This is a genomic window from Chryseobacterium sp. MYb264 (assembly GCF_035974275.1).
Classification (GTDB): domain Bacteria; phylum Bacteroidota; class Bacteroidia; order Flavobacteriales; family Weeksellaceae; genus Chryseobacterium.
In genome coordinates, this window is record NZ_CP142422.1 from 1,211,100 (window position 1) to 1,268,770 (window position 57,671).

Below are 57,671 nucleotides of genomic sequence, written 5' to 3' on the forward strand. Positions count from 1 at the left end.
TCGGCAAGCTGTTCTTTCATCTCTCTGATTCCCTGCTCCGTTAATTTTATAGGGTCTTCGAAATCATCAATCACAGAATGAAGCTCTGCTTTTCCTATGTTTACTAATCTTTTGAAAATGTTCATTTTAAATATTTTTAGTGAAATTACTTACTCATTTCGATCATTTCATTGGTAAATTCACCGACAAGAATTCCCAAAGAGTTGATGGAGGCCATGACCTCGTTTTGTGCCATATTATCAGTCGGTAACGTATCTCTGAAAATCACCCGCCTTCCGGTATTGTCTAAAACGAAAGCGCCGTGTACAATATCTCTGTTTTTCTGAAGAAGAGTTTTGTATATTTTCTCTGTCGGATTTTTGACCTCGAAAAGAAACTGCTCCATAATCAGAATAGAATCTGAAACGATAAGGATCATATTCTTGATTCCGTGGGCTTCTTTTTCTATGATAAGAATTCTTCGGTTTTCATCATCCAGTATTATATTAAAACCGCTGTCCAGCAGCCACTCTTTAACTGTTCTAAATATTTGATTTCTCATAAGCAATCATGTTGTGTTCCTAATTTTCTTTCACAAATATAGAATATTAATCCGCAAATTGCAAATATTTTTAGCAATTATTTTGAATCAATTACCGTATATTTGCAAAAAAGATTAGACTAATGAGCTTTTTCGGGACTAATATAAAGAAGATAAGACAGGTAAGAGGGCTTAGCCAGAAAGCATTTGCAGACCTATTCGAGCTTAACAGAGGGGTTATCAGCTCTTATGAAGAAGGGCGTGCGGAACCCAAAATTGAAACCTTATTAAAAGTTGCAGATTATTTCAATTTAGATTTACATAATTTATTAACAGAAATTTTACAGGTTAATCAATTAGCAAGCGGATCTGATATCGATCACCTAATGTTTTCAACAGATCATGCTTTACCTCCCGTTTTATCGGATCATCCTAACGCTGCAGTATTGCAAAAAATATTAGCAAATATAGATTTAGTGTATGAATTTTCAGAAAACACCAGCCTACTACCCACTTACCAACCAGGAGATCTCGTGTTTTTAAACAAAGTTAACCTCAATCAAAGTAGTTCTCCAGGCGTCATTGCCCATATTGAAGGAAATCTCAAATATTACCCTGACCTTAATGAAAAAGAAAAACAACAAGCGGATTTTTATAAAATAGCAGGTTATATTTCCTGTAATAAAGAGAAAAATATCCTCACTGACATTCTGGAGAGACTGGAAAGACTGGAGCGGCGGACGATTTAAAATAAACACATAGATACTTTATTTAGAAATCTCATCTTTAAGATCCACTCATCCCCTTTTGAAGGGTGGGCGCATCTTTTATGATTGAAACCCAATTCATCATTCATCCGACTAATACCATTAATCTTTGAAATTTTCTTTAAATTCCCCAACCCTTTTGGGGTTATAATTTGATGAAATAATTGTTCATCGGGGTTTTTAAGGGAAATTCAAAAAGAAAACAGGACAACCTCGACATTTGCACCACCCATTCCACATGGCCCATAACAAAGGCGGATCAGTTTCAAAACTTGGGGAGAAATTGTTTAGATGTATTTTTTTGCCACGAATGTACCAATATTTTTATTTCCCATAGATTGATAGGATTTTCGTGGGTTGGGCTGTTTCTGTTGGTTTTTCGCAAAGTCGCAAAGATATTTTTTAATGCTTTATATTTTTAAGGCGCAAGGATTTTATCAAAGATAAAATGGAGCGCTGCATATTATCGCCACGAATGCACGATTTTTTTATTTTTCATAGATTGATAGGATTTTCGTGGGTTGGGCTGTTTCTGTTGGTTTTTTTTTGCAAAGTCGCAAAGATATTTTTTAATGCTTTATATTTTTAAGGCGCAAGGATTTTGTCAAAGATAAAATGGAGCGCTGCATATTATCGCCACGAATGCACGAATTTTTTATTTTTCATAGATTGATAGGATTTTCGTGGGTGGGCTGTTTCTGTTGGTTTTTCGCAAAGTCGCAAAGATATTTTTAATGCTTTATGTTTTTAAGGCGCTAGGATTTTATCAAAGATAAAATAGAGAACAGCATATTATGGCCACGAATGCACGAATTTTTTATTTCCCATAGATTGATAGGATTTTCGTGGGTGGGGCTATTTCTGTTGGTTTTTCGCAAAGTCGCAAAGATATTTTTTAATGCTTTATATTTTTAAGGCGCAAGGATTTTATCTTTGATAAAATGGAGAACAGCATATTATGGCCACGAATGCACGATTTTTTTATTTTTCATAGATTGATAGGATTTTCGTGGGTTGGGCTGTTTCTGTTGGTTTTTCGCAAAGTCGCAAAGATATTTTTTAATACTTTATATTTTTAAGGCGCAAGGATTTTATCTTTGATAAAATGGAGGCCTGCATATTATCGCCACGAATGCACGAATTTTTTATTTCCCACAGATTGATAGGATTTTCGTGGGTAGGCTATTTCTGTTGGCTTTTCGCAAAGTCGCAAAGGTATTTTTTAATACTTTATGTTTTTAAGGCGCAAGGATTTTATCTTTGATAAAATGGAGGCCTGCATATTATCGCCACGAATGCACGAATTTTTTATTTCCCACAGATTGATAGGGTTTTCGTGGGTAGGGCTGTTTCTATTGGTTTTTCGCAAAGTCGCAAAGATATTTTTTAATACTTTATGTTTTTAAGGCGCAAGGATTTTATCAAAGATAAAATTGAGAACAGCATATTATGGTCACGAATGCACGAATTTTTTATTTCCCACAAATCGCAAAGATTTTCACAGATGATATCGTTGATTTTCTTTGATTATCTTTATTGGTCTTTTATCAATAAAACGGCTTGGTGAGACTTAAAACGGGAGTTGTCAAAAAAACTTGGTAAGGCTTCGTGTTCAATATATAAAGTGTAAGGAAAAGAATCTGCATTATTGGCAAAATCTACGAGAGCAAAAAATTTCATCTTACATTACCTAAACTTTTTTGCCTAGTCCTCCCAATTTTGTACTTAATCAACAAAGGCGGCCTGAACTGGGCTATAATAAAAAAGGATAGATGCAAAGTCATCTATCCTGTCTATTATTTAAATCCGGAAATCTTAGCCTCCGTATTTGCTTGAGTAATCCTCCTGAGAAGCCTGAATTACTTTTCTGGCATGCTCAGCTCCGTATACCTCCTGAATTCTGCATTTTGCTGGTTCGTCCGGAAGGTTTTTGTAAGTAAGGAAATAATGCATTAATCGTTTCACTTCAGCTTCAGGCAATTCTGAGATATCTCTGAAATGTCCGAATGCGTGGTCACCAATCATAACCGCTACAATTTTGTCATCTGCCTCACCATCATCAATCATTTTAAATCCACCAATCGGAATAGCCTTCATTAACAAACCTCCTGAATGAATGTTATGTGAACTGAGAACGCAGATATCAAGCGGATCATGATCTCCCATGGTAACGTCGGTAGCCCCTCTTTCGATCGCTAAATTCATTACCGCAGCGTCACAGTAGGTTCTTGGTACGAAACCATACAATGCGGGAATGATATTGGAAAATTTCTGAGGTCTGTCAACCATCAAAAATCCTGTTTCTTTATCTACTTCATATTTAATCGTATCTGAAGGAACGATTTCCACGAATACGTTTACAACATTTGGCGCATCTTCTCCTGCAGAAATTCCGTGCCACGGATGTGCTTTAAAATTTGGAATCATTATATTTATTTATTTTTTACGTTTAGTTTATGCTATAATTAAAATTTCCTTTCTCAGGTTTTCCATCGTCGAAGCCATATAATCATCACTGTTCATATAATTAACGATAAAAACCGTTTTAAATTCTTCTAAACTGGTAGTACCACTCAAACCTTCATACGTTTTATGAAGCAGATCAATCACCGCCAGCTTGGCATCAACAATATTCTGCCAGGAGTTTTTTGTGAGATACAGCTGCTGAGAAGAGTTGTATTCAAACTCATCATTAATCGTTTTTTCGGTAAGAAAGATGAACTCATGAACCGCCAACCCTTTATCAAACCGCTGAACAAGATTGGAAGGTTTTATTCTTTCCATAAACAAAGTCATCCTTTCATAAGCCTGAGCTTTATTTTCAGAGTTTGACTTTACGGAAAGAAGTTTTATTTCCTGATTTTTAAGGGTGATATAAGAATGTACAAACTGCCTCAGCAAAACCAGAAAAGGTATTGCAATGATCAATGCGAATGCATACGGTAGATATCCTGAAAAGCTAGCCATAATTTGATGGGCAAAATTACTAATAATTTGCAAGTTTTCGGGTACTTTTCAAGCATTTATTTACATTGAAAAGAATAAATTTAATTTTTCATCATTAATATACAAGCAGAAAAATTAAAATAGCATTAATTTGCAGTTTAATAAATAAAAATAGTCGTGTCTCTCAAAAATTATGTTTCAAAATTGGTGTTTACCAATACTATTTCCAACGATATAAAATCGTTTATTGCTTTTATTATTAACTCTAAAAGATATAGTAAAAAGTTTAAAAAAAATACTCTTGAAGCCCATAATAACGAAACTTTCGCCTACCATTTCAAAAGTGAAGGCAAAAAGTTTACAGCGTATTTGAGAACTTTTAAGGGCGATATTGATATCTTTTATGAGATCTTCTGGAAAAAAACCTATGACACTCATTTAAGTATTCTAAAAGAAAAGCCCAAGACCATTGTAGACTTAGGGGCACATGTTGGTATGACCTCTATTTATTTGGCTCTAAAATATCCGGATGCTAAAATTATCTCCGTGGAAGCTTCTGTTGAAAATTTTATGTTATTAAAGCACAATACCGCGTCATTTAAAAATATTGAATGTATTCATGCGGCCGCCTATTTTGAAGATGGAACTGTTTATTTTGGAAATAACGAACTCTCTTATAATCAAAAAGTTTCTGACGAGGGAATTTCGACACCGGCCCTTTCGGTCGACACTTTAATGAATCAGTACAATCTAAGCATTATTGATTTACTTAAGATTGATATTGAAGGCGGAGAGATTGAGCTGCTTAGTAAAAATAATTCATGGATTCAAAACATCAAAAATATAGTGATTGAAATTCATAAACCTTACACTTCTGCAGATTTCCAAGAGGACATACAACCTTTTGGTTTTAAATTAAAATTGGATGAAAACCCGGTTTTATTCGCAGATAAAAAATAAATCAAAAGCTATGAAAATCTCATAGCTTTTTTTATAATATCTTTTTTTGAATTAAAAATGGTAGAATACTTCTGTAATTCCGGGCGAAAACCTCTGAAAAACTCTTCAATAGCAGGAACTTCACTTCCTTCGAAATCAAAAATTTTATGTTGAATATTCTGTGAAATAATATGATCTATAATTACCGAAGAACCTGATAATTTGATATGTTCTTTATCGTTAAAAGTACCTAAAAGTGCAAGCGTTCTATCGTCAGAAAAAACCGCAATGGCATTAATAATATTTCCATGATAGAAAAACGCTACCACTTTTAAATGCTCTGCATTCTCAAAATCTGTAAAAGTTTGTAAAAACTCATTTTTATCTTTTTCATCTTTTGCCCCGATTGCATTTTTAGAAATGAAGTCAAAAGCTTCTTCCATCGTAACCTCCCGTACTTCCGAATTTTTTAATACTTCTTCATCAAGCCTTAATTTTCGCTTTCTTTTTGGAGAGTATTTCTGTCTTACAATTTCATAATCATTGGGATAAATTAGAAAATTCTGTCTTTGATTCAATTGTTTTGAAAATTTATTTTCAGCATTAAAAGCATAATACCAAATAGTATACTTTGCTTCAAAAAAACTTAAAAAAGCATCATTAATTGTCATATCATCATCTTTCGAAAAAATGCCTAACTGCTGACAAAGTTTAGGATTAATAATTATTTTAAAACCAAACTTCTTCACAAAAGGAACCGGCATTACCGCCTCATAATCCTTATAAATCAATATTTCCCATTGTTTCCCTGAAGTTACATCCAGAAAATCTTTAGTTGCCGAATATTTTCGCTGTTCCGAATTTTCTATACATTCTGTATACTTTTTAAAATCAATCTCGTGGTATTTCAATCTTCTAATCATAATAATCCTTCGTCTGAGAAACTAAAATAGGAGTTTTGTGTAATAATTAAATGGTCTAAAAGCTGAATATTCAACAATATTCCGGCTTCTTTTATTCTTTGTGTTATGTCGGTATCTTCCCGGCTCGGCTTCAGATTTCCCGATGGGTGATTGTGCGCGATAATAATTCCCGTTGAAAAGTTGTCTAAGGCTGTTTTAAACAATATCCTGATATCAACGATTGACTGACTGATGCCTCCCTGGGTTAATTGAGCCACATGAAGGATCTTATTACTCTGATTGAGAAAAACGGCCCAGAACTCTTCAGTCCGTAGATCCGACAAATGATTTTTTAAAACCAGATAAGCACTTTTACTGCTTGAAATACTTGGTTTTTCCCGTACTTCCTGTCCGGCTCGCCGCCTTCCGATTTCCAATGCTGTGGCAATTGAAATGGCTTTCACTTCGCCCACTCCTTTAAATTTCATTAAATCTTTTATCGAAAGTAAGCTTAATTGATGCCAATTATTATCAACGGATGTCAAGATTTTTCTTGCCAACTCTACTGCCGTTTCTTCCCTATTTCCACTTCCCATGATGATCGCTAATAACTCAGAATCAGAAAGCGAATTCTTACCTTTTAGTAAAAATTTTTCGCGGGGTCGATCATCTTCTGCCAGGAGTTTTATGGACATATTAAGGTAACAGGTTTAAAAATTAGGAGCTCTATTAATAAAAAGCATATAAAAGTATTGTTTTTTTTGATTGGTCTATATATTTTACAGTTTCATTAAACGCATTTTTCGACAACATAGGACAGCCAAAACTTAAACACGCAGGATTCTCAGACTCATGATCGGGAACACAATAGAATGAATGTAAGACAATTGCCCGATTCATCGCGTTGCTATTAGTAGAGTCTAAACCTTTTAACCGATAGGCTTTTCCGAATTTTCCGTTGTAACTTTCACGAATTTCATATTTTCCCAAAGAAGACTGATGAGAACCATCTGCATTACTAAATTGCAAAGCATTTGAGTTTTTTAACACAGATCCTTCTCCATGAGCTACCACCGCTTTTTGTAAGATTTTGTTATTCTTCAAATCATAAACAAAGTAACGGTACTTTCCCGAATGCATCTTAAAATTAATGAAAACAGCGATATTCTGATTATAATCCTTTCCTTTAATAAAGTTTCTGATTTCCGAAATCTTTAATGCCGGCAAAGCAAAATTACCTTGTTGAGCTTCAGCAAAGGACAAAAAGAAAAGAAATAAAAAAGAAAAGTGTTTCATCATTGGTCAGAAAGTTTTATTCGATAATCAGTCCGTCTTTCATCACGAGTTTTCGATCTGTAATTTCCGCCAGATTGGGATTATGCGTAACAATCACAAACGTCTGATTATACTTATCCCTTAAATCAAAAAACAACCGATGCAGATCATCTGCATTTTTAGAATCCAAATTTCCTGTCGGCTCATCGGCAAAAATAATTTTGGGCGCGTTAATCAAAGCTCTCGCCACAGCTACCCTCTGCGCTTCTCCACCCGATAGCTGGTTAGGCTTATGATGAACACGTTGTTCTATTTTCAGATCTTCAAACAATGCATATGCTTTTTCAATCGCTTCCTTCTCACTGGAACCCGCAATTTTTGTGGGAAGCAAAACATTCTCCAAAGCCGTAAATTCAGGAAGTAATTGATGAAACTGAAAGATAAACCCTATATTTTCGTTTCTGAATTTAGAAAGCTGTTTGTCATTCATATGAATAAACGACTTTCCGTCGATTTCAATCTCCGTGTCAAAGTTTTTAGAATGAGTCGGTAAATCCAGAGTACCCAGAATCTGAAGGAGCGTGGATTTCCCGGCGCCTGACTCTCCAACGATAGAAACCACTTCTCCCGTTTTAATATGGATATCAACACCTTTCAATACTTCTAAATTCCCATAGGACTTATGGATATTTCTTGCTTTAATCATGACTCAAAAATACTAAATTGATTTTACAATTCAGATATGATACGCCGACAGAATTTGTAAAAATCTTTAGATGAAGACCGGGAGCAGGTCGATATTACTTATGAACCTGAGTCCTGATAATAAAATATTCTACGGGATCAATAGGGACGGGCTTCAGCCCCTCTAAAAAAGATGAGACTTCCAGGGGTTTTGTGTTAAAAAAACTTTTTTGACTACGTCGAAATATCATTCATCGACTGAAAGGAGATAATCTTCGATTTATGGTTAAATTTTTGCTACGAATGCACTCATTTTATTTCCCACAGATCACCAGATTTTCAGATGCCGCTGTCTCTGTTGGTTTTTCGCAAAGACGCAAAGATATTTTTTAATACTCTATGTTTTTAAGGCGCAAGGATTTTATCAAAGATAAAATGGAGGGCTGAAAAATAATCGCCACGAATGCACGAATTCAATGCCGCTGTAATGGAAGGCTCACGAATGCACGAATATTTTATTTCCCACAGATCGCCAGATTTTCACAGATTGCTGTCGCAAAAAGACGCAAAGATTTTACTCTATGTTTTTTTTTAATACTCTATGTTTTTAATTTCCCACAGATCGCGATTTTCAAGGATTTTATCAAAGAAAGATAAAATGGAGGGCTGAAAAATAATCGCCACGAATGCACGAATATTTTATTTCCCACGGATCGCACAGATTTTCCACAGATGCTGCTGTTGATTCTTTATTACTCCGCTTTTCCGGTCTTTTATCAGTAGAACGGCTTGGTGAGCCTTAAAGCGGTAAGCAGTAAAAAACTTGGTGGGGCTTCGTGTTCAATATCTAAAGTATAAGGAAAAGAATCTGCATCATTCGCAAAATCTGCGAGAGCAAAAAATTTCATCTTACATGATCTAAACTTTTTTGCCTAGTCCGGATCAGTTTCAAAACTTGGGGAGAAACTGTTCAGGTGTATTTTTTGCCACGGATGCACGAATTTTTTATTTCCCATAGATTGATAGGGTTTTCGTGGGTGGGGCTGTTTCTGTTGGTTTTTCGCAAAGTCGCAAAGATATTTTTTAATGCTTTATGTTTTTAAGGCGCAAGGATTTTATCTTTGATAAAATGGAGGGATGCATATTATGGCCACGAATGCACGAATTTTTTTATTTCCAAAAGATCGCGCAGATTTTTACAGATGTTGCTCTCCTTGTTGGTTTTTCGCAAAGGCGCAAAGATATTTTTTAATGCTTTATGTTTTTAAGACGCAAGGATTTTATCTTTGATAAAATGGAGGGCTGCATATTGTGGCCACAAATGCACGAATTTTATTTCCCGCAGATCACAGGTTTCCCACAGATAAATCGTTGATTTTCTTTGTTTAACCTTTGCGGTCTTTTATAGGGAGAACAGTCTGGTGAGATTTAAAACGGGAGTTGTCAAAAAACTAGGGGTGGCTTTGTGTTCAATATGTAAAGTATAAGGAAAAGAATCTGCATCATTTTCAAAATCTGCGAGAGCAAAAAATTTCACCTTACATAATCTAAACTTTTTTGCCTAGTCCCCAACTTTTGTATTTGATCCAAAAAACTTCAGAATGCAACTCAGAGGAGTCAAAGATAGAAACTTCTTTATATTCAGATTAACCAAACTTTTTGCTTAGCCCCCCAACTTTTGCGCCTGATCCCCTAGTCCCCAACTTTTGTACTTGATTCCTAAAAACAGGGAAACTCTTAGCGACATACATCAACAAAGAAAGACAGCTGAAACAACTGTCTTTTTCCCTTAGAAAATCTGAGCTTTGATGGTTATTAGTTTTGTTTTTGAAGACTTGGAATCTTTCAATTCCCTTTGTCTAATGCTGATGTAAAGGTCTAGATAATTTACGGATTAAGAATCCGTAGAAATACGGATTTTCGATTCAGTATTTTTACGGATTTCATAATATTGAAAAATATACAGGGAGAGTAAAGAAAAGGACAAAAAAATTGATAAACATCTAAATAGCAATAACGTATACCTTGCATTTTGAATTAAATTAATAAGGGTTCCATTTTTTTATAATATGAGTCGCCGTATTCAGCATTTCCAAATCCCAATTTTCAGTATTAAAATAGGTAAAAAAAGATTGCTTTATAAGTTCAGGATTTTCATTATCGAATAACATTTTTGTCAGCAATACCTGCTCATCAAATAATAATTGATCTTCCAGGGGTTTATCTAAAGTAAAATTAGGTTTCTTCCAGCTCTTGGAAATAAATTCACAATCAGAGTCATTAATAATTTCCCGAACTCTTTTAAAATCATTGAAAAATATTTCTCTTTCAACTTCTGTTGCAATTGTATTTCCTAGCCGCTCAATAATAACATATTCCAAATGTTTACACTTCGATAAAACATAAGGCAAAACAGCAAAAAGCTCCTCAGGAATAGCATCATCATGAGTATCTCTTCTAATTAGTTTGTCTTTTCCATAAGCACTTTCCTGCCAACTTCCGCCCGAAAGATGAACTTCTTTCACCTTTTCTAAAGGATAAGATTTAATTAAATCTTTGATATCAATATTGAAATTACGTGCCTGACAATAGAGATTATGCAAATCGAGGATTAGGAAACCATCAATATCTTCGATTAGTTTTTCTAAAAATTCACCCTGCTCCTTTACATCATCCATCGAAAAAGAAAATGCCAGATTTTCAATACCCACAGGAACATTCAAAACATCCTGCAATCTTGAAAGTCTGTCTTTTCCAATCTGCAACGTCTTTTGATGTAAAGAAAGCGGCAAAGGAATTCCCTGATGAAAATTTTCCATATTCATAAAACCAAAATGTTCTGTAACATGATTATAGTTACGTTTTTCAGTTTCCTTTTTTAGTTTTTGAAGCCAAACTTCCTGCCGATCATTCCATTTCGCATCGAATAGCGAATAATAAACACCGTGACCAATCAAACGATGATTTTCAGAATAAAAATTAAGAAGATTATTCAACCATTCCGGTTCTTCAGCATCGTAAAAAGTATCAAAAGACCATTCCAAAACATCAATTTCATTGCTTTGTAATAATGGCAAAATAGCAGAAACAAAATCTGCCTCTGCCATCATAGCCAATCCTAAATAGGGCTTATTCATTATCCCATTCCGCATGCAGGACAATATCCTCCGCGGCGTATTACAGTATCTTTTTTAGCAATCGGTTGAGCAGGCTGAGCTTTCGTCGGAGCCTGAGCCGTTTTCTCTTTTTTTACGATCTTTTTACCTTTTTTCGAAACAGGCTTTGTAGTTTGCGCCGATACACTCACGGTTACCAAACTCGCCATTAATAGTGCTGGAATTTTCATAAATTTTGTTTTTTTTTAATGGATAATTGCAAGAAGCATTCCAATTTTTAATTAGCTTAAAATTGTAAACCAAATGAATACTATTACTAAATATAATTAAATTTCAACATTAAAATCATATCATTTTTTTAGATTTTATACAAATATCAGCATTCTGAGTATCAATTACAATCAAGTTTGCTTATTTTAGTCCGTTAAATAAAGACAAATGAAAGGCAAAATTGCAGCTGGTTTATTAGGTTTATTGATCTCGATCCAGAATATAAATGCTCAAAATAAAACAATAGATCCCAAAAAAATGGAATGGTTTCAGGATGCCAAATTGGGAATTTTTATTCATTGGGGAATTTATTCTGTAGAAGGAGTTTCCGAATCGTGGTCCTTTTTCAATAATTATATCAACCATGATAATTATATGAAGCAATTGGATGGTTTTACCGCTTCACAATATCAACCGGAAAATTGGGTTCAGCTGATAAAAAATTCAGGTGCAAAATATGCTGTAATTACTACAAAACATCATGACGGCGTTTCTCTTTGGAATACTCAAGGTGAAAAAGCGATCTCAATTCCAAAAAATTCTGCAGCTAAAAAAGATGTTTTAACTCCTTTTATCGCAGAATTAAAAAAATCAGGGTTAAAAACAGGGCTTTATTTTTCACTTCCAGACTGGAGCCACCCTTATTACGACGTCAATACAAGAACCAAAAAACGGTATGACATTAAAAATGATCATGCACGGTGGCAAAAATTCATCAATTATTATCAAGGTCAACTCAACGAATTATCATCTCAGTACCGGCCGGATCTTCTATGGTTTGATGGCGATTGGGAGCATACTTCCAAAGAATGGCAAGCTCCGAAAACATTGGAGAATCTGAGAAAATTTAATCCTGATATCATTATCAATTCCAGACTCAATAATCATGGCGATTATGAAACTCCGGAGCAGGGAATTCCTGTTGTGAATCCTCAAAGTAAATATTGGGAGCTTTGCTACACGATGAACGATGCGTGGGGCTATCAACCTTTTGACTGGAACTATAAAAGCCCCAATATGATTGTAAGAACGCTCGCAGATGTCATGAGTATGGGTGGAAATTTACTGTTGGATATCGGTCCGAAATCAGACGGAAGTATTCCCTCAGAACAGGTTGAAGTTTTACAGAATTTAGCAAGATGGACTTCGAAAAACAAAGAAGCAATCTATGGAACGAGAAGAGGGCTCCCCTTTGAAAATTACAAAGGAAAATCTTCCCTTTCAAAAGACGGCAAAAAACTATTCCTTTATCTTGAAGAAGCAAAAGGATTTGTCAAGGTTTATGGTTTAGATACACCTCCACTTTCAGCAAAAATTATCGGTGATCAAAATTCAAAAATTAATATTAAATCTGACAATAAAGGAAATTATACATTTAATCTAACAAATACAAAGTTTGATCAGGATGTTACCGTTTTGGAAATTGATTTTAAGGATAAACTTCAGTTTTCAAATCCTATAAAAGATCAGCGGTCACTTTCTGAAGTTTTAGAAAACAACAATACAAAAGAAGCAGTTTATCAAATTGCCGATCAATTGCATGAAGGGAATAATATGTTTAATAATTCCGGTTTGACGAGTGACGGGTTGGATATGAAGATCAACAAAACATCCAAAACCAATTCGGAAACCTTTAATTGGATCAGTAAAAATGCAGAAGCCTTATTTGAAACTGAAAAAGGATTACAAAATGGACATTATTCAGGGATGAGTGCACTTTCAAAAGATAAGCAAACAATATATTTATTTGTGGAAGGCACGCCAACCGGACCGATTGCTTTGAAAGGAATAAAAAATGGAATTGCCCGAATTCGAATTGTGGGCGAAGGCTCAATTATCAACCATAAAATTTATAATACACTGTATTGGAGTGACAGACCGGGGATTATTTATATTGATATTCCTAAAGAAAGACTGGATAAAAATATGACGGTTATTGCCGTTTTGCTTGATAAACCCATTGAACTATACCGAGAAAAAGTAGGCGCGATAGAGAATAATTTATAAAGAAAAAACCGTAGAAAATACTACGGTTTTTATATTTTGAAGTTCACTTTCTTAGAAAATCTCTCTTCCTGAAAAGTGGAACTGAGCTTCGATAAGTGCATTCTCGTCAGAATCTGAACCGTGAACAGCATTTTCACCGATGCTTCTTGCAAACATTTTTCTGATTGTTCCTTCAGCAGCTTCAGCAGGATTTGTAGCTCCGATCAGTGTTCTGAAATCTTCAACAGCATTTTCTTTTTCCAAAACAGCGGCAACGATTGGTCCAGAGCTCATGAAATCTACCAATTCACCATAAAATGGTCTTTCAGCGTGTACTTCATAGAATTTTTTAGCATCTGCCACCGTCAATTGAGTTAATTTCAACGCTTTGATCTTAAAACCTCCTTCAGAAATCTTTCCTAAAATAGCTCCGATATGTCCGTCAGCAACTGCATCAGGCTTAATCATTGTAAATGTAATGTTAGACATAAATGTATATTTTTTTAATGTCGCGAAATTACGAAAAATATCTTTTATTTTAATTTTAAAATAATTTTAACATAAAAATAACTTTCATTAAGAAATCATGAATAAAAGTTTGGCACAGTAATTGTTACTTCTAATTCGATTCTCATGTTTAATTTGAGTTTTCATGGTTATTAGTTTTTACCCAGCTTCGGCTGGGTTTTTTATTGATAGGCATTTCAGAATATTCTTTTCATACTTTTCAACAAATCCCAATAAATTTTACCGCTTCAGCAAATCATTGCTTCAAATTCAATCAATCAACTAAATATGAATAAATTTTTAAATAAATTTTTCAGTCAAACGGAAAGATTAATATTCCTTAATGTCACATTTTATGCCACTACTTTTTGTCTGTAAAAAACTAGATAAGCAAAATAAGCAGCAATTACTGAAATAATAATTCTGGCAATAATCATTGGCAGAATTGATTTTGATTCTAAAAAACCAACTAAAGCGGAAATTAAAAATGTAACCATTAGCTGCATAAAACCCATCAATGCCGCCGCAGTTCCCCTTCCCTCATTAAACGGAGATAAGGCATTGGCTGTTGTAAGGGGAAAAAGTAAACCAACAGCTATTAATGAGAGAAATAAAACTGCTATTTCTAACCCTACGCTTACATTATTTATTGAAACCAGTAAATGAAGGCAGCTCATGGAAAATAGTACAATAGAAGCAGATAGCATCAGTTTGGTATGTATCATTCTCTTAGTCAGTTTTGGAGTCATATAAGCAGCCAGAATTAGTGCCATCGAATTGAAGGCAAAAATAAAGCTGAACGTTTCACTTGCAAAACCGTGAATTTCCATAAATAATAAGGGCGCGTTTGAAATATAGATAATTAAAGAAGCGAAAGCAATACTTCCAATAATGGTATTACAGATAAATTCGCGGTTTGAAATAATAATTTTTAACTGATCTGCTAATTTCACTTCATCCGTCTCTATTTTAGATGATGTGATCTTAGAATTCGTTTCAGGAACAAATTTTACAACCAACAATAAAGTTAAGGCACCCAAAATACTCAGAAAGGTAAAAGCACTGTTCCAGCCCCAAAACCTAAGGAAAACACTTCCCAATAAAGGCGCGACAATAGGTGCAATTCCGCTGATTTGAGATTGCTTGGAAAATACAGTAACCGCTTTTTCTTTGTCGTACAAATCAATTACAATTGCTCGTCCAATTACGATTCCTGCACTCCCACCAAAAGCCTGAATGAAACGCATGATCCACAATACATAAATATTTTTGGTAAAAATAATAGCAACCGCCCCGAAAATAAACAACAAAAGCCCGAAATACAACATCGGTTTTCTTCCTTTTTTGTCGGATAATGGTCCCCACAAAAGTTGCCCAATCGCAAAACCTGCAAAAAATATAGAAATCGAGATCTGTATATGTCCGATATCGGTCATGAAAATCTTTGCCATACTTGGAAAAGCAGGAAGATACAGGTCGATACTCAGAGATTCCAGGGTGTTTAAAAGAGCTAAAATAAATACAATAATACTAAGGTTCCTCATAAAAAATTATTAAATCGATACATTTATCCAACGAGTGGAATTTTCGATGGCAAAATTCTTATAAAAAATAAGGTGATTCAATAAAGAAACTGAAGAGATCCCAGCACAAACTGAAGATTGTTATGTAAAGAAAAATAGTATTGAAATTTAATATAAAAGCAAAATTAACGTCAATAATAATATAATAAAGCCTTTTTATTTTTCTGATTTAAAACTCTCAGGACTTTTACCCATGTGTTTTTTGAAGAAGCGTGAAAAGTAAGAAGCGTCATTAAAACCCAATTTAAACGCGATTTCCTTTACCGTACAAGTACCGAAACTAAGCTCTCTTCTGGCTTCCAGCACCAGTCTTTGCGCAATCATTTTCTTCACTGTTGTCCCTCTTCCCAGGCGAACAATATCATTTAGATGATGCGAGCTGATATTAAGTTTTTCAGCATAAAATGAGGTTTCTTTTTCCAGGAGATAATGTTCTTCGATAAGCTTTGTCAAATCCTGAACCCTTTGTTTATCACCCGAAATACTTTCCTGAGACATTAATTCACCGGTAATAACAATACAGAAAGCTTTGAGATAAGACGTAAGAAGATTCATCCGACACTCATCGTGATATTCTTTTTCCATGAGAGCAACCAATGATTCGCAGGTACTTTTAACCTTATAAGGTAAGTGAAAAGGCTTAACACCATTAATCAAAACCATTTCAACATCACAAACCTCCTGAAAAATTTCTTTGCTGATGGCGAAAACATATCCTTTCTCCCCTTTCAATTTCATATTGAATACCTGTCCAGGTGAGAGTATACAGATCTGATTGTCTACAATATCATATTTTTCGAAATCCACTTCTAATGAACTGTATCTCTGAGTCTTCAAAAACCAGAGAATTTCATAGAAATTATGACGGTGAATATCATTAAAATTTTCAGCACAACCATTTTCTAAAGTCGTCAGCTGAAAATCCTGATAAGACAGGTTGTGAACAGGAATAGGCTTTCCCGAATTCATGATCCTTATTTTTGAGAAGCTTCTTCCGCTTCATCCATTAATTTAATATAGGTCGCGTATCTCGAATGTTGGATCTCACCCGTTTCCAAAGCATCAAGAACGGCACATTTCGGTTCATTGATATGAAGGCAGTTATGGAATTTACATTCTTCTCTCTTTTTGAAAATTTCAGGAAAATAATGCTGTACTTCTTCTTTTTCAATGTCAATCATGGCAAATTCACGAACTCCGGGAGTATCTATTACGTTTCCACCGAAATCCCAAAAGTGCATTTGCGCAAATGTCGTTGTATGTTTTCCTTTTAAATGAGTATCTGAAATTTCAGAAGTTTTCAGATTCAAATCAGGTTGTAAAGCATTCACCAATGTTGATTTTCCGCATCCTGAATGTCCGAAAAACACAGAAGTTTTATCTTTCAAAAGTTCCTGAAGCTGATCTAAATTTAATTTTGAATAAGATGAAATCTCTAAAGAATTGTAACCAATTTGCTGATAAAGAAATTCTACATCTTTTACAATTTCAATTTCTTCTTCATGTAAAACATCAATTTTGTTGAATAAAATCAGTGGAGAGATATTATACGCCTCACAACATGCTAAAAAACGATCTAGAAAACCAAGAGATGTTTCCGGATGCTTTAAGGTGAAAATAAAGCAGGCCAAATCTATATTGGAAGCAATAATATGCGCTTCTTTTGAAAGGTTGACGGATTTTCTGATCAGATAATTTCTGCGGGAATCAATTTTCGTGATCCATGCAATATCATCCTGCTCCAGTTGAAATTCAACATAATCTCCTACAGCAAGCGGATTGGTTAACCTTGTCTTAATAAGTTTAAATTTCCCCCGAATTCTGGCCTCGAAAATTTTCTGGGTTTCCAATTCTAAAACCTGATACCAGCTTCCCGTAGATTTAATGATTTTTCCTTTCATATTTTAAGATGCTGCAAATATAGGGAATTTTAGGTTGGAGTGCGTTAGAGTTGGATGGTTTTAAAGTTAGAGAGTTGGAGAGTCTGAGAGTTTGGGGATATATTATCCTGTGGTTAATGATACTTAATGTCGCTTTAGTTTTTTAAGATAAAATTAGATAACCATCCCTATTAGCCGTAAAAACAATAAATTAAATACCTACAAACACACTCATACCCTCATACTCTCATACTCTCATACCCTCATACCCTCATACTCTCATACCCTCATACCCTCAAACTCTAAAGCCCTCCGGGTTAATTATTCATTGATCATAATATTATTCTGAACCTCAATGGATTCTTCGTGAATTGCTTTGAATACTTTTTCAATAAATTCCTGAGACATACCTGTTTCTTTTGCTTTCTGACCAGCGTATTCTGTAATCACTTTCCAACGTTCCGGCTGGAAGATCGCAATGTCATTTTCTTTCTTCAGCTTACCGATTTTTCCTGAAATTTTCATTCTTTGAGAAAGCAGTTCAATCAGTTGGAAATCCAGATCAGAAATCAACGTTCTGTGTCTTCCCATTTCATCATCAAAACCAGCAATTCCTGCGTTTCTGATCTTTAAATTTCCGATCAATTCAGCCAAAACTTCAGGCGTAATCTGCTGTGAAGCATCACTCCAGGCCTCATCAGGATTACAATGTGTTTCAATGATAGCCCCTTGGTAACCCACGTTCATTGCTTCCTGCGTAACATCTGCCAATCCTGTTCTGTTTCCACAAATGTGAGAAGGATCGATCAACATCGGAATATTCGGGAACTGGCTCTTAAAATCTAAAGCAATTTGCCAGTTCGGGTTGTTTCTGTATTTTGTTTTCTGGTATGTAGAGAACCCTCTGTGGATCGCTCCTAACTTTTTAATATCCTGACCCAAAAGCCTTTCCAAAGCACCAATCCAAAGTGCTAAATCTGGGTTTACAGGATTTTTAACGAAAACAGGCTTATCTGTTCCTCTCAAAGCCATCGCAATTTCCTGAACGGTGAAAGGATTCACGGTAGAACGTGCTCCGATCCAAAGAATATCAACATCCGCTTCCAACGCTGCAAAAACGTGGTGTGCATTAGCCACTTCCGTTGCCGTTTTGAAACCGTACTCCTCCTTCACTTTTTTTAGCCAGTTCAAACCAATTACCCCTACTCCTTCAAACCCGTTCGGTTTTGTACGGGGTTTCCAGATTCCTGCACGGAAGATAGGCACCTGTGCATTGGTTTCTCTAATTCTTTTGGCAGTCTCCAACATCTGAGCTTCACTTTCCGCACTACATGGTCCTGCAATCATCAATGGTTCTGAAAACTCATTGATCCAATCGTTGTTTAAATCTTGTAAGTTCATATTCTTAAATTCTATTTTTTTTGTGGGTTAAATGATATCAATAGCGATTAGGATTATAAAATTTAATTTATAATTCTTTTCAAAAAATGCCGTTAAAAATTTTTAATGGAAGTAGGAAATTAAAGAGAACCTTCTAATATTCCTGTATTATTTTTTGGAAAGAAATTCAGCTGCAGTACCAATAAAATCGGTAATAACTTCTAAAATTTCTAAAATAACTAAATGAAAAGCCAAAATAACTGCTAAAATAATTAGCAGCTGCAAAACCAAAAAGGTTTAAATTAGACTTATGTGTAGTAGTTGTTTCCACTTTTATATTGTGAATCTCCTATTTACTGGCTTTTCAATTGTTTTGTTCTTGTCGAAAAATGATTTTTCGTACAAATATTTGACAAATATATAAAAAATTATGATAAGTCGAACTTCATTAAGTCATCAAGATCTTTTAATAGTGGATTTTTTTCGATCAGTTTTTCAAAAATCTTCCTTTTGGTCATAACTTCCACCTTTAAATTTTCGAAATCTCTTTTATAATTAATTTCAATGGTGTAGTTCTGCACCTTTCTTTTAAAATGATTAAAAAATTCTCCGCTGATCTTGTCAAACTCGACTTTAGCAGAATCTGAAGGATATAATACCTGAACATTTTTCTCATCAATCTTGATCAGCTTAAAACCTTTGATAGCATTAAAGACAAAAGAAGCCTTGAACTGAATCTGTTTTAAAAACAAGTTCCACTCCATCTGAAGATCGGTTTCGGTAAAATGATTCTGAGGTAAATTTTCAGTCTTTACAGCCAGTGATTCATCTTTATTCACGACTGTTTCCTCCTGATTTAAGAAAGAATTGATACTGAAACCCGACGAAATAACGGGTTTAGACAACGGTTTTGAAGTCGTTTTTTTAAGGTCGGCTTCCTGCCCTTTTTCCACGACAGCTACAGCCTGTTTTTCAGCCAGTATTTCTTTTTTTTTTTCCGGCTGGGGACGCTTTACTTGTTGTACTTCGTTAAGAAACGGAGCTAATATCAGGAACTTTTTTTTTTTGTAACGTCTGAATTAGCCGTCAAAGAAGCCAATTGCATTAAAGCAATCTCAACTGTAAGTCTTGGGTTTTTGGAGTTTTTATAATTGATGTCTGCATGGTTGCAGATTTCAACAGCATCAATGAGTTGCTGGGGACTCCATTTCTGACTCTGCTCCACAAATTTGGCCTTCGTTTTTTCTCCCACTTCAATCAACTCTATGGTTGAAGTATTTTGGGCCATCATTAAATCTCTGAAATGATTTCCCAAACCTGCAATGAAGATATGCGGATCGAAACCTTTCTTCACAATTTCATTGAAGGCAAAGAGCACTTCGGGAATTTTATTTTCTTTGGCGAAATCAACCACTTTCAGATACTGATCATAATCCAGAATATTTAGCACTTCAGCTGCTTTTGCCAATGTAATATTTTTCTGGGAAAAGGTAGAAAGCCGGTCGAAAATAGAAAGTGCATCTCTCAGGGCACCGTCTGCTTTCTGGGCAATCAGATATAAAGCATCATCTTCATATTGAATATTCTCTTTTTGAGCAATATTTCTCAGATGACTTTGGATATCTTCAATAACGATCCTCTTAAAATCATAAATCTGACATCTTGATAAAATGGTCGGGATGATCTTATGTTTTTCGGTCGTTGCTAAAATAAAAATGGCATGCGCCGGCGGCTCTTCCAATGTTTTCAGAAAAGCATTGAAGGCAGCAGAAGACAGCATATGAACCTCATCGATAATATAAACTTTATATTGACCGACCTGAGGTGCAAAACGTACCTGATCTATGAGTTCACGAATATCGTCTACAGAATTGTTGGAAGCGGCGTCTAATTCGTAGATATTATAGGCAAATCCATCTTCCGAAACAGAACCGTCTTTTTCATTAATTTTTCTTGCCAAAATCCTTGCACAGGTCGTCTTACCTACTCCACGAGGTCCGCAAAACAATAAAGCCTGCGCCAGCTGATTTTCTTCAATGGCATGTTCTAGAGTATCTGTAATGTGAGATTGTCCTACAACAGTGTCGAACTCTTGCGGGCGATATTTTCTGGCAGATACAATAAAATTTTCCATAGGTCAAAAATAAGAAATATAGTTCTAATCTGAAAATATAAAACTTTCAAATACCAATAAAATACTTAAATTCTGACCCAATTGGAAAATTTTTTGTCATCATTATTTTTGATATGCAAAATCAATCAGCTCAACGATGGCCTTTTCAATTTCAGCTCTACCTTCATCCGTTTTCAGGTCAATCCCGTTGAATTTGCTGGCATTGTATCCTGTATAAAGATTAAGATAGTAAGCTCCTGAAATAACCAAAGCCATAATTGCTCTGAATCTCGTTGCATTCTCACCGAAATGAGGGTCGGTAACATGTTCAAACAAAGAAGCTCCTGCATCTTCACGCTGCTCTACTAATTTTCTAAGCATCGGTTTGCTTTCAGAAAGCTCCCAAAGAATGATTTTTTGCAATTCTTTGTTTTTCTTGAGGCTTTCAAATTGGTTTAATACCGCTAGTTTTGAAAGTTCCTGTCCGCCATCTGACAAATCGACCTCAATTCCTTCATTAATTTTGCTCCAATAATCCTGAGATCTGATATATTCATCAATAAGCTTTTCGGTACTTCCGAAATATTCATAAATAAGTTTTTTGTCAAAGCCTGCTACGGCTGCAATTTTGCTCACTTTAAGACCGGAATACCCTTTTACTCTTAAAATTTTTCCAACTGCAGCCAATAACTTTTGCTTTGTCTTTTCTTTATCCCTGATAGGACCTTGCACTACTTTTCTAGGCATATGATATTATTTTTTTGCAATATGCAATTTATTATTGATATCTTCAAACGCATTAAGCGTTTTATCAAGATGTTCTTTCTCATGTCTGGCTGTAACACTCATTCTGATCCTTGCATCTTTTCTCGGTACGGCCGGATATAAAATTGGATTTGTGTACACTCCTCTTTCAATAAGTAGTCTTCCGACATCTCCTGTTACATGGGGATCTCCAATTTTTACCGGAACAATGGCGGAACAGGTGATTCCGGTATCTAACCCAAGATCGTTCAGCCCTTTTTTGAAATAGTTGATATTCCACCAAAGTTTCTCTCTCCATTCAGGCTCTTCATCAATAAGATCAATCGCTTTAATAATTCCCAATGACGAAGGAGGAGCGGTCGCAGAAAAAATTTGCTGTCTTGACTGAAATCTCAGAATAGAAGCAATTTTTTTATCCGCAATGACATATCCCCCAAGGCTACCGAAGGTTTTACTGAAGGTACCTGTAATAATATCCACTTTATCCAACAGGTCGGTATCCTCAAGAGTTCCTCTTCCGGTCTTCCCCAATATTCCTACCCCGTGTACATCGTCAACCATCAGGAATGCATTGTACTTTTTAACCAATGCATAAATTTCTTTGATATGAGAAGTGTCACCATCCTGGGAGTATACTCCGTCTACAATGACCAACTTGGTCCGGAATTTATCTTCCGAGATTTTCAGAATATGTTCCAAAGCCTCTAAATTGTTATGAGGAAATGTTTTTGTATTGGTATAGGCACAACCTTCATGTACACTGGCGTGCACTGCCATATCCAAAATAGCTAAATCCTCTTTCTGCATAAGCGCCTGTAAAGTGGCACTGTTGGCAGTATATCCAGTCGTGAAGATCGCAGCTTCATCCTGCTGTCTTCCAAAAAAGGCAGCAATTCTGGCCTCTAATGCATTATGGTAATTAAAATATCCTCCGATCAGGGGAGTTGCTCCCGTTCCCGTTCCATATTTTTCAATACCCTCAATCGCCGCCTTCTTTGTTTTAGGATGCTGGGTAAAACCCAGATAATCGCTGGAAACAAAACTTACATAATCTCTTTTCTCATTTTCAATGTCTACATTCACTACAGAGTTGGTACCCGTGGTATTCTGTAATCTGTAATTCATGTGCCCGTTAGATTTCATAAAATTTAAAAATTCATAAAAAATCTCTGCTCTCTGTGCGATATTGAAATCCTTAATGTTTTCAAAATCTCTAAAGGTTGCCGTTGTAAAGTCAATACTCATCCTTAATCTTTATTAGTTGTTTAGATAACAAATATAGTATTATTTCACGTTCGCGAGGTGTTATTTTAATTGAATTTTTGCTATGACTGTAATATTTTAACATTATTAATTAATAATTCAACATTATATGACATTCATCAAACATATTTTACAACGTATAAATCAATGCATTACATATTTCACATTAAAAACCACTTGAATATGTAGGATAAAGCCTTACGCCAACATTAATAAATTGTTTATTAAAATTAACATACTTGTGCTTCCTTCCATTCACGCTTCGGGATAAAATATTTTCATAAAACACGCTTATTATGCTAAACGCAATAAATTAAAAACAGTTAATTAACTTTATATTTTTTCACTACCCGACAGAACAGGCACTCTGATTAGCATCCCCGCACCATAACTCTTCTTTAATTGAATATATATTAAAAATAAAACCATTTACTATCAATATCTCCATTTAAATTTTCCCGGAGATTTTAACATGAAGGCAATCATAAAATAAGGTCATTGCTTTTTTCTCATATGCATCTTTTAATGAAATTACCATGGCTGTACGGATCATATTTCTTGCCTGAATGGGGATAGTCACCAAATCATCTTTTTCCCTCACTGTAGTTTCGGCTAGAATGGAACACCAGTTCCCACTTTTCACCAATTCCAGCAGAGTGGGAATATCATTGATCTCTATTAAAATCTTAGGCTGAAGCTTATTTTCTGCAAAAGCCTGCATCATATTTTTTGTGGTGCTGTAGCCTTTTGTGGGCATTGCCAAGGGAAGGTCAATAATTTCTTTTAAACTTATCGTTTTCTTTTTTGCCCAATTTGAATCCTTAGAAACCACCACTGTCATAGGGGAAGTGAATAGCGGAACATAATTAAAAAGCTCTACTCTATTTCCCTCCGCAAAAGTGAGGATAAAATCGAGTTGTACATGATGCAGCTGATCCATTAATTCGGAGGTCGTTCCAAAGACAATATTCACCCGCACTCCGGGATATTCTTTTGAAAATTCTATTAAGGCCGTGATCATGGTAGTCCGCATTCCGTACGTAACACCGATATTGAGTTCGCCGCTTTTTACTTCCTTTAAATCCTGCATTGCCAGCAATCCTTCCTGAGATTTTAAGAGACTTTTTTCTGCATATCTGGAGAATATTTCTCCGGCTTCTGTTAAAATAATCCGTTTTCCTATTCTGTTGAACAATAAAATCCCCAATTCTTCTTCCAACTGCTTTATCTGCTGCGAAAGCGTACTTTGACTTATAAATAAATGAGCCGCTGCTTCCGTAAAATTCAGAAGCTCTTTTGCTTTCAGGAAATAACGGATCTGTCTTAACTCCATAGTGAATCGGTTTGAGATATTTACTGTTAAAAAAGTGTTTTAGCAAATTTACGAATTAAGAAGCATTCGGTAAAAAATGAGAGAATAAGTTAATCAACCCAGAAATTTAATTTACCTGATATTGACCGTTCGGAAAACTTATGTAAGGTAATCGGAAAAAATACCACATTTTGTAGTGCTAGCGTATCACTACCCAAGAGACACAATTCTTATTATCAGACTAAAAACCAAACATTTAAATATTTTAACCACCAATAAATCCATTGTTTTAAAGCACTTACTCTCCCATAAACCTTATTCTCCTAAAATTTATTCATTTATTTTGGTTAGATTTTTGAAGCTATAAATTTTAACACACCAACACAACGATCATGTCAACTCACACCTTTCTCATACGGAGAAAACTACTCAATCTCATTTTGAAAAAATCATTTTCAATACCAGTCTGTGGCTTTACTTTAAAATTCAGTTCATTGTTTTAGAGATTTAACCACACCTTAAATTCAATATTATGATTTTCGAAAATGACCAACATTCTCTGGTTCAGGACCATCACAATCTGTCATTTATTAATATGGCTCAGATTATCAGTTTTCATGGAGACAAATCCTTTATTTTACACTCTTTGCAAAAAATAAAGAATAACACTTTATGTAAATTAAAGCGGAGAAAGGTCAATAAATGGATAAAAGAATACACCCGGCACCTTAACCAGTACATTGAAAACGAAGATTTTAGTAGTAAGCCGGAAAACTACACTCTTTCTCCGGCCTATGCAAAACAGTCGTATGAAAAAGTGGTAAAAGAAAACGAGTACCTTGAAAATTTAATGAATATTTTAAACAACCATTAATGAACGAGACGTACTCTTTCCTCTTCTAAATCTATTTTCATTAAATGTTTTCTGATGACATCTTCATTCAGATCAATATGGTTATGATTCTGCTCTATCAACCATTTTCTTTGCGAGTTTAAAACATCCAGATAAGCTTCACGAACTTCAGGAGAAAGTTGAATATCGGCATCATCGTCAATTTTCCCCTGCCATTTTTCATGAATTTGCTGCAAAAAATGACTCCTTTGAAATAAAGCATTATGGTTTTCCCTGATATGATCTAAAGTGTGTCTCGCAATTCCTCTTTTAATTTGATTATCTGCATCTTCATCCGATACATAATCATTAAAGGAAGGTAAATTGAGTTTCTTAATCAGATACGGAAGAGTGAGTCCCTGTACCAGTAACGTCGTGAGAATAACGATAAAAGTGATGAACAGCACCAAGTTCCTTTGCGGAAAAGCAGGTCCGCCGGCATATAAATGCGTAGGAATCGAAAGTGCGGCAGCCAGCGAAACCACACCGCGCATTCCCGTCCACCCCATTATAATAGGCGCTTTGAATCCCGGGCTCCGTGTATCGGCAACGCTTATAAAATTTCTCGCCACAAGGGTAACAAGTACAGCGCCGTATGCGGAGAGAATTCTTACTACAATAAGTACAGCAGTAATTAACAACCCGTACCCGATCGCTGAGGAAATGCTCACACCTTCCAGACCGGAAGTAATTTCCGGAAGATCGAGACCTATCAGAACAAAAACCAACCCGTTTAAAACGAAAGCCAGACTCTCCCACACATTAACCCCACGCAGACGTGAAGAAGTGCCGAGAAAGGAAAACCTGTTATTGGATAATAACAAGCCGCCACTTACAACCGCCAGCACACCTGAACTATGGACTTCCTCGGCGGCCATGTACATAACATAAGGTGAAACAATGGTTAAAATGGTGTCCATATTGGCGTCAGTCGGGAGATATTTATGAGCTTTCATAAAAACAAATCCCAGCAACAATCCGATCCCGATCCCGCCGATCAACATCCACGAAAAACTAAAAACAGCATCCTGCCAGATCAACTGCCCCGTCGCTACGGCAACCATGGCGAACCGGAAAATAATCAACGAAGAAGCATCGTTCAATAGACTTTCTCCCTCGAGAATAGATGACATCCTTTTGGGAACTTTTACAAATTTCAGAATAGCACTTGCACTTACAGCATCTGGCGGTGAAACAATTCCACCCAATAAAAAACCTAAAGCCAGTGAAAATCCCGGGATAAAATGATTGGCTACCAATGCAACGGAAATTGCAGTTAAAAATACAACAACAAAGGCAAAGCTGCAGATAATCCTTCGCCACTTCCAAAGTTCTTTCCAAGATATTGCCCATGCTGCTTCGTATAGTAAAGGAGGTAAAAAGATAATAAAAATAAGCTCGGGATCTATTTTTACCCTAGGAATTCCAGGAATAAAACTGATAAGCAAACCCGCTATAACGAGTAGTACGGGATAAGCAACCTTCATCTTATTGGCCAGCATAATCAGCAAAATAATGGCAACAATAAGCGATAAATAGAACGGAAAATCTTCTATCATTAATGGATATATTTTATACATACAATGATAATGAATTTAGAATACTTTGTCAATACAAGTTTTCAGCTCTTTTTATTTTAGATGGCGCACCTTCGTTATGATAAGTTGAATTACCAGCCTGAGTCCGATCCATACAATATTATACCAGATCAATAGGAACAGGCTGCCCCCCATTCGATTTGAAATTTTATCACCGGAGTGAATTCCAACGCTACAAAAACATGTCTTAGCAGTCAAAACTCAATATTTTAAAATATTAAGTTTAATTAAATTCAGTTTATTAGCTTCAAAAAAGAGCATATAAGGTAAAAATAAAGTTTTTTTTAGCAGACTTCTAAAACACCTGAGATATCCCATAAACTCTTTGGTCTCTTTTACGGTTACAGCTAAAATGAGTTTAAACGGCCTGACCATTTAAACTCAGAAGTTTGCATTAAAATAAAAATACATGACGTTGAGCACTCCTCATTATCAGAATGAGGATCCCCAAGAACTTTCCACCGATTCTCTCTACAGGCTGAAATTTAATACAGTCTCTGCACCGATAAAAAGAGCTCCCTCGTATTATCTGCGGTATTAGAATCTGAGGTGCTTGCATTGCTCGTTCCTGTCTTGGATTTATTATCTACGCGGAAAGCGTAGTACACTCTGTACCATCTTGGCTCAGGTTCCTGCATGGTAATATCAAAAGTAACCGTTTCATTATGGGTCTGCGAAAGGTATACCCCATCATCAAACTGCCTGAAGTCTCCTGGAGACAGTTTAATATTACCATTATCGGAATCTCCGGTATGGGTAGACATTTCTGACACCCATATTTTAACATCTCCCGCTCCTACATTATAAAGTCGCGGGTTAAAAGTCGTAATTGCACCATTTCCTGAGGAATTACCGTCAAACTGGGCATCAAGCCTCAGCACCCCTCCCAAAACAGGTAGATCAGGTAGATAGGTACTCGCCAAAATACCAGGCCCGGATGTTGTCGCCGGAATGCTGCCGTGATAGTACACCAGCTCTCCGATCACGATGTCATCATCATTATTTCCGCCAAAGGCAAATTTCCAGGTATCACCATTAAACATATAATATCCGGGCTTATCCACTTTTGCCGTTTTTAAAGATGCCGTGGTTACGGCCTGAGTTACGTACACCAAAGTTCCGATTTGGTCTGCGAGATATACTCCGTCCTTTGCTTTTAGCTGATCTCCTGTTAACCTGGGGGCGATAACACCATCCGCTGCCGTAGCCAGCGTGGGTTTTCCCAGAACATCAAGTGTTGCTTTTGGAGATTCTGTATTGATTCCGACTTGTGAATACGTGTTCACGGATAATAAAATCAGCACCGGGCTGATGAGTGATAACTTTAATTTCTTCATTTTTAAGGTTTTTTAAATTGTTAAAATAAAAGAGACTATGATGTGTTTTTCAACTTATTATTTTGAATCTTCTTATCTTTGCCACATCTTGATTTTATTTACAGAAAATTGGAGTTATATAGAATATTTTTCTAAACAGATAAGCCGTAATGGTATTATTATTCAGCAAAGATAGGAGGAGAAACAAATCATATTCTAAAGAGATAAATAAAAAACAGAAAACAACTTAAATACACAAAACGCTATTTTTCAATAATTTAAATAAGTTATTTTTTTTATTAGCTGACAAAGTACAAGAAAGAAATAGGACAAAGACACAAAAAATGATACAGGCATGCACCAAAACTCAAAAAGTAGAAAAATATAAACGAGAACTGATCCATCATTATATTTTATTAATGGCTACTGTCCTTTTTATATTCACGATTATTTTCGCGTTTTTTATTCGGGATCATATCATGCCGTGGTATACGGCGGGTGGTCTATTTATTCTGGTCTATTCTTATATTATTGTGGTCCGAAAAAAATACTCCATTCATAAACTGGTTCATTCATACATGATTCTAGGAACCCTCTATAACTTTTATGTGATGTTGGCTTTTTGGGAAAACTCTGTGGCCAGCTTTGTCTGGCTTCTTCCCATTCCGTTGGGAGCTTATGTATTTTTCTCAAGAAAATATGTGATTTTTTATAGTTTATTTGTCATGCTCTGCATTCTGTTGGGCTTCCTTCTATCAAAAAATATCAATCTTAATTTTCCTGAGCATCGTACGGAGAATGTACGAATTACCGATACCCTTCTTGTCCTTTCAAATGTTGCCGTTATTTCATTAATCATTTTTTACAAAGACAAAATCCGGAGAGTTGAGATTGAGCATGAAATTGAACAAAAACACGATCCAAAGAAGGAAAGTTCAGAAAAGGCCGAAGTTATTGATGAAGAAGTTTTTGAAAAAATCAAAGCCTTTATGGAAAAAAATAAGCCCTATAAGGAGCCCGGCTTCAATATATCCAAACTTTCGGCAGCATTGGATATCAACAGCAATTATATCTCGAAAGCCATCCGGCAACATAATTTTACAAATTTTAACAGCTATTTAAATACCTACAGAATCAATTATGTAAAAGAATTAATGAAGGATAGTAACTGGGAAAAGGTAACCCTGATGTATGTCTATACGGAAGCTGGATTTTCCAATCAGTCTACCTTTAACCGGGTGTTCAAACAGATTGAAAAAATAACACCCTCAGAATATATTCATCTGAAAATAAAAGAAGCCTCATGATTGGTGTTTCCACCAGATTATCGTAATAAGATTTAATTATCGGTATTATTTTTAATGCTTTTTTCACATCTTACCTGAAAATTTGGCGGGCAAATGAAGAACAGGAAGTAAGAGATAAGCAACAAATAGCTTAAAAAAACCTAACGTAAAATTTTAAAACAAGTAAGGATTAAAATTTAAGCATCCTAAAAACAAAACATATTTTATTCTGAGTCATTTTTCCCGGCATCATGTAATCATTAAAAATAATACCACAGACATACCATAACTTAATATTTTATCCATAACTGTAAATCAATAAAAACCAACCCATTTAATAAAAAAAATACAATCCCAGACCAATGGTTTAACAAAAAATAATATGAATTTTCAGTATAAATTGTATCCAAGGCATAGTATTTGCAAACTTCCTTGGTATCAAATCTCTCCTAATCAGGAATTACAACAACCTAAAAAGCAAAGTATTATGAATGTCATGGATCTTAAGATTAAAAATCTTGTGGAATATAAAAGTCAAATTTTTACTGTTACGGAAATCTTTCAGAGTGATAACAAACAATATTTTGTAAAGATTGAGAGCGATAATGAAGGTTTTTCAGTTCCTGCAGAGGCGGTGACGCCTATAAAAATCACAGAGGAATGGCTTGAAAAGTTTGGCTTTTCACGAACATACAGCTCAGATCTCAGAATAAGATATGAGAGACCTGAAATATTTATTAAATATGATATTGACTTAAGCTCCAATAAAATCGTGGAAGGGCTTAAAATTTACGGAAACAATATAAAATGTAAATATATCCATGAATTTCAGAATATTTTCCGATCTCTTTTTGGAAAAGAAGCAGCACAAAACAACTATTTTCTGATTGCCACCGAATCTTAACTATACTATATTTCAATTAAAAGAAAGGCTATCCAGTATTTTGGATAGCCTCTTTTTTGGATGTCAGACTCCAATGAGGCAACCGTGAAGGTTTTTCGGATCAAGTACAAAAGTTGGGGACTAGGCAAAAAAGTTCAGATAATGTAAGATGAAATTTTTTGCGCTCGCAGATTTTGCTAATGATGCAGATCCTTTTCCTTACACTTTAAATATTGAACACAAAGCCACCCCAAGTTTTTTGACAATTCCCGCTTTAAGATTCACAAAGCCGTTCTATTGATAAAAGATCTCGAAGATTAAGCAAAAAATACCAGCAGCAGCACCTGTAAAAATCTGTGCGATTTGTGGGAAATAAAAATATTCGTGCATTCGTGGCAAAAAATACATCTAAACAATTTCTCCCCAAGTTTTGAAACTGATCCGGTTTTTCACAACCGGTTCTTCCTGAGGTTTAATGAGTGCCAATGCACAACTTGGGTAGCCGGGAAAAAGCGCCGACAATCTGAAAATAATAAAATGATCTCTTATTTTCCGAAGCTTCAATCTGAAATCCGGCACTTTAAATCAGCGGAAAATTTTGGGATCGGACAAAAGGTTTAGATCGTTTGAAAATTAAAACTTCATTTTTATACCATTTTATCTTTGAAATTTCCTTTAAATTATTCAACTCCTGCGGGGTTATAACATCATTGAATACGTATTCATCGGGGTTTCACCCGACGCTCCTGATATTTATAGCCTCTTCGGGGTTTTGTTAAGGTAAATTCAAAAAGAAAACAATATTATTCTCAACTTTTGTAACTCCCCCCGTTTAATGTTCATGCTCACCAGAATTAACTAATTTTGCATTCACAAAGAATGCTCCTTTTACCACAATTTTAGCGTTCGAAGGAATTTCAACGAGTGACGTAATAGCCGTATAGCCCATATCCGAAGCTCCTTTTACGATTTCAATTTTTTCAAAAGCCATCGTTTTTTGTTGATTTTCAGACTTTCCTCCTTGTTTACTTTCATTACCTACCTTTTCATGTTCGTCAGGTTTTTTATCCGACTGAACAAAAACATAATATTTCCCGTCCGCCTCAACAATGGCTTCATCAGGAATAGCAGGGGTACTGCTCTTATCGAGACTAACGATTCCGGTGATATTCATTCCGTCGATAAGGCCTGTTTTATTTCCTATCACATTGGCGTGAACAGAAATGGTCTTGCTTTCATTTTCAAAAGTAGAGCCTACACTATAGACCGTCGCATCATATTCTGTTTCAGGATTATTGGTCAGTTTAAAATGAACAACCTGGCCGATTCTCATTTTAGATAAATCTTTTTCAAAAACCTGCAGATCGAGATGGATTGAATGGTTATCAATAATTTCCAAAACCGGTGCTGAAATATCGACATAACTTCCGATCTGTGCATGAATAGTGCTGATCGTTCCGCTGATTGGCGCCGTAATAACCAATCCTGATTTTAAATTCCTGTTATTGACTGTTTCCGGGCTGATTCCCATCATCTGAAGCTGACGTTTCAGAGAGGCTTTTTGGGTTCTCAGAGTTTTCAGCTCCGCATCAGCACTTTGAAGATTCTTTTTGGCTCCCGCATCGTTATCAAAGAGTTCTTTCTGTCTTCTGAATTCCTGCTCAGCAAAAGAGATCCGGCTGTTAACCGTTAGATATTGTTCCTGCAGCTGAATATATTCTGGATTGCTGATGGTTGCCAGCACCTCCCCCTTTTTCACAAAATCCCCAATCTGGAAATTAATTGTTCTAATCACTCCGCCATATAGAGAAGTTACGATTGCTTTTCTATTATTCGGAACCCGCAGCAAACCATTGGCCTTCACCGTTGAAGTCAGCTCCTTCATTACAATAGCTCCTAAAGTTACACCGACAGATTTCATTTGGTCTTGCGTCAGCTCCGCAATGGTCTGAGGGTTTTCTTCGTGATCCTCTTCCGTTTTAACTTCCCCCTGAGCTTCTGCTGTGGCAACTTTTTCCCCACAACTAACGGCAAAGAGTGTGACCAAAACTAAGGAGAAGATTTTATATTTGATTTTCATTTTATTGATTGATAATTGAATTAATAGTAATAACAGATTCATTAACCTGCTGAATAGACTGCAGGTATTTCAACTGAATATCGGTTGCTGTCTGTAAGGCAAAAAGATATTCCACATAAGAAATTTCTCCTGTTTTATATCCTAGTTGTCCGGCTTTTGTAATTTTCTCGACATTCGGAATTGCCTGATTGAGATAATATTCATATTGATTTAAATTCTGCCTGTATTGCTGTAAGGTATTTCCCAATGCCGTTTCCAATTGTTTTTGCTGAAATTTCGCATTCGATTCCGCCGCCTGTTTTAAATAATCCCATGACTTTATTCTTGCTTTTGTCGCCCCAAAGGTCAAAGGGATTGAAACACCGACTGTCGCCGAGTGAAAACGATTCCCTCCGTTGAAATACTGCTCCATTCCGTTGACTGTCTGAAAACCAATCAGAGACTGATTGGTATAACCTAGGCTAAACTCAGGAAGACCCAGGGATTTTTCGACATTTTTATTCTTTTCGGCAATTTCCATTTCCTGATAAAAAATCTTCACTGAAGGATGTCGGGCAACTGAAGAACTATCCAAAACATCATACACTTTCAACAGCTGATAGTTTTCGACAAACGGAACGGAGAGATCTTCTGTTGTATTTAAAATATTCTTCAATTTTTTGTACGCATTTGTCAAATACACTTCGTTCTGTTTCAGTAATAAATTAATTTCACCTTTCTGCGTTTCTGCAGTATTAATTTCAATTTTCTTAACATCGCCGGCTTTAAATCTTACCGTTGCAATTCTGATAAAATCGTTATATAAACTATCCAGATTCTTCAATTTCGATTGATTATACTGCAGATATTCAATTTGATCATAATAGGTCCTGACCTGCTTGATAAGCTCATTTTCGGAAACCTCCCTGTTGATCTGCTTTCCTTTAATTTCCTCCCCTATTAATTCTTTTTTTGCCTTAAATAACGTCGGAAACGGAATGGTTTGAGAGATAGAAAAAGACTGATCAAACTTCTTGGAATTATATTGTCCCAACTGAGCATCTACATTCATTTTTGGAAGTTCTTTTGCCGTAGGCTTTAAAGCTTCAGCAGATTGAATCTCCCAATCTTTGGACTTCAGCAGATCACTGTTTTTTAAAGCTATCTGAATAGCCTGCTCAACCGTCAAGACATTCCCCTCCTGGGCTTTAAAGGTTTGTCCGCACAATAAAAAGCCCGAAATGAGAACGGTAACCAAAGGCTTTGATCGTATCTTTTTAAAATTAATATCAGAATTAAAAATAATATACAGCATAGGCAACACAAATAGGGTCAGGAAAGTAGCCGTTACCAGACCTCCGATAACAACGGTCGCTAAAGGCTTTTGAACTTCCGCGCCCGCTCCTGTGGAAACTGCCATTGGTAAAAACCCGAGGGAAGCCACTGTCGCGGTCATTAAAACAGGCCTTAACCGTGTTTTCGTACCTTCCATGACCCGCTTTAAAATATTGTTTTCGCCTTCTTTTTCTAATTGATTAAAAGTACCGATCAAAACAATTCCGTTTAAAACAGCAACACCAAATAAGGCGATAAAACCTATTCCTGCGCTAATACTGAAAGGCATATCTCTCGACAGTAAAGCAAAAACTCCCCCGATCGCACTCATCGGAATAGCCGTAAAAATCAATGCGGCCTGCTTCAGCGAATGGAACGTAAAATACAACAACATGAAAATCAACATTAATGAAACCGGCACAGCAATCGTTAGGCGTTCACTTGCAGCTTTCAAATTTTCAAACTGCCCACCGTAGGTGAAATAGTAACCTGAAGGTAATTTTATTTTCTGATCCAATTTTTGCTGAATCTCTTCAACAACACTTTGAACATCCCGATCTTTTATATTAAAACCGATCACAATTCTCCGTTTTCCTGCTTCACGACTGATCTGAGCCGGGCCAAGCTTATAACTGATATTCGCCACCTGAGCTAGTGGAATCTGCGCTCCGGAATTCGTCGCAATCATCAGATTATTCACATCATCAATATTCGTTCTGTGAAGACTGTCGAGACGAACCACTAAGTCAAACCGCCTTTCATTTTCAAATACCTGACCGGCAGATTGTCCTGCAAAGGCTGTGCTTACAGCACTATTCACCTCTTCGATATCCAAACCGTAATTGGCCATTCTTATCCGGTCGTACTCCACGTTGATTTGCGGGAGCCCACTTACACGCTCAATTTGTGGAGAAGTAACACCTTGTACCGACTGAATAATTTTTGCCGTTTTGTCTGCATAGATGCTTAAGGAATCCAGATTTTCACCAAATATTTTCACGGCAACATCCTGACGTATCCCGGTCATCAGTTCATTAAAACGCATTTGGATGGGTTGGTTTTTCTCAAAGAAAACTCCGGGAATCGTTTCTAATTTTTCGGAAATCTCATCCGCTAATGCTTCATAGGATTTTTTTATTTTCCATTCTTTCTGAGGTTTTAAAACAACAATAAGATCGGTTGCTTCAGGCGGCATTGGGTCAGTCGGAACTTCGGCAGCCCCGGTTTTTCCCACAACCATTTTAACCTCGTCAAACTGTTTAATAATTCTGGAAGCCTGCATCGACGTTTCAATACTTTGGCTTAAAGAACTCCCCTGGGGAAGAATACAGTGAAAAGCATAATCCCCTTCCTGTAACTGAGGAATAAATTCACCTCCCATTCTTCCGAATATCCAGGCAGCAACGACAAATAAAGCCACTGTTCCGCCAACCAGTCCGTATTTTATTTTCAAGGCTTTTTCCAGTAAAGGCTGGTAGATTTTCTGAAGTCTATTCATCATCTTATCCGAAAAGTTTTCTTTGTTTAAGGGCTTTTTAGATAAAAGTAACGCAGTCATCATTGGAATATAGGTTAATGATAAAATTAACGCTCCCAAAATAGCGAACCCAACCGTTTTTGCCATTGGCGTAAACATTTTTCCTTCAACACCCACTAAGGTCAAAATGGGAATATAAACGATTAAGATGATAATTTCTCCGAAAGCTGCACTGCTTCTGATTTTTGATGCCGAAATAAAGACCTCCTCATCCATTTCAGATTGAGTGAGGATTGTATTGGTTTTTCTTAGTCCTAAATGATGCAGTGTCGCCTCAACAATAATTACCGCACCGTCGACAATAAGCCCAAAATCAATAGCGCCAAGACTCATTAAATTGGCACTAACACCGAACACATTCATCATTCCCAAAGCAAACAAAAGGGATAACGGTATGGCCGAAGCCACAATTAATCCCGCTCTAAAATTTCCAAGGAAAAGAACCAATACGAAAATGACAATCAGAGCCCCTTCAATTAAGTTATTTTCAACCGTTTTTATGGCTCTTCCCACCAAATCCGTGCGGTCTAAAAACGGTTCAATAACCACATTATTCGGAAGCGATTTCTGAATGGTAGGAATCTTATCTTTAATCCGTTGAACGACTTCATTGCTATTCGCTCCTTTCAACATCATAACAACACCGCCAACAGCATCAACTTCACCATTATACGTTAAAGCTCCGTAGCGGACGGCATGTCCAAGACCAACATTAGCCACATCTTTAATAAAAATCGGAACACTTCCCGTTTCATTTTTTACCGCAATATTTTTGATATCATCAATAGAAGTGACAATCCCGATTCCACGAATGAAGTAAGCATTAGGTTTTTTATCAATATAAGCTCCGCCCGTATTTTGATTATTTTTTTCTAAAGCTGTGAAAATATCTGTAATACTGACTCCCATTGCTTTCAGACGGCTCGGATCGATGGCAACTTCATATTGTTTCAATTCGCCTCCAAAACTGTTTATTTCTGCAACGCCGGGAGTTCCGTTGAGTTGCCGGCGGACGATCCAGTCCTGCATGGTTCTCAGTTCTTTACTGCTGTATTTTTTCTCACTTCCTTTTTTCGGATGGAGAATATACTGGTAGACTTCCCCTAAACCTGTACTTACAGGAGCCATTTCAGGGGTACCCACCCCTTTTGGAATTTCTTCGGAAGCCTGTTTCAGCTGTTCACTGATTAATTGACGGGCAAAATAAATATCTACACTTTCTTTAAAAACCACGGTAATTACAGAAAGTCCGAATCGTGAGATACTTCTCGTTTCTTCGATATCAGGAACATTCGCAATACTCTGTTCAATGGGAAATGTAACTAACTGTTCCACTTCCTGCCCTGCTAAAGTGGGGCAAACAGTAATAATTTGTACCTGATTATTAGTGATGTCAGGTACGGCATCAACCGGTAGTCTGGACGCACTCGCTATACCCCAGACAATTAACATCAAGGTCATTATACCAATGACAATTTTATTCCTGATGCTGAATTTTATGATTTTATCGAGCATTAGATTTAATTTTTATTGAAAATCGATCTTCTTCCGTCAAAAGAGGAATGAAGAGCATCGAAAATGAACAGAAATCCCTGCAACGATGTTGCAAAGTTTCCACGACACATTCATGAAAGACACCGGTCCTTCATGGATATCAATACCAATTAAATTTTGGGCGGTTGCCAGATCTGATCGTATACCAAATAGGCGAAATCATTTTTCTGAAAAAGAATTTTTTTTGAATAATAGCTGTTAATTTGTTCCGGAAAAGAAATCACAGGTTCGGTTTTAAAAGAAGCTACCGTAATCTGGCAACAATTGCATGAACATAGTGGAGAACAGAGATCGGTCTTATCTTTCGAATGATGATCGGTCTGGAAAGTGACCTGCAAAACCTCATTGATACCCGGAGACTGTGCATCAACATCACCACATGGCAGTAATGACAACACCAAAAAATAAATTGTAAGCAATAGTCTCAAAATGTTCACATTGCAAATTTATGTAATTTCTGGATAAAAAGCAGATTTAAAATGATAATTCAGATCACGTCAATAATAATTCGACTTAAAATACCTTCCGCTTTTACGGTCTTTTATAAGTGAAATCGAAGATTATCTACTTTCAGTCGATGAATGATATTTCGCCGGAGTCAAACTGCTTGGTGAGCCTTACAGCGAACAGTTGTAAATTAGCAACGAATGCACGAATATTTTTATTTCCCAGAGATCGCAGACTTTCACAGGTGCTGCTCTCTTTGTTGGTTTTTCGCAAAGACGCAAAGATATTTTTTAATACTCTATGTTTTTAAGGCACAAGGATTTTATCGAAGATAAAATTGAGGGCTGCATCGTATGGCCACGAATGCACGAATTTTTATTTCCCAGAGATCGCAGACTTTCACAGGTGCTGCTGTCTTTGTTGGTTTTTCGCAAAGACGCAAAGATATTTTTTAATACTCTATGTTTTTAAGGCGCAAGGATTTTATCCAAGATAAAATTGAACGCTGCATCGTATGGCCACGAATGCACGAATATTTTTATTTCCCAGAGATCGCACAGATTTAGAACATATCAGTAGAAAATCAAAGATTTTCATAAGTCAGTGAAGTCATAAAAGAAATGGCCTTTTTGATCTGATCCCTCCCTTCCGAAGTTGTTAAATTAATACCACAAAATGTATCGCCATTTACCGAAGAATACATATTAAGATAATAAAGCCCCGCTACCATAATCGCCATTACCGAACGAAACTCCTCGGCATGTTCACCAAAATGAGGGTCTGCAATATTTTTAAAGATATATTCTCCGTTAGCCTCCTGAGTATCTGTCATTTTCCTCAAGGCTTTGCGGGATTCCGCAAGTCTCCAGAGCAGAAGCTTTTGTGCATCTTTGTTGCTGAAAACATATTCATACTGCATCTGTAGCATCCCTTCAATAATTTTTCTTCCGCCATCATCCACGTCGGGCATCACTTTGTCGGCCGTTACATTGCTCCAGTAGTCCTGAGAACGGATATACTCATCCAAAAGGCCATCCATCCCTCCAAAATAAGTATAGATCATCTTCTTATCCACGCCCGCTGTGGCGGCAATATGATTGATCTTTAAAGCGGCATATCCTTTGGTCTTGAGAATTTTTCCTACTGCATCCAAAAATTTCTTTTTACTTCTTTCCTTATTACGGATGTTGCCCGCGGCCGATTTTCTTTCCATCGTTAAACATTCAGTACACAAGTTTAAGAAATTTTTAATTATTTTAGACACTAATTAGTGTCTTATTTTATATATTTGCACAAACTTAACCATTCTATATATATTTAAACACTAACAAGGTTGAAAAAAGTGGAAAAGCAATTCGGTTCAAAGCAATAACGATAAGAATTACGCGTTTCATTCCCTCAGATCAGAAAAAGCTTCAGATACCATGAAGCAGCGGTGAGATGTACATTCCTAATAAGATGACAGGTCACCCCAATACATCGCTAAGGTAAAAACACGAAAAAGCAACAGCATTATCAGACATCTGATGATGCTGTTTTTCATAATCAATTAGATAAAGTTTCTTCGCTTTTACGAATCAAATACAAAATTTAGGGAGAAATTCTTTAGATATTTTTTTGCCACGAATGCACGAATTTTTTATTTCCCACACATTGCTCAGATTTCGCAAATTTAGAACCCATCAATAGAAAATTTCAGATTTTCAAAAACTTAAGTATACTTCTATGCAGCTTAACATTAAGCTTAAATAACTAAAGTGTTAAAAAACTTTTGTGACTTTTGACTACGTCGAAATATCATTCATCGACTGAAAGGAGATAATCTTCGATTTGTGGTTAAATTTTAGCTACGGATGCACGAATATTTTTTATTCCCACTGATGGCACAAATTTTCACAGGTGTTGCTGTCTCTGTTGGTTTTTCGCAAAGACTCAAAGATATTTTTTAATACTCTATGTTTTTAAATCGCAAGGATTTTATCTAAGATAAAATTGAAGGCTGCATAGTATGGCCACGAATGCGTGAATATTTTTATTTCCCAGAGATCGCACAGATTTTCCAGATGATGATGTTGATTTTTATTGCTTAACCTTCTCGATCTTTTATAAGTAGAACGGCTTGGTGATCCTTAAAAACAGATAGTTGTCCAAAACCTTGGAGAACTTAGTGTTCAGATATTGGGATACTTCAACAGGGCTATCATTTGCTGAGTAGAAAGCCGTTGCGAACGGAAAATCAGCAACATTATTTATGAAAATCAGTAAATTCCATAGAAAATCCGGTCATTCTTGGGTGGTACAGATATTTTATATTTTATCTAGTATCAGGCTGAAAAACGAAACTTTTGTATCTTTTACCGTGAAATTAATGACCATACAGTTAATTATCTCAACATAAAAAATGCAATCGATTACAAATTTTAAGTTTCCCCGACAGTGCAGGATAATTCTTTATCGCAATTATTTTAGATTGCGATCAACAAAGGAATTGTATCAACTTAAACTTTTGTAAACTAAATATTCACTGACATTATGATAAAATTCGCCTTCGCTCTTACTTTTGCTCTTTCGATATCACTATCAGCGCAATATAAACCGTGGACTTCCGCCAAACAGCCTCTATCAGAAATTCAGGCCTTAAAAAAACAGATCAAAAAACCGGAATTCAGAAAAGTAGACTATCTGATCACAGATTTCGGAGCTGTTGGAGACGGAAAGACCAAAAATACAGAAGCTTTCAAAAAAGCAATTGAAAAATGCAGTGCCGAAGGCGGAGGAAGAGTGGTCGTTCCAAAAGGTGTCTTCCTGACAGGAGCTATTTATTTAAAATCCAATGTCAATCTTCATCTAAGTGATGGTTCCACCATTTTATTCAGTCAGGACAGCAACGACTATCCTATTGTTTTTACGCGTTGGGAAGGAATGGAATGTATGAATTATTCATCACTGATTTATGCTTATGAAGAAGAAAATATTGCCGTTACCGGAAAAGGGACTTTGGATGGAAATGCCAATTTAGATAACTGGTGGTTCTGGTGTGGTGCTACAAAATACGGATATAACGAATCCCGCCCCGGAAGACAAAACCCTGCCCGTGCTAAGCTTCATGAATATATGGCGGAAAGAAAACCGGCAAGAGAAAGAATTTTCGGAGACGGATATTATCTAAGACCTAATTTTGTTCAGCCTTATAAATCTAAAAACTTCTATATGGCAGATGTCTTGGTCAAGAACTCTCCCATGTGGAATCTGAATCCTGTTTTGTGTGAAAATGTACTGATTGAAAGAGTAAAAGTCATCAGCCACGGCCCAAACAACGACGGTTTTGATCCCGAAGCGTGTAAAAATGTGTGGATTAAAGATTCATATTTCGATACAGGAGACGACTGTATCGCCATTAAATCAGGAAGAGACGAGGACGGAAGAGATATCGGAAGACCTGCGGAAAACCATATTATTGAAAACTGTGAAATGAAAGACGGCCACGGAGGCGTGGTGATCGGAAGTGAGATTGCAGGAGGAGCTAAAAATATTTATGCTGTTGGAAATGTGATGGACAGTAAAAATCTGGACAGAGCTTTAAGAATTAAAACAAGCTCAAGCCGTGGTGGAACTATTGAAAACGTATTTTTCTACAATACCAAAGTGGGTGCTTACAAAGAGGCAGCTGTACGTTTCAACATGCACTATGAAAAACCAGGAAATCATATTCCGACGATGAGAAATATCTGGGTAGAAAATTTAACCGTGGATAAAGGCGGAAAATATGCGGTATTTTCTGACGCTTACGAAACTTCCCCTGTAACGGATTTCACGATGATTAATGCTAAAATGGTTGGCGTTCAGATTCCGTATAAAGTGGATTATATGAAAAATGTGACCCTAAAAAATGTAACTGTTAACGGTCAGCCTTTAACTGAGTTAAAACCATAAGATGCGAAAGAAAACCATTTTCGCCGGACTGATTGTTTTATCGGCATTTTCACAATCTTTTGCCCAATCAAAACATTGGCAGAACAAAGAGCGCGAACTGCATTATAAAGAAGATAAAGGTGATTATCTACTGGTCAACGGCAAATACCGTTTCAACCGTGCATTGTATGGAGACAACCGTGCTTCCCGTGTTGAAGCAGGAGATTTGCCTGAATTTGCATTGTATCTTCCGGGAATGGGCGGCAACCTTCAGTTTGTTATTCAGAAAGGAAATTCAATTAAGAAATTAATTAATGCTGATAAAATTGAAACCCGTTATCGTCCCGGAACGATGTTGTATGAAATTAAAGATCCTATTCTTGGAACGGGAAGTTTGAAACTAACCGTTTTGGCTCAGGCAAAAGAAGAAGGTTTGGTGGTAAAAATGGAAACTGTAAATATAGATTCATCAACAAAAATCTATGCTGTGTATGGCGGTGCAAGCGGAACGACTTTCAGCCGAAACGGTGACATTGGTGCAGATCCGGAATCCGGTTTTTACCTTTTACCTGAATATTGTTTGAATAATCAATTTGAAATTAATAAAAATCATTTTCAGCTGAATTATTTAAACAAGAGAAAAGAAACTCAAATCGTTAGCGGAAGCTTTTCAAATGTCAATTCATTGCAACAAACTGATGCACATACGTTAGAAAGGCTGGCTGAGTTTAGTAAAAATAGAACAGAAAAATCACCGATTGTTTATGCCGGTTATTCTTCTCAGAAAAATCCGGTTTATATTCAAATTAAAAAAGGAAAATCAGATAAAAATTTTTCAGATGAAGAATTAAAGGCTTTATTTAATGAGGCAGAACAGTCCCGTTTAAAACTGACAAATAGAATTCAATTAAAAACGCCGGATGCTGATTTAAATAATTTCGGAGCTAATTTAGCCATTGCCGCAGACGGAATCTGGGAAAGCCCGACTTTTCTTCACGGCGCGGTAGCATGGAGAATGCGACTGAATGCATGGCGTGGCGCATACACAGCCGATGCCTTGAGCTGGCACGACCGGGCTAAAGAACACTTTGAGAGTTATGCTAATTCGCAGGTTTTGAAACCCGATTTTGCACCTGTTGAAATGGATACGTTGCTGCATTTGGCTAGACATAAGGAAAGCATGGGAACTTCCGTTTTTTCCAGCGGGTATATTTCCAGAAATCCTAATGACAACACCAAACCACATCATTATGACATGAATCTGGTGTTTTTTGACCAGTTGTTCTCACATTTCAATTATACAGGAGACAAAGAATTCTTAAAGAAAATGTGGCCAACAATGGTTCGTCACATGGATTGGGAAAAAAGAAACTTCAAACGCGGTGATCTCTACGATGCGTATGCTTCCATTTGGGCGAGTGACGCGCTACAATATTCAGGTGGAAAAGTGACGCATACCACCGCTTATCACTACAGAGCCAACCGTGAAATGGAGAAACTCGCAAAAATGATCGGTGAAAATCCGCAGCCTTACCAACAAGAAGCTGATTCGATTTTAAAAGCCATGAAAAATGAGCTTTGGATTAAAAACAAAGGTTATTTTGCTGAATATAAGGACGCGTTGGGTAATCAGATCTTGCACGATAAACCGGGAGTATGGTCGATTTATCATGTCTCGGATGCTTTTATTTTAGATGAATTTGAAGATTATCAGAACTTACAGTACATCAATAACCACACCCCGAAAATTCCGATAGCGGTAAAAGGGGCAGATAATAAAAACTATTTTACGTTAGCCACCACTAGCTGGCAGCCTTATGACTGGTCGATCAACAATGTCGCTTTAGCAGAAAATTTACAGACTGCATTGGCATACTGGCAGGTGGGAAGGAATGATGATGCTTACCAACTTTGGAAGGGAAATCTGGTTGAAAGTATGTATTACGGGATCAGTCCTGGAAATTTTGAACAACTTTCCCATTACGATGCCTTTCGTGGTGAATTATACCGAGATTTTGCCGATCCAATCGGGGTAGCATCCAGAACTTTGACAGAAGGGCTTTTCGGGGTTTACCCTAATTTACTGGAAAATAAAGTCAGCATTAAACCCGGTTTTCCAAAAGACTGGAACGCTGCCGAGCTAAAACTTCCGGATTGGGAATATACGTTTAACCGAACTTCGAAAAAAACTGAACTTTTTTTTAATTCAAAATATCAGAATCCAGTTTCCTTGGAAATGCAGATTCCTGTGAGTTATTCCAACATCAAATCGGTAAAGGTAAATGGTAAAAAAATAGAATGGAAAGTTAAACCGAATTCTATTTCACAGCCGATCATACAGTTTGAGACACCAAAAGGAAAAGATTTTAAGATTGAAATTACTTATTCCGGTGAGGAAGTAAAAAAAGAGCAAACAGAGTACATCCATTATATTTCTGAAAACTTTCAATTGAATTTTGATTCAAAAAAGAAAATAAAAAACGTATATGATCCACAAGGATTAGTGAAAAATTCCCCTCTGGAGGGGTGGATTCGACCAAAGGGAGAAAACGAGGTGGTCAACCACACCATCAAATTAGATAACCAGGAAAGAAAAGGGACATTTTTCGTACAAGTCGAGCAAAACGGAACGGTTTGGTGGCAACCTGTAAATGTCGATATCCGTTTTCCTTTGGAAACAAAATGGATCAACAAAAAGTTACAGATTCAGTCAAAATCATCTCATCCAATTAATGGAAAGCTGAGCATTAATGGTTTAAATAAAACCTTTAGCATTCAAAAAAATCAGAATTCATTGATTGAAATTCCTGTAAATTATATTAGCAAAGGAACCAATTCCATTGAGCTTGAATACAACGGAATCAGACAAAATATTGAAATTACAGATTGGGATATTGAGAATCAGGGACAATTCAATACCATTTCATTAGCCTCAAAGTATAATGAAAAGGTAACGGAGATCTTCAATCAGAAATACCTTTCGCCGAGATTGGAAGTCCCTACTCTACAGCTTCCGTGGCAGGGCATCGGGAACTGGTGTTATCCGTTGATTACCGCTCAGATTGATGACAGCGGATTGATGAATAAAAGAAAAAATGGTAAAGTTGATTTCATGGGAATTCCTTTTTTAATGGATAAAACAGATAAAAATATTGCTTTCGCAAGTCAGTGGGACAATTATCCAGAATCTATTGAAATTCCACTACATGGAAAAGGAAAGAAAATATACTTCTTAATGGCTGGTTCTACGAATCCGATGCAATCTCAGATTGTAAACGGAACAGTTACCGTTCAGTACACTGATGGTTCGACCGCAGTACTGGAATTGAAAAATCCGGTGAACTGGTGGCCGATTGAGCAGGATTTGCTTGATGACAATTTTGCATTTGAAATTCCGGATGATAAAATTCCGTATCGGGTAAAATTGAAAACAGGAGAATTATATAAAGGGGGAACATTAAGTAAATATTCAAGTATAAAAGGATTTACAGACCGACAGGTTGAAGGAGGTTCTGCCACGATTCTGGACTTGCCGATTGATCAGAATAAAGAATTAAAATCAGTAAAGCTGACGGCCGTGAGCAATGATGTGGTGATCGGAATGATGAGTGCTACTGTTTTAAAATAAAATTTAATGCCACGAATGCACGAATATTTAATTAATAATTAACCTTTATGTCGTGTATTCTTGGCTGACAGAATAAAATATATTTAGCGCAAAAGATTCAAAAGAAATGTTCGAGTATAAGAGCCTGTTTAAAATTTTACCGTTTTATTTATTGTCCTTAATGAAGTTGATCTTTGCTCCATTTTGATGCTCTTTTGAGCGTATTTTTCACTTCCTATTTTTGATTTAGCCCGCTAAATCTGCAAACACGAAGCAAAAAATCCATCTCAAAATAGCTATAAAAATTTTTGGCAATAAAATTTAAACAGCCTCTAAGAACATCAAAAGTTTGTAAAATGTAAAAATATAACAGTAAAATTTTGTAGTCCTTTGATGAGCTACAAAAGCTGAGCGGATCTTTTGCCTCTTTTGTGGTTAAAAAAAATAAAATAATTAAAAATGAAGAAAACAATCATATATCTGAGTATCTTCTGCATTGGGTTTTCATCCTTGCATGCTCAGAAAATCGACCGTAAAAAAGTCGTCCAGCGACACAATGTGGTGAATACGAAAGCAGATACTTTGTCGACTTTGACTGTGGGTAACGGAAAATTTGCGTATACCGTAGATATTACCGGAATGCAGTCTTTCCCCGAGTATTATAAAAACGGAGTTTCACTCGGAACTCAGTCTGAATGGGGCTGGAACAGCTTTCCGAATACCGAAAATTATACATTTGAAGAAACATTAAAACCTTACGATTTTAATAACGATGGAAGAAAAGCTTTGTATAGTGTTCAGATCAAAGAACCGGAACGCAATAGAAAAGCGGTCGATTATTATCGTGTGAACCAACATCGTCTGCAATTGGGAAATGTTGGGATTGAATTAATTAAAAAGAACGGTCAAAAAGCGCAGGTTTCTGATTTACAGAACGTCAATCAGAAAATTGATTTGTGGACGGGCATTATTACGAGCGAGTTTACTTTGGAAGGAATTCCGGTAAAAGTTTGGACAGCCTCTTTCCAGAATTCAGATAAAATAGGTGTTAAAATTGAGTCGGGTCTAGTTACTCAAAAAAGAATAAAAGTTTTTGCAAAATATCCTTATCCGAGCGGGCAATTTCTGGATGAAGCAGCCTTTTACGGAAATGCAGATAAGCACTCAACAAAAATCATTTCTTCGAGCTCAACTCAGGGATTGATTGAACATAAACTACAAACCGCTGATTATTTTACACAACTCTACTTTACAGATGGAAAATTGAGTGAAGCGGGAAAACATTATTTCGTTTATGAGCCTTCATCTAAAAATAAAACGGTGGAATTAAGCGTTGAATTTTTAGCAAAAAATCAAAAAACGTCGAAAAGTTTATTTGCTGATGCTGAAAAAGAGAGTTCTTCAGGCTGGAAAAATTTCTGGGAAAGCGGTGCAGCAGTAGATTTTGAAGGAAGTACAGATCCCAGGGCGAATGAACTAGAACGAAGAGTTGTTTTGTCTGAGTATTTAACGAAAGTTCAGTGTGGAGGAAGTAATCCCCCACAGGAAACGGGTTTAACATTCAACAGCTGGTATGGAAAACCACATACGGAAATGCACTGGTGGCACGGGGTTCACTATGCGTTGTGGGGAAGACCTGAGATTTTGGAAAAGCAACTAGACTATTATTTCAGATCATTTGAAAAAGCAAAAAAACTTGCCGAAAGACAAGGTTATAAAGGCGTTCGCTGGATTAAAATGTCGGATAACGAAGGCAATGAAAGTCCGTCTTCTGTTGCTGCCTTCCTGATTTGGGAGCAGCCGCATCTCATTTATATGACCGAACTTTTATACCGTCATAATAAAGATAAAAAAGTACTGGAAAAGTATAAAAAACTGGTGTTTGAAACCGCAGAATTCATGGCAGATTTTGCCACGTATGACAAAGAAAAAAAACGTTATAACTTGGGTAAAGGGGTTATTCCCGCACAGGAAGTTTTTCCAGCCAAAGATACTTTTAACCCTACTTATGAAGTCGCGTATTGGGACTGGGCGTTGAAAGTGGCCCAGCAATGGAAAGAAAGATTGGGAGAATCGAGAGACAAAAAATGGGATGATGTGATTAATAAATTAGCCCCTCTTCCGGTTCAGGACGGTGTTTATTTATCGACCGAATCTGCAAAAGATTCTTTCACCTTTCCAAAATGGATGACTGACCATCCTGCTGTTTTGGGAGCGTTAGGAATGGTTCCGGAATCTCCGAAATTGGATAAGAAAATCATGAAAAATACCTTAGATGTAGTTTGGGAGAGATGGAACTGGGGTCATACGTGGGGCTGGGATTTCCCGATGACCGCAATGAATGCTGCTAGATTGGGACTTCCAAACAAAGCTTTAGATGCTTTATTCATGGATATTCAGACCAATACCTATCTGAAAAACGGGCATAATTTCCAAGATGGGCGCTTAAGAATTTATCTTCCCGGAAACGGCGGCGTTTTAACCACCGTTGCAATGATGCTGGAAGGTTGGGATAGCTCTACAGGACAATTCCCGGGATTTCCGAAAGATGGAACCTGGAAAATAAAGGCCGAAGGTTTCAAAAAAATGCCTTAAAAAATTTCACATTCATATAGTCAGAGTCTGTTCCGAAAGGGGCAGGCTTTTTTTTGGTTCATGCACTATTTATGTCTTTTCTGAAATAAATTGACATTGAAGCCAGTGGGCCAATCAAAAATATACCATCAATCTCACCGGATGGAAGAATGTTCATTAAAGATAAAAAGGTAAACAAAATAGCGACCAGCGGGGCTGGCCGCTATAGCGGGAAGAACACAGACCATTAAGATCCTGTTTAACAATTCATTAAACGTATCAACCTACATCAGCCTAGCTTTTACCTGATCAACTACAATTTTGAAATATTCCGAAAAGACTTCCTTTTCCTGAGCGGTCAGTTGGTTACTAAACTGTTTATCGAAAAAAATTCCTCCAAAGTAATTGTTAATTTCATTTTCAATATACAGTTCTTTATTTTTGAGCAAATTAAAATTTTTAATTCTAAGACTTTCGGTAACACTTTTAACTATTCGATCCAGATGCTCATTCATCAACGTATTTTTAGATATAATATTGAGAATTTGACTGTTACTATTATCGACAGGAATTGGCTCTGCCAAAGATATTTCTGATTTTTTTCCCAGGAACTTTTCTATCTGAGTAATTCTGGACTCTAATAAGTCTATCTCGGTCTGTTGTTTTTTAATAAAGTCCGTGACATTATTCGTGTTGATTCCCACAGCAACGTTGATTAGTTTTGATGCGTTACTTTCTTCCCAGGCAATTCCGATAATACTTTTATAATCATCGATTTTCATAAGATCTGCCGATTTTGCTATGGCATATCCGTCGTTGTTTCCCGACGGAACAATATAGTCTCCTATCTTTGCTTTATTCAAAACAAATACAGGAACCTGCCCCATAAAAGCGACAGGTTTAAATCTGTGTTTCGCTCCATGTTCCGGCAATTTTCCTACTACGGCAGGATTTTTTGAGACGACCATTACTTTATCACTATTTTCTGTATTGAAGGAAATTTTACCTCCCGTTACCCCCACGATGGTTGAAGGAAGTATTTTATCTTTGTCATCAAGGTTTTCCAGTTCCAGATATTCTGCGTAGTCGCCTGCATGTGAAGAATAGGTCACGCCCCAGTTATCCAGCATATCCTGAGCCTGTTTCTGTGCCTTTACCAATTCATCTCCGTTACGAACAATATTTTCTGCCATTGACGCAATTTCGTCTCCATGTGTTATGATCGCCCGTGCGAGTTCAACATCCTCTTCAGTAAGTCCCTGCACAAGAGCCGTTGCAATAACAGTTCCTGGTGTTGGTACTGTAGTCTGACCTCCTGCTCCCGCCACCTGTTTGGCTTTGGCCGCCTTCATTTTTTCTGTTATATCTTTAAAATTCATTTTAATACCACGTATTGTTGTTAAATACGCAATGTCTTTTGCGAGCCATCCAATATACTCAAGCTGGTGCTGGTATCCTGCTGAATTCTTTACCTCAGCCTCTGTCTGCCCTTCAATTCTGCCGACCATTCTGCCTGTATTATCCCAGAAAGAAATAAAATTATTTCCCGAGGTTGCAAAAGAAGAACCTTCAGGATGAATACCATTATTGCTTTGAGCATGCTTATTTACCTTTATAGCAATCCCCTGATCTACAGCGTTTATCCTTAGTGTGTAGGAATCAAACAGATGGTCGGGACCGAATCCTTTATTATTTAATTGTTGTCTCTGATACGGGTTATTATAATATGTAAAAGTGTCTACCGATAATGGAGTGAGGGTATTTACGGTTGCATTTTGCGCAAAAACCTGTCCTAATACCGACAGATTTCCTTTAACTATTGCTCCGCCATCAACCTTTAATGCTGAATTGGTAAAATCACCGTAGGGCTGGTTTAAAGTAGACATAACGTGAAGCCTTTTACCCACGATGGCACCGCCTTCAACTTTTAGAGCCTTATCATTGTCATTATCCCCCAGACTTTTAATCTCTACCCCTTTATTAAACGTAGCATTATCATTGAAGGTGCTTAATTTATTGGTATAAAGATTACCATTTAAATTAGTGTTCTTGCTGACGGTCAGGTCCTCTCCCACATTGATGTTCTCACTGACTCCTAAACCTCCCGCAACGGTAAGTGCTCCCGTGGACGGATTCGTCGAGTGGGTAGCATTGGTAATATGGGTAATTCCGCTCAGTGTTGATGTTGTGGTGACGTTCAGGCTATTGGTGGTGGTATTGGCTGCGACAGATAGATTTTTTCCCACATTGGTATTTTGTAAAGCATTTACATTTCCATTGGCCGTAATATGCTGCACCGCAGTGATATTTTTCCCGGAATAGATGCTTTTTTCCACGCCTAATCCTCCCTCAGCTACAATCAGTGCGCCCGAATTCTGATCGACCGCCTCAGCAGTTCCGTTGATCTTTAGCAGATTGTTAAGGCTTAAGCTATTGGCTGTAAGAGTTCCTGTAATACTGGCATTCTTGGCTACATTCAGATTTTCTCCCACATTCAGATTCTGTCCTGTATTAATATTTTCTTTTACCCCTAATCCGCCGGCCACAAGTAATGCTCCTGTCAATGGATCAGTGGAATGTGTTGCATTGGTAATATGTGTGATTCCGCCCAGAGTTGAAGTTGTATTGACATTCAGGCTATTGGTCGTGGTGCCCGCTGCAACCGACAGATTCTGTCCGACAATCGCATTCTGTAATGCATTTATATTTCCATTGGCCGTAATATGCTGAACTGCGGTGATGTTTTTGCCGGAATAGATATTTTTCTCCACTCCCAATCCTCCCTCGGTTACAATCAGTGCGCCCGAATTCTGGTCTACGGCATCGGCATCTCCATTAACCTGTATGGTATGATTAACCGCTAAATGATTAGTGGTAAGCACTCCCGTAACATTAACATTCTGTGCGACATTAAGATTTTCACCAATTCCCACACCGCCCTGCACCACAAATGCTCCCGTGGACGGATTGGTTGAATGTGTAGCATTGGTAATATTTGTGATTCCACCCAGAGTTGAAGTTGTATTGACATTCAGGCTATTGGTCGTGGTGCCCGCTGCAACCGACAGATTCTGTCCGACACTCGCATTTTGTAATGCATTTATATTTCCATTGGCCGTAATATGCTGAACTGCGGTGATATTTTTACCGGAATAGATATTTTTCTCGACTCCCAATCCTCCTTCTGTTACAATCAGCGCGCCCGAATTCTGGTCTACGGCATCGGCATCTCCATTTACCTGTATTGTATTGTTCGCCGCCAAGTGACTGGTGGTAAGAACTCCCGTAACATTAACATTCTGTGCGACATTAAGATTTTCACCAATTCCCACACCGCCCTGCACCACGAATGCTCCCGTGGACGGATTGGTTGAATGTGTAGCATTTGTAATATTTGTGATTCCGCCTAAGGTTGATGTCGTATTGACATTCAGGCTATTGGTGGTGGTGCCCGCTGCAACCGAAAGATTCTGTCCGACATTCGCATTTTGTAATGCATTTATATTTCCATTGGCCGTAATATGCTGCACTGCGGTGATATTTTTACCGGAATAAATGCTTTTCTCGACTCCTAATCCTCCCTCGGCTACAATCAGCGCGCCCGAATTCTGGTCTACGGCCTCGGCATCTCCATTTACCTGGAGGGTGTTGTTAACTGCTAACTGACTGGCAGTAAGAGCTCCCTTAACCGTTGCATTCTGTGCGATATTAAGATTTTCACCAATTCCGACACCGCCCTGCACCACAAATGCTCCCTGGGTGGGATCAGAAGAGAACGTATTATTTACTATTTTAGTAACACCCTGTATATTCGTGTTTCCCGCAACATTCAGCGTGTTGAGATTGGAAATATGGGCCACATCAAGATTATTATCTGAACTTATATTTGAATTTGCTCTGATACTTCCTCCCGATATAATATCTTTTTCAACGCCAAGTCCTCCATTTTCGACAATCAAAGCGCCATGATCTTTATTTGTCGCATTTTCAGCACCATTAACCTTTATATTCTGTCCAATTTCCAGATTTTGGTTCGCTGTAACGTTTCCTGCGATGCGTGTATGAGCTCCGACATTTAAATTTTTTGCTACCGATGCCCCACCTGCCGTAATTAAAGAGCCTTCATTTAAAACATTCGATTCAGTAAGATCATTAACCTTCAACTGTTTATCAAACTCTGCTTTATCCAGAAACTGAGAAATCCCATTAACCTGAAGATTTCCTGACAGATTGGTTTTCTGAGCTACCACCAGATTCTCACCAACATGCAGATTTTTCTTTATACCGATTCCTCCTTTCACAATAAATGCCCCTGTATCAGGACTGGTAGACTGCGTTGTTGACGATATGACACCCGTCTGGCTGACCAGATTATTAACTGTTGCATTCCCTGCCGTAAGATTTTCAGTAACAAGATTGGAAACATTAACTGTATTGGTATTACTCATATTGATATCTCCAAAAAAATTAATCTTGCCCTCGGGAGTAATCGTAATACGGGTCTTATTATTGGTTTTAAAATGTAGCGGTGATGAATCTGAAGTTCCTAAAAATCCATTGCGCATTCCGATATATTTATTGCCGTAAACAGACCATGTGTTTCCTTTAGATGCTAATGTAGAATTGCTGTCGTCCCTTGGGTCGGGATCATTACTCCCGGAACTTTGACCGACATTGCTGTTCCCCCGGACAGATCCTGCCGTAAGAGCATGGAAGGCATACGGTACCGCATATAAATCCGTAGACTGCAGCTCAATATAATCTCCCGATGATTTACCACTGCCATTTAAAATTTTATACTTTATTTTTAAACTAATTTCCTGATTACTGAAGGGAACCTCATTAAAACTTCCTACAATAGAAGCTCCTTTACCAACCTGTATAAAAACAAACCCTTCATCATTCGTGTTAATCTGCTGATATTCTGAGTACCACACTTTATCTTTAGTCAATAATTCTACCTCAACCTTTAAATTTTCATTTTTAACGGGCTTACGTGTGTTATCGAATATCTGAGACCGGAAAATCATACTGCTGTAGGGTTTCTCCTGTGCTTTTAGCTGGTAAGTGCCAAACATTAAAAGAAACAGCGGAATGTATTTGTGTTTTTTCATTTTACTTTTTTATTATTTTAAACGATTTTTTAGAGGCTTCATCTGTAATCACCAGTAGATAGGCTCCTGAAAGAACACTACCCATATTGATTATGAAGCTTGAATTTTTTTCATCTTTCGCAGAAATTAATTTTCCGGACATATCAAATAGAGTGTAGGAGATTTTTTCACCTTTTGCTCCTGATATTTTTACATTTAACAGATCATCAACCGGATTAGGATATAATACGGCATCCAATTCATTTTTCACTCTACTCACCGGATATAACGCATACGTATTGATATCCAGATTTTTAGAATCACCCAATTCTTCCTGTATTGTATAGGTACTGGTTTGTGCTTTGGTAAAATCCACGGATAACCAACAAATCAAGAGAAGAAAGGATAAAGGATATACTTTCATGACTGCTTATTTTTTTGCAATTGAACTACAGCTTACAGAATAACCATTATTACTCGTATCGTAGGTGAATACGATTTTGTTTCTCTCGTTATTTATCGTTCCTTCGCCAACGATATGCAGATTATCTGAGTACGTATCTATTTTTATTTTGTCCGGATTATTATCATCTACTCTGGCGACAATGGCGGCACCATATCCTCCGAAGTTCTCCAGATACAACTCCTTGTTATTCTCATTTTTTTCCCTGATAACCATTGTATATACTGTATTTGAAGGACCACAGGAATCTTCGGTGATATATTCGCCTAAAAACTTTAATAAGATGGAGTCTTCATCTCTGTTACAGCCCGTACTGATAGCTAAGATCAGCAGCAAAAGCAGAATTCTGATTTTTCTTAAATCATTCATATTTTTAATATTTATATTTTTCTAATAACCCCTATGCCTACAGAGAAAGCGATATTTCTCCTTTTCTCATAATAATATTCCTGATAGATATTGGACAACCCAAACTGAAATCTCGGAATAAAGCTGATGTGATAGTTATCGCTTAATTTAAAAACCACATTCACTCCCGATTCTAATCCGACATCTGTCTTTTTATCCTCTCCTGAGGTGGAAAAGTAATTGTCTTTTATTGTTTTACTATCGCTTAAGGGAATGCCGATATATCCTCCTCCATAAGAAATTATCTGCATGTATCTGTTTTGATACAGCTCCACACCTATCCGAAGCGGCACCTGAATATAGATCGAGGCATAATCCGTATTTTCAGTTACAAACCCTCTTCTGCTGTATCCGATACCAGATCCTACCGAAATAATCTGATTAATATTGTAGTTATAATTAATCTGAAAAGAAGGCGCTCCCTTATACAGCAGGTTTTGCTTCTGAAGACCCTGAAATTTTATATAACCGTGATTTACCCTGTCATAATAAGCATTCAAACTTATCTCATGCCGGTTATTTTGTGCCCATACCATTGACGAAATAAGGCAAGGCAGTATACCTTTTAATAGAAAATGCATATTTATTTTTTTAATTTGTTCAACGTAGATTTTACAGACTTCAGATCCTTTTCCAGCCGGATAATCATCTCTTCCATCGTTACTATTTTATTATTCAGAAGCTGATTGATCCTCATATTCAACAGCAAAAGCTCACTTTGGTCGATATGCTGCAAATCTTTTACTTTTTTGCCCCTTACAAAATAGGAGGCAGACTTGGGAATGTCATTTTTAATAGAAAAGGTAAAATCGTTGGGAATCTCTTCTATTTTTGACTCTAATTTTACTCCATCCTTATTTTCGAGCATTATATAATCTCCAACAGCCAGATGATGTTTTTTACGCATGGTAAGCTCCAATAGATTACGATTACGGTTGTACACGATCTTTTCCGAGTTCGAGTAGATATCTGGGATAAAGGCAGACCTGTAACTAACCAGTGCAGGATGATAAGCCGCCAGATTTTCAATCGGGAAATAATAATGCTCCTTACTGGCATAAGACATATCTTTTTCGGTATACACAACTTCGTAAAACGGAATGGTGCTAAATCTTTGTAAAAGAACACTGTCCGAAACACGATCTGTTTGCGCTTTTCGTTCTAAGAGCCTTTTATCCATAGGAAAGTAGGGAGACTCTTTTTCAATGGTGTGTTGAGAAAAGAACATGTTTGTTCCGATCCCTAAGTATACAATAATTTTGAAATAATTCATCAATTTATGGTTTTAAGAATTAGTTGAAACGGGTAAAAGATTTTAGACAGCTCTCAGCATTAACTAAATGATCATACTTTCATTTAAAATAAAACTATCGGTGATATTATACATTAACCGTATTTTTTTCTGAAGGTTACTATCTGTCATTAAATTATTTGCATGATGCAAATATGATTTAAGAATACGTGTGGTCATCATGTGTTTTTTTTATTAAAATAGTAGAATTATTAAAAGACAATTTGAAGATACAGCTACTTTCAGGGCTAATGTATGAAATTAGAATCAAACAAATTAGATACAAAATTTTATATATGAAAAATGTATAATGAAATAAGATTTTAATTGAAAATGAATAGAAATTAAAGAGCGTACTCATAAAAAAGAACAATTAACAGAAAATTATTTCCTTTATTTTTTAGAAATTCTGTTAGTATAATGCCATTTTAATTTTAAATCTTCTCTATAATCACTAAAACAGATCCTGAATCCAAATTAATAAAGATCCTTCGGAGCTGATCCGGGGCTTTATAAATATAACTAAAAGAGTCTGTTCAGGTTTATTGGAAAAATACAAAAATATTCAAATGCGCAAAGAAGAATCAACCAATTGATTTGATAAAGCGTATTTAAAGATTCGCGGAGGAATTCAAGAGCCTTTGCCTTCAAAAAATCAGTAGAAAATAAATAAAATCTTTGCGTTAAAAAAACATTGAATTTTTACAATCTAAGAGCCTGTTTAAAATTTTACCGTTTTATTTATTGTCCTTAATGAAGTTGATCTTTGCTCCATTTTGATGCTCTTTTGAGCGTATTTCTCACTTCCTATTTTTGATTTAGCCCGCTAAATCTGCAAACACGAAGCAAAAAATCCATCTCAAAATACCTATAAAAATTTTTGGCAATAAAATTTAAACAGCCTCTAACAGGTTATAAGCCAAAATATTTTTTAATTATAATTTAAACACACTCTTATTATCAAAACAACTACCCTTTCATGTTTACCATGAACAAAAGCAAAATGCCGACAAAACCCTGTCTTATTGCTGTAAAATATAATCTGTTTTTAACCTAAAATAGCAATTTTTTAACCTTCGCTTCACATTTTGGTAATTTTTAACCTATCAAAATCAATACTGCTATGCAGCTTAATAAATTAAAAATCAAAACTTTATATTTATTTTTAAAATTAAACATGACGAATATCAGTTATTGTAAATTTTTGTACCTTACCTGTGTCGGTAATCAATTGTTAACGCATGATTGCAGATTAATTCAATAAACCATACCCTGTACCGAAAAGCCATGGCAGAAACATTTGAAATTAACATCAATGAACATTCCAGAGTTCCGAAATATAAGCAGATTGTAGATTCTATTCTCAACGGAATTGATGGAGGAGAAATTCAGATCGGGGAAAAAATTCCTTCGATTAACGAGCTGAGCGAATCCTGTTTTCTATCGCGGGATACCGTGGAAAAAGCTTATAAAGAGCTTAGAAAAAGGCAGATTATTGAGTCTGTAAAGGGAAAAGGCTATTATATTTCGCGTATCAATAAGAATGACAGTATTAATATTTTCTTTCTTATTAATAAGCCGAGCACCTACAAGATGATGATCTATAATTATTTTGTTAATGCAATAGGTTCCAAAGGTAATGTGGAGATGTATATTTACCATTGTGACGAAACGCTTTTCATCAATTCATTAAAGAAAAACCTGGGCGGATTTGATTATTATGTGATTATGCCGCACTTTCGTGACGAACAGTCTAAGCACACAAGCTCAACTCAGGAAGTGATCGATATGATTGAGAAAATTCCGAAGAATAAATTACTGATGCTCGATAATACCAAACCTAATATTTCAGGGGAATATGGCTCTATTTTTCAGGATTTTGAGCATGATATCTATGAAGCGCTGGAGGAAGGTTTAGATCAAATAAGAAAATATGAGAAGATCATTTTGGTTTATCCCGACAAAGATATACATCCCTACCCTTTTCGTATTGCAAGAGGATTTGAGAAATTCTGTAAAGACTTTAAACTCGATTATGAAATTCTCGACGAAATTTATCCCGATATGGAACTGCAAAAGGATATTTTCATTACCATTCGTGAGCGTGATCTGGTAAATTTGGTAAAGCAAGTAAGACAAAATAACATGAAATTAGGCGAAGACATCGGCATTATCTCTTATAATGAAACACCTTTGAAAGAATTGCTTGGCATTACCGTTATTACCACCGATTTCAAAGCGATGGGCGAATCTGCAGCCTATATGATTCTTAAAAATAAAAAAGAACAGGTGAATAATGTTTTTAAATTTATTCAGAGGGATTCTTTATAATGGTTTAAGGTTTAAGGTTTAAGGTTTAAGGTTTAAGGTTTAAGGTTTAAGGTTTAAAAGTTAGTTTTTCACATCTAAAGACTACTCAACTGAGAGAATAATTTTGAAAAGCTTCACAACATAGCGCAATCGATTACATTTAGATTTCAAATAAGAATATGATATAATTTAATTATGATTAAAAGAATAATTTTTGCCATAAGTTTTATGATGGCAGTGACTGTTTCAGCACAGAAAATGAATGATCAGGAGGCGGTGACGGCTGCTGCAGAGAAGCTAAGATTAGCGATGGTAAGCGGAGAAAAATCAGCTTTGGAAGCGTTGATCTTACCAGAACTCACTTACGGACATTCAGGTGGACATATTGATGATGCTACTGAATTTGTAGAGAAATTAGTCAGTAAAAAATCTGATTTTGTGACCATTGACATCACCAATCAAAAAATTGATGTTGTCGGAAACACTGCAATTGTACGTCATCACTTATACGCAACTACTGCTGACGCAGGAAAAGCGCCGGGCGATGTGACCTTAGATATTCTATTGGTTTGGACGAAAGTGAAAAAAGACTGGAAATTACTGGCAAGACAGGCGGTAAAGTCTGAGAAGAAGAAATGATTGACCTAGAATATAATAGATAAAATTCGCGGAGTATCCTTTGCGAATTTTTTGTTTTGAAACCCGTTATGTTTTGACGCAAAGTTTTTTATTTATCATGTTGAATATTTTAAGTGAGCAAAGAATTGAATCAATAAACTGATTCTCATTAAGCTCGCTTCTTCAGCGGCTTTGTCGCAATTTTTGCTCCTTTAAATAATGCTTTTTAATATTAAGTCTTTGCGTTTAAAATTTATTTTATGTTTTGGCTAAAGCCAAT

44 protein-coding genes (1 of these 44 only partly in view) are annotated in these 57,671 nt (G+C 36.4%); 11 read left to right on the forward strand and 33 right to left on the reverse strand.

Annotated features, from left to right (window positions below):
• Both VUJ46_RS05265 and VUJ46_RS05270 read right to left on the reverse strand, forming a co-directional pair.
• On the reverse strand, window positions 1-125 hold the 5' portion of the coding sequence (locus VUJ46_RS05265) for a PspA/IM30 family protein (protein WP_326983952.1). It extends 577 nt beyond the left edge of the window; 125 of the gene's 702 nt are visible here — the first part of the coding sequence; the start codon lies at window positions 123-125; its stop codon lies beyond the left edge, outside the window.
• Window positions 126-145: 20 nt separating this feature from the next.
• Window positions 146-541, reverse strand: a complete 396-nt coding sequence (locus VUJ46_RS05270) for a YbjN domain-containing protein (RefSeq protein ID WP_326983953.1) — start codon at window positions 539-541, stop codon at window positions 146-148.
• 122 nt (window positions 542-663) lie between these two features.
• On the opposite strand from VUJ46_RS05270, the gene VUJ46_RS05275 reads away from it, so the two are divergent.
• Window positions 664-1,269, forward strand: a complete 606-nt coding sequence (locus VUJ46_RS05275; protein ID WP_326983954.1) for a helix-turn-helix domain-containing protein — start codon at window positions 664-666, stop codon at window positions 1,267-1,269.
• 1,833 nt (window positions 1,270-3,102) lie between these two features.
• On the opposite strand, the gene VUJ46_RS05280 is transcribed toward VUJ46_RS05275, so the two are convergent.
• Both VUJ46_RS05280 and VUJ46_RS05285 read right to left on the reverse strand, forming a co-directional pair.
• On the reverse strand, window positions 3,103-3,714 hold the full coding sequence (locus VUJ46_RS05280; protein ID WP_326983955.1) for an inorganic pyrophosphatase: 612 nt from the start codon (window positions 3,712-3,714) through the stop codon (window positions 3,103-3,105).
• Between the two features lie 27 nt (window positions 3,715-3,741).
• Window positions 3,742-4,254 (reverse strand): DUF7935 family protein, encoded by a 513-nt coding sequence (locus VUJ46_RS05285; RefSeq protein ID WP_326983956.1) that lies wholly within the window; start codon window positions 4,252-4,254, stop codon window positions 3,742-3,744.
• A 156-nt stretch (window positions 4,255-4,410) separates the two neighbouring features.
• Here VUJ46_RS05285 and VUJ46_RS05290 point away from each other — a divergent pair, with 156 nt between their 5' ends.
• Window positions 4,411-5,193 carry an FkbM family methyltransferase gene (locus VUJ46_RS05290; protein WP_326983957.1) on the forward strand — a complete coding sequence of 261 codons (783 nt, stop codon included), beginning with the start codon at window positions 4,411-4,413 and terminating at the stop codon, window positions 5,191-5,193.
• Between the two features lie 8 nt (window positions 5,194-5,201).
• On the opposite strand, the gene VUJ46_RS05295 is transcribed toward VUJ46_RS05290, so the two are convergent.
• The 7 genes from VUJ46_RS05295 to chrA all read right to left on the reverse strand — a co-directional run bounded on the left by VUJ46_RS05295 (window position 5,202) and on the right by chrA (window position 11,379).
• Window positions 5,202-6,095 (reverse strand): hypothetical protein, encoded by an 894-nt coding sequence (locus VUJ46_RS05295; protein WP_326983958.1) that lies wholly within the window; start codon window positions 6,093-6,095, stop codon window positions 5,202-5,204.
• Entirely contained in the window at window positions 6,092-6,769 is a 678-nt protein-coding gene (gene radC / locus VUJ46_RS05300) for a RadC family protein (protein ID WP_326983959.1), read from the reverse strand. The genes VUJ46_RS05295 and radC overlap by 4 nt, the downstream gene beginning before the upstream one ends.
• 34 nt (window positions 6,770-6,803) lie before the next feature.
• Window positions 6,804-7,373, reverse strand: coding sequence for a murein L,D-transpeptidase catalytic domain-containing protein (locus tag VUJ46_RS05305; RefSeq protein WP_326983960.1), 570 nt, complete (start codon window positions 7,371-7,373; stop codon window positions 6,804-6,806).
• Between the two features lie 13 nt (window positions 7,374-7,386).
• Complete coding sequence (locus tag VUJ46_RS05310; protein ID WP_326983961.1) at window positions 7,387-8,055, reverse strand: ABC transporter ATP-binding protein; 669 nt, start codon at window positions 8,053-8,055, stop codon at window positions 7,387-7,389.
• Between the two features lie 754 nt (window positions 8,056-8,809).
• Window positions 8,810-8,941, reverse strand: a complete 132-nt coding sequence (locus tag VUJ46_RS05315) for a hypothetical protein (protein ID WP_326983962.1) — start codon at window positions 8,939-8,941, stop codon at window positions 8,810-8,812.
• 1,134 nt (window positions 8,942-10,075) lie between these two features.
• Entirely contained in the window at window positions 10,076-11,170 is a 1,095-nt protein-coding gene (gene chrH / locus VUJ46_RS05320; protein WP_326983963.1) for an MNIO family chryseobactin maturase, read from the reverse strand.
• Entirely contained in the window at window positions 11,170-11,379 is a 210-nt protein-coding gene (chrA, locus tag VUJ46_RS05325; RefSeq protein WP_326983964.1) for an MNIO class RiPP chryseobasin precursor ChrA, read from the reverse strand. The genes chrH and chrA overlap by 1 nt, the downstream gene beginning before the upstream one ends.
• A gap of 208 nt (window positions 11,380-11,587) precedes the next feature.
• Between chrA and VUJ46_RS05330 the strand changes: the two genes are divergently transcribed.
• Entirely contained in the window at window positions 11,588-13,426 is a 1,839-nt protein-coding gene (locus VUJ46_RS05330) for an alpha-L-fucosidase (RefSeq protein ID WP_326983965.1), read from the forward strand.
• Window positions 13,427-13,477: 51 nt separating this feature from the next.
• Here the strand turns inward: VUJ46_RS05330 and VUJ46_RS05335 are convergent, their stop codons facing one another.
• The 10 genes from VUJ46_RS05335 to VUJ46_RS05380 all read right to left on the reverse strand — a co-directional run bounded on the left by VUJ46_RS05335 (window position 13,478) and on the right by VUJ46_RS05380 (window position 24,229).
• A complete protein-coding gene (locus tag VUJ46_RS05335; RefSeq protein ID WP_326983966.1) occupies window positions 13,478-13,894 on the reverse strand; it encodes a nucleoside-diphosphate kinase in 417 nt (138 codons plus the stop codon).
• A gap of 371 nt (window positions 13,895-14,265) precedes the next feature.
• Window positions 14,266-15,456, reverse strand: coding sequence for a multidrug effflux MFS transporter (locus tag VUJ46_RS05340; protein WP_326983967.1), 1,191 nt, complete (start codon window positions 15,454-15,456; stop codon window positions 14,266-14,268).
• Window positions 15,457-15,651: 195 nt separating this feature from the next.
• Window positions 15,652-16,464 (reverse strand): helix-turn-helix domain-containing protein, encoded by an 813-nt coding sequence (locus VUJ46_RS05345; RefSeq protein ID WP_326983968.1) that lies wholly within the window; start codon window positions 16,462-16,464, stop codon window positions 15,652-15,654.
• Between the two features lie 5 nt (window positions 16,465-16,469).
• Complete coding sequence (gene rsgA, locus VUJ46_RS05350; protein ID WP_326983969.1) at window positions 16,470-17,396, reverse strand: ribosome small subunit-dependent GTPase A; 927 nt, start codon at window positions 17,394-17,396, stop codon at window positions 16,470-16,472.
• Window positions 17,397-17,696: 300 nt separating this feature from the next.
• Window positions 17,697-18,776 (reverse strand): chorismate mutase, encoded by a 1,080-nt coding sequence (locus tag VUJ46_RS05355; RefSeq protein ID WP_326983970.1) that lies wholly within the window; start codon window positions 18,774-18,776, stop codon window positions 17,697-17,699.
• 407 nt (window positions 18,777-19,183) lie between these two features.
• Complete coding sequence (locus VUJ46_RS05360; RefSeq protein ID WP_326983971.1) at window positions 19,184-19,708, reverse strand: hypothetical protein; 525 nt, start codon at window positions 19,706-19,708, stop codon at window positions 19,184-19,186.
• 95 nt (window positions 19,709-19,803) lie between these two features.
• On the reverse strand, window positions 19,804-20,889 hold the full coding sequence (gene dnaX / locus VUJ46_RS05365) for a DNA polymerase III subunit gamma/tau (RefSeq protein ID WP_326983972.1): 1,086 nt from the start codon (window positions 20,887-20,889) through the stop codon (window positions 19,804-19,806).
• Between the two features lie 102 nt (window positions 20,890-20,991).
• The gene (locus tag VUJ46_RS05370; RefSeq protein ID WP_326983973.1) at window positions 20,992-21,615 is read right to left on the reverse strand and encodes a TetR/AcrR family transcriptional regulator; all 624 of its coding nucleotides are present in this window, start codon (window positions 21,613-21,615) and stop codon (window positions 20,992-20,994) included.
• A 6-nt stretch (window positions 21,616-21,621) separates the two neighbouring features.
• Complete coding sequence (locus VUJ46_RS05375; RefSeq protein ID WP_326983974.1) at window positions 21,622-22,878, reverse strand: aminotransferase class I/II-fold pyridoxal phosphate-dependent enzyme; 1,257 nt, start codon at window positions 22,876-22,878, stop codon at window positions 21,622-21,624.
• A 466-nt stretch (window positions 22,879-23,344) separates the two neighbouring features.
• Window positions 23,345-24,229, reverse strand: a complete 885-nt coding sequence (locus tag VUJ46_RS05380) for a LysR substrate-binding domain-containing protein (RefSeq protein WP_326983975.1) — start codon at window positions 24,227-24,229, stop codon at window positions 23,345-23,347.
• Window positions 24,230-24,740: 511 nt separating this feature from the next.
• Between VUJ46_RS05380 and VUJ46_RS05385 the strand changes: the two genes are divergently transcribed.
• A complete protein-coding gene (locus VUJ46_RS05385) occupies window positions 24,741-25,082 on the forward strand; it encodes a hypothetical protein (RefSeq protein WP_326983976.1) in 342 nt (113 codons plus the stop codon).
• Here the strand turns inward: VUJ46_RS05385 and VUJ46_RS05390 are convergent.
• Window positions 25,079-26,659, reverse strand: a complete 1,581-nt coding sequence (locus VUJ46_RS05390; RefSeq protein ID WP_326983977.1) for a Na+/H+ antiporter — start codon at window positions 26,657-26,659, stop codon at window positions 25,079-25,081. The genes VUJ46_RS05385 and VUJ46_RS05390 overlap by 4 nt on opposite strands.
• Before the next feature lie 524 nt (window positions 26,660-27,183).
• On the reverse strand, window positions 27,184-28,035 hold the full coding sequence (locus VUJ46_RS05395; protein ID WP_326983978.1) for a hypothetical protein: 852 nt from the start codon (window positions 28,033-28,035) through the stop codon (window positions 27,184-27,186).
• 323 nt (window positions 28,036-28,358) lie between these two features.
• On the opposite strand from VUJ46_RS05395, the gene VUJ46_RS05400 reads away from it, so the two are divergent.
• Together VUJ46_RS05400 and VUJ46_RS05405 are read left to right on the forward strand one after the other, a co-directional pair.
• Window positions 28,359-29,321 (forward strand): helix-turn-helix transcriptional regulator, encoded by a 963-nt coding sequence (locus VUJ46_RS05400; protein WP_326983979.1) that lies wholly within the window; start codon window positions 28,359-28,361, stop codon window positions 29,319-29,321.
• A 361-nt stretch (window positions 29,322-29,682) separates the two neighbouring features.
• Complete coding sequence (locus VUJ46_RS05405; protein ID WP_326983980.1) at window positions 29,683-30,204, forward strand: hypothetical protein; 522 nt, start codon at window positions 29,683-29,685, stop codon at window positions 30,202-30,204.
• 387 nt (window positions 30,205-30,591) lie between these two features.
• Here VUJ46_RS05405 and VUJ46_RS05410 read toward each other — a convergent pair whose 3' ends face one another.
• The 5 genes from VUJ46_RS05410 to VUJ46_RS05430 form a co-directional block, all read right to left on the reverse strand.
• Window positions 30,592-30,762, reverse strand: coding sequence for a hypothetical protein (locus VUJ46_RS05410; protein WP_326983981.1), 171 nt, complete (start codon window positions 30,760-30,762; stop codon window positions 30,592-30,594).
• A 253-nt stretch (window positions 30,763-31,015) separates the two neighbouring features.
• Window positions 31,016-32,263, reverse strand: a complete 1,248-nt coding sequence (locus tag VUJ46_RS05415; RefSeq protein ID WP_326983982.1) for an efflux RND transporter periplasmic adaptor subunit — start codon at window positions 32,261-32,263, stop codon at window positions 31,016-31,018.
• 1 nt (window position 32,264) lies between these two features.
• Window positions 32,265-36,629, reverse strand: coding sequence for a CusA/CzcA family heavy metal efflux RND transporter (locus VUJ46_RS05420; RefSeq protein WP_326983983.1), 4,365 nt, complete (start codon window positions 36,627-36,629; stop codon window positions 32,265-32,267).
• 149 nt (window positions 36,630-36,778) lie between these two features.
• Window positions 36,779-37,105, reverse strand: coding sequence for a DUF6660 family protein (locus VUJ46_RS05425; RefSeq protein WP_326983984.1), 327 nt, complete (start codon window positions 37,103-37,105; stop codon window positions 36,779-36,781).
• Window positions 37,106-37,698: 593 nt separating this feature from the next.
• Entirely contained in the window at window positions 37,699-38,328 is a 630-nt protein-coding gene (locus VUJ46_RS05430; protein ID WP_326983985.1) for a TetR/AcrR family transcriptional regulator, read from the reverse strand.
• 1,319 nt (window positions 38,329-39,647) lie between these two features.
• Here VUJ46_RS05430 and VUJ46_RS05435 point away from each other — a divergent pair.
• From VUJ46_RS05435 to VUJ46_RS05445, 3 genes are all read left to right on the forward strand, one after another.
• Window positions 39,648-41,048: a glycoside hydrolase family 28 protein gene (locus VUJ46_RS05435; protein WP_326983986.1), complete on the forward strand. Its 1,401-nt coding sequence runs from the start codon at window positions 39,648-39,650 to the stop codon at window positions 41,046-41,048.
• Window position 41,049: 1 nt separating this feature from the next.
• Complete coding sequence (locus VUJ46_RS05440; protein WP_326983987.1) at window positions 41,050-44,655, forward strand: DUF4450 domain-containing protein; 3,606 nt, start codon at window positions 41,050-41,052, stop codon at window positions 44,653-44,655.
• A 438-nt stretch (window positions 44,656-45,093) separates the two neighbouring features.
• A complete protein-coding gene (locus VUJ46_RS05445) occupies window positions 45,094-47,229 on the forward strand; it encodes a hypothetical protein (protein ID WP_326983988.1) in 2,136 nt (711 codons plus the stop codon).
• A gap of 263 nt (window positions 47,230-47,492) precedes the next feature.
• Here VUJ46_RS05445 and VUJ46_RS05450 read toward each other — a convergent pair whose 3' ends face one another.
• From VUJ46_RS05450 to VUJ46_RS05470, 5 genes are read right to left on the reverse strand one after another with little or no spacing between them, the layout of a single operon-like run.
• On the reverse strand, window positions 47,493-52,322 hold the full coding sequence (locus VUJ46_RS05450; RefSeq protein ID WP_326983989.1) for a beta strand repeat-containing protein: 4,830 nt from the start codon (window positions 52,320-52,322) through the stop codon (window positions 47,493-47,495).
• Between the two features lies 1 nt (window position 52,323).
• Window positions 52,324-52,725 carry a T9SS type A sorting domain-containing protein gene (locus VUJ46_RS05455; protein ID WP_326983990.1) on the reverse strand — a complete coding sequence of 134 codons (402 nt, stop codon included), beginning with the start codon at window positions 52,723-52,725 and terminating at the stop codon, window positions 52,324-52,326.
• A 6-nt stretch (window positions 52,726-52,731) separates the two neighbouring features.
• Complete coding sequence (locus VUJ46_RS05460) at window positions 52,732-53,133, reverse strand: hypothetical protein (protein ID WP_326983991.1); 402 nt, start codon at window positions 53,131-53,133, stop codon at window positions 52,732-52,734.
• 11 nt (window positions 53,134-53,144) lie between these two features.
• On the reverse strand, window positions 53,145-53,753 hold the full coding sequence (locus VUJ46_RS05465; protein WP_326983992.1) for an outer membrane beta-barrel protein: 609 nt from the start codon (window positions 53,751-53,753) through the stop codon (window positions 53,145-53,147).
• 2 nt (window positions 53,754-53,755) lie between these two features.
• Complete coding sequence (locus VUJ46_RS05470; RefSeq protein ID WP_326983993.1) at window positions 53,756-54,445, reverse strand: hypothetical protein; 690 nt, start codon at window positions 54,443-54,445, stop codon at window positions 53,756-53,758.
• Between the two features lie 1,305 nt (window positions 54,446-55,750).
• Here VUJ46_RS05470 and VUJ46_RS05475 point away from each other — a divergent pair.
• Window positions 55,751-56,794, forward strand: a complete 1,044-nt coding sequence (locus VUJ46_RS05475; RefSeq protein WP_326983994.1) for a GntR family transcriptional regulator — start codon at window positions 55,751-55,753, stop codon at window positions 56,792-56,794.
• Between the two features lie 174 nt (window positions 56,795-56,968).
• Complete coding sequence (locus tag VUJ46_RS05480; protein ID WP_326983995.1) at window positions 56,969-57,412, forward strand: nuclear transport factor 2 family protein; 444 nt, start codon at window positions 56,969-56,971, stop codon at window positions 57,410-57,412.
• The last annotated feature ends 259 nt before the right edge of the window (window positions 57,413-57,671 follow it).

Bases quoted from the DNA above. Each gene is read 5' to 3' on its own strand.
- chrA (WP_326983964.1), bottom strand. From the start codon at position 11,379: ATGAAAATTCCAGCACTATTAATGGCGAGTTTGGTAACCGTGAGTGTA.
- VUJ46_RS05340 (WP_326983967.1), bottom strand. From the start codon at position 15,456: ATGAGGAACCTTAGTATTATTGTATTTATTTTAGCTCTTTTAAACACC.
- VUJ46_RS05295 (WP_326983958.1), bottom strand. From the start codon at position 6,095: ATGATTAGAAGATTGAAATACCACGAGATTGATTTTAAAAAGTATACA.
- VUJ46_RS05450 (WP_326983989.1), bottom strand. From the start codon at position 52,322: ATGAAAAAACACAAATACATTCCGCTGTTTCTTTTAATGTTTGGCACT.
- VUJ46_RS05415 (WP_326983982.1), bottom strand. From the start codon at position 32,263: ATGAAAATCAAATATAAAATCTTCTCCTTAGTTTTGGTCACACTCTTT.
- VUJ46_RS05280 (WP_326983955.1), bottom strand. From the start codon at position 3,714: ATGATTCCAAATTTTAAAGCACATCCGTGGCACGGAATTTCTGCAGGA.
- rsgA (WP_326983969.1), bottom strand. From the start codon at position 17,396: ATGAAAGGAAAAATCATTAAATCTACGGGAAGCTGGTATCAGGTTTTA.
- VUJ46_RS05315 (WP_326983962.1), bottom strand. From the start codon at position 8,941: ATGAAATTTTTTGCTCTCGCAGATTTTGCGAATGATGCAGATTCTTTT.
- VUJ46_RS05480 (WP_326983995.1), top strand. From the start codon at position 56,969: ATGATTAAAAGAATAATTTTTGCCATAAGTTTTATGATGGCAGTGACT.
- VUJ46_RS05310 (WP_326983961.1), bottom strand. From the start codon at position 8,055: ATGATTAAAGCAAGAAATATCCATAAGTCCTATGGGAATTTAGAAGTA.
- VUJ46_RS05380 (WP_326983975.1), bottom strand. From the start codon at position 24,229: ATGGAGTTAAGACAGATCCGTTATTTCCTGAAAGCAAAAGAGCTTCTG.
- radC (WP_326983959.1), bottom strand. From the start codon at position 6,769: ATGTCCATAAAACTCCTGGCAGAAGATGATCGACCCCGCGAAAAATTT.
- VUJ46_RS05390 (WP_326983977.1), bottom strand. From the start codon at position 26,659: ATGATAGAAGATTTTCCGTTCTATTTATCGCTTATTGTTGCCATTATT.
- VUJ46_RS05385 (WP_326983976.1), top strand. From the start codon at position 24,741: ATGATTTTCGAAAATGACCAACATTCTCTGGTTCAGGACCATCACAAT.
- VUJ46_RS05395 (WP_326983978.1), bottom strand. From the start codon at position 28,035: ATGAAGAAATTAAAGTTATCACTCATCAGCCCGGTGCTGATTTTATTA.
- VUJ46_RS05345 (WP_326983968.1), bottom strand. From the start codon at position 16,464: ATGAATTCGGGAAAGCCTATTCCTGTTCACAACCTGTCTTATCAGGAT.
- chrH (WP_326983963.1), bottom strand. From the start codon at position 11,170: ATGAATAAGCCCTATTTAGGATTGGCTATGATGGCAGAGGCAGATTTT.
- VUJ46_RS05305 (WP_326983960.1), bottom strand. From the start codon at position 7,373: ATGATGAAACACTTTTCTTTTTTATTTCTTTTCTTTTTGTCCTTTGCT.
- VUJ46_RS05455 (WP_326983990.1), bottom strand. From the start codon at position 52,725: ATGAAAGTATATCCTTTATCCTTTCTTCTCTTGATTTGTTGGTTATCC.
- VUJ46_RS05465 (WP_326983992.1), bottom strand. From the start codon at position 53,753: ATGCATTTTCTATTAAAAGGTATACTGCCTTGCCTTATTTCGTCAATG.
- VUJ46_RS05405 (WP_326983980.1), top strand. From the start codon at position 29,683: ATGAATTTTCAGTATAAATTGTATCCAAGGCATAGTATTTGCAAACTT.
- VUJ46_RS05475 (WP_326983994.1), top strand. From the start codon at position 55,751: ATGGCAGAAACATTTGAAATTAACATCAATGAACATTCCAGAGTTCCG.
- VUJ46_RS05375 (WP_326983974.1), bottom strand. From the start codon at position 22,878: ATGAGTATTGACTTTACAACGGCAACCTTTAGAGATTTTGAAAACATT.
- dnaX (WP_326983972.1), bottom strand. From the start codon at position 20,889: ATGGAAAATTTTATTGTATCTGCCAGAAAATATCGCCCGCAAGAGTTC.
- VUJ46_RS05445 (WP_326983988.1), top strand. From the start codon at position 45,094: ATGAAGAAAACAATCATATATCTGAGTATCTTCTGCATTGGGTTTTCA.
- VUJ46_RS05355 (WP_326983970.1), bottom strand. From the start codon at position 18,776: ATGAACTTACAAGATTTAAACAACGATTGGATCAATGAGTTTTCAGAA.
- VUJ46_RS05430 (WP_326983985.1), bottom strand. From the start codon at position 38,328: ATGGAAAGAAAATCGGCCGCGGGCAACATCCGTAATAAGGAAAGAAGT.
- VUJ46_RS05335 (WP_326983966.1), bottom strand. From the start codon at position 13,894: ATGTCTAACATTACATTTACAATGATTAAGCCTGATGCAGTTGCTGAC.
- VUJ46_RS05420 (WP_326983983.1), bottom strand. From the start codon at position 36,629: ATGCTCGATAAAATCATAAAATTCAGCATCAGGAATAAAATTGTCATT.
- VUJ46_RS05440 (WP_326983987.1), top strand. From the start codon at position 41,050: ATGCGAAAGAAAACCATTTTCGCCGGACTGATTGTTTTATCGGCATTT.
- VUJ46_RS05370 (WP_326983973.1), bottom strand. From the start codon at position 21,615: ATGCCTAGAAAAGTAGTGCAAGGTCCTATCAGGGATAAAGAAAAGACA.
- VUJ46_RS05275 (WP_326983954.1), top strand. From the start codon at position 664: ATGAGCTTTTTCGGGACTAATATAAAGAAGATAAGACAGGTAAGAGGG.
- VUJ46_RS05400 (WP_326983979.1), top strand. From the start codon at position 28,359: ATGATACAGGCATGCACCAAAACTCAAAAAGTAGAAAAATATAAACGA.
- VUJ46_RS05330 (WP_326983965.1), top strand. From the start codon at position 11,588: ATGAAAGGCAAAATTGCAGCTGGTTTATTAGGTTTATTGATCTCGATC.
- VUJ46_RS05435 (WP_326983986.1), top strand. From the start codon at position 39,648: ATGATAAAATTCGCCTTCGCTCTTACTTTTGCTCTTTCGATATCACTA.
- VUJ46_RS05285 (WP_326983956.1), bottom strand. From the start codon at position 4,254: ATGGCTAGCTTTTCAGGATATCTACCGTATGCATTCGCATTGATCATT.
- VUJ46_RS05470 (WP_326983993.1), bottom strand. From the start codon at position 54,445: ATGAATTATTTCAAAATTATTGTATACTTAGGGATCGGAACAAACATG.
- VUJ46_RS05270 (WP_326983953.1), bottom strand. From the start codon at position 541: ATGAGAAATCAAATATTTAGAACAGTTAAAGAGTGGCTGCTGGACAGC.
- VUJ46_RS05460 (WP_326983991.1), bottom strand. From the start codon at position 53,133: ATGAATGATTTAAGAAAAATCAGAATTCTGCTTTTGCTGCTGATCTTA.